Annotated in this window: 20 protein-coding genes and 4 pseudogenes (1 of these 24 only partly in view); 17 read left to right on the plus strand and 7 right to left on the minus strand. The window is 71.7% G+C overall.

Going from position 1 to position 57,671, the window contains the following annotated elements; all coding sequences use genetic code 11:
* Nucleotides 1-237 precede the first annotated feature (237 nt).
* On the plus strand, nucleotides 238-459 hold the full coding sequence (locus AB0C66_RS19665) for a hypothetical protein (RefSeq protein WP_362439753.1): 222 nt from the start codon (nucleotides 238-240) through the stop codon (nucleotides 457-459).
* Between the two features lie 73 nt (nucleotides 460-532).
* Here AB0C66_RS19665 and AB0C66_RS19670 read toward each other — a convergent pair whose 3' ends face one another.
* Complete coding sequence (locus tag AB0C66_RS19670) at nucleotides 533-1,222, minus strand: isochorismatase family cysteine hydrolase (protein WP_362439755.1); 690 nt, start codon at nucleotides 1,220-1,222, stop codon at nucleotides 533-535.
* A gap of 55 nt (nucleotides 1,223-1,277) precedes the next feature.
* Here AB0C66_RS19670 and AB0C66_RS19675 point away from each other — a divergent pair, with 55 nt between their 5' ends.
* Entirely contained in the window at nucleotides 1,278-1,790 is a 513-nt protein-coding gene (locus AB0C66_RS19675) for a PadR family transcriptional regulator (RefSeq protein ID WP_362439758.1), read from the plus strand.
* Between the two features lie 89 nt (nucleotides 1,791-1,879).
* On the opposite strand, the pseudogene AB0C66_RS19680 reads toward AB0C66_RS19675, so the two are convergent.
* From AB0C66_RS19680 to AB0C66_RS19690, 3 genes and pseudogenes are all read right to left on the minus strand, one after another.
* Nucleotides 1,880-2,061, minus strand: a pseudogene (locus AB0C66_RS19680) (transposase); the annotation flags it as partial.
* A gap of 131 nt (nucleotides 2,062-2,192) precedes the next feature.
* Nucleotides 2,193-2,321: pseudogene (locus AB0C66_RS19685) on the minus strand (IS5/IS1182 family transposase); the annotation flags it as partial.
* A gap of 166 nt (nucleotides 2,322-2,487) precedes the next feature.
* The gene (locus AB0C66_RS19690) at nucleotides 2,488-3,072 is read right to left on the minus strand and encodes a DinB family protein (protein WP_362439761.1); all 585 of its coding nucleotides are present in this window, start codon (nucleotides 3,070-3,072) and stop codon (nucleotides 2,488-2,490) included.
* Between the two features lie 5 nt (nucleotides 3,073-3,077).
* Between AB0C66_RS19690 and AB0C66_RS19695 the strand changes: the two genes are divergently transcribed.
* From AB0C66_RS19695 to AB0C66_RS19710, 4 genes and pseudogenes are all read left to right on the plus strand, one after another.
* Nucleotides 3,078-3,206: a hypothetical protein gene (locus tag AB0C66_RS19695; RefSeq protein WP_362439763.1), complete on the plus strand. Its 129-nt coding sequence runs from the start codon at nucleotides 3,078-3,080 to the stop codon at nucleotides 3,204-3,206.
* Between the two features lie 115 nt (nucleotides 3,207-3,321).
* Entirely contained in the window at nucleotides 3,322-3,969 is a 648-nt protein-coding gene (locus AB0C66_RS19700; RefSeq protein WP_362439765.1) for a DUF4232 domain-containing protein, read from the plus strand.
* 99 nt (nucleotides 3,970-4,068) lie between these two features.
* Nucleotides 4,069-4,583: pseudogene (locus tag AB0C66_RS19705) on the plus strand (phosphotransferase); the annotation flags it as partial.
* A 913-nt stretch (nucleotides 4,584-5,496) separates the two neighbouring features.
* Nucleotides 5,497-6,450 carry a helix-turn-helix domain-containing protein gene (locus AB0C66_RS19710; RefSeq protein ID WP_362439767.1) on the plus strand — a complete coding sequence of 318 codons (954 nt, stop codon included), beginning with the start codon at nucleotides 5,497-5,499 and terminating at the stop codon, nucleotides 6,448-6,450.
* 610 nt (nucleotides 6,451-7,060) lie between these two features.
* Here the strand turns inward: AB0C66_RS19710 and ccrA are convergent.
* The 3 genes and pseudogenes from ccrA to AB0C66_RS19725 form a co-directional block, all read right to left on the minus strand.
* A pseudogene (gene ccrA, locus AB0C66_RS19715) lies at nucleotides 7,061-8,002 on the minus strand (crotonyl-CoA carboxylase/reductase); the annotation flags it as partial.
* Nucleotides 8,003-8,004: 2 nt separating this feature from the next.
* Nucleotides 8,005-9,540, minus strand: a complete 1,536-nt coding sequence (locus AB0C66_RS19720) for a bifunctional 3-(3-hydroxy-phenyl)propionate/3-hydroxycinnamic acid hydroxylase (RefSeq protein WP_362439770.1) — start codon at nucleotides 9,538-9,540, stop codon at nucleotides 8,005-8,007.
* A 20-nt stretch (nucleotides 9,541-9,560) separates the two neighbouring features.
* Complete coding sequence (locus AB0C66_RS19725; protein WP_362439773.1) at nucleotides 9,561-9,995, minus strand: type II 3-dehydroquinate dehydratase; 435 nt, start codon at nucleotides 9,993-9,995, stop codon at nucleotides 9,561-9,563.
* Nucleotides 9,996-10,142: 147 nt separating this feature from the next.
* Between AB0C66_RS19725 and AB0C66_RS19730 the strand changes: the two genes are divergently transcribed.
* The 11 genes from AB0C66_RS19730 to AB0C66_RS19780 all read left to right on the plus strand — a co-directional run.
* Entirely contained in the window at nucleotides 10,143-11,306 is a 1,164-nt protein-coding gene (locus AB0C66_RS19730; RefSeq protein ID WP_362439776.1) for a DegT/DnrJ/EryC1/StrS family aminotransferase, read from the plus strand.
* Nucleotides 11,303-12,367, plus strand: coding sequence for a Gfo/Idh/MocA family oxidoreductase (locus AB0C66_RS19735; protein ID WP_362439779.1), 1,065 nt, complete (start codon nucleotides 11,303-11,305; stop codon nucleotides 12,365-12,367). Before AB0C66_RS19730 ends, AB0C66_RS19735 begins: the two co-directional genes overlap by 4 nt.
* Before the next feature lie 5 nt (nucleotides 12,368-12,372).
* Nucleotides 12,373-13,017, plus strand: coding sequence for an HAD-IA family hydrolase (locus AB0C66_RS19740; protein WP_362439782.1), 645 nt, complete (start codon nucleotides 12,373-12,375; stop codon nucleotides 13,015-13,017).
* Complete coding sequence (locus tag AB0C66_RS19745; RefSeq protein WP_362439785.1) at nucleotides 13,001-14,041, plus strand: 3-dehydroquinate synthase family protein; 1,041 nt, start codon at nucleotides 13,001-13,003, stop codon at nucleotides 14,039-14,041. The genes AB0C66_RS19740 and AB0C66_RS19745 overlap by 17 nt, the downstream gene beginning before the upstream one ends.
* A gap of 241 nt (nucleotides 14,042-14,282) precedes the next feature.
* Nucleotides 14,283-29,624 (plus strand): type I polyketide synthase, encoded by a 15,342-nt coding sequence (locus AB0C66_RS19750; RefSeq protein WP_362439788.1) that lies wholly within the window; start codon nucleotides 14,283-14,285, stop codon nucleotides 29,622-29,624.
* Nucleotides 29,621-36,061: an SDR family NAD(P)-dependent oxidoreductase gene (locus tag AB0C66_RS19755; protein ID WP_362439791.1), complete on the plus strand. Its 6,441-nt coding sequence runs from the start codon at nucleotides 29,621-29,623 to the stop codon at nucleotides 36,059-36,061. Before AB0C66_RS19750 ends, AB0C66_RS19755 begins: the two co-directional genes overlap by 4 nt.
* On the plus strand, nucleotides 36,058-41,412 hold the full coding sequence (locus tag AB0C66_RS19760; RefSeq protein WP_362439794.1) for a type I polyketide synthase: 5,355 nt from the start codon (nucleotides 36,058-36,060) through the stop codon (nucleotides 41,410-41,412). Before AB0C66_RS19755 ends, AB0C66_RS19760 begins: the two co-directional genes overlap by 4 nt.
* A complete protein-coding gene (locus AB0C66_RS19765) occupies nucleotides 41,409-47,882 on the plus strand; it encodes a type I polyketide synthase (RefSeq protein WP_362439797.1) in 6,474 nt (2,157 codons plus the stop codon). Before AB0C66_RS19760 ends, AB0C66_RS19765 begins: the two co-directional genes overlap by 4 nt.
* Nucleotides 47,879-56,122: a type I polyketide synthase gene (locus AB0C66_RS19770; RefSeq protein ID WP_362439800.1), complete on the plus strand. Its 8,244-nt coding sequence runs from the start codon at nucleotides 47,879-47,881 to the stop codon at nucleotides 56,120-56,122. The genes AB0C66_RS19765 and AB0C66_RS19770 overlap by 4 nt, the downstream gene beginning before the upstream one ends.
* A gap of 37 nt (nucleotides 56,123-56,159) precedes the next feature.
* Nucleotides 56,160-56,906, plus strand: a complete 747-nt coding sequence (locus AB0C66_RS19775; RefSeq protein WP_362439803.1) for an arylamine N-acetyltransferase — start codon at nucleotides 56,160-56,162, stop codon at nucleotides 56,904-56,906.
* On the plus strand, nucleotides 56,906-57,671 hold the 5' portion of the coding sequence (locus AB0C66_RS19780; protein ID WP_362439806.1) for an LLM class flavin-dependent oxidoreductase. Its footprint extends 461 nt past the window's final position; the window shows 766 of its 1,227 coding nt (coding positions 1-766); the start codon lies at nucleotides 56,906-56,908; its stop codon lies beyond the right edge, outside the window. The genes AB0C66_RS19775 and AB0C66_RS19780 overlap by 1 nt, the downstream gene beginning before the upstream one ends.

A 57,671-nucleotide genomic window follows, 5' to 3' on the forward strand; every position in this document is an offset into this window, starting at 1 on the left:
CCACGCGCGACGCCTCGGCCTCGGGCCACCCCCCCGGGTGCGCCTCCCCCGGGGGGGGGGGCCCGCGCGGGCCGGGCCCCGCCGCGGGCGGGCACTACCCGTCAGGTGCGTGCGGCCGGCCGGCGCCACGACCGTCGCGGCAGACCGTCGGACCCACTCGCCCTCATCGTGTTCCCCGGCCGCATGGACCACCATCCCCTGTGTCCAACGGGTGTTCATCTTCGTCCCGCCGGCCCCATGGTGAACACCGCTTCCGCGTCCTTCGTCATGGTCCTGTTCGTCGACCTCCAGGACGCCGATGACACCCCCGCACCTGTGGTCGCCCGCATGCTCGGCCACCACGACGAGACCATCACCCGGCTCGCCACCGAGGCCGGAGGAACCTGGCGCCGCTGGGCACTCATCGGCCAACTGGTGACAGTCGGCGCGACCAAGAGGGGGCGAACACGCAGGTCGTAGAGCGCGCCTGGTGACAACTACCTCGACCAGTCACAAGGGCCGCGTTGGTCACCAGACTGCCGCCGGTGCGGCATCAGACCACGTTCGCCCGTTCCTCGCCCTGTGACGCCGGGATTGCCGCGGCCAGTTGATCGATGATCTCGCCGGCGGTCAGTACGCGTGCGAAGCCCTTGCGCAGGACGGCGAGTTCCGGTTCTTGCCGGGACTCTTCATCGGTGGCCGTGACGTCGGATCCGAAGACGACCTTGTAGCCGCGTTCGTATGCCTGCCGGGCCGTGGTGCCGCAGCAGTAGTTGGTGAGCGTTCCCGTGACGATGACCGTGTCGCAGTCGAGGTTGCGCAGCATCGTGTCGAGCGGGGTGTCGTAGAACGCTCCGTAGGAGGGCTTGCGGATCACGGCCTCGTCGGGGCGGCGGCCCATGGGCGCCCACACCTCGGCGGGGTTCGGCCGGCGCCAGTCGGTGTCGGCGTGCGGGAGGAACCGCAGGGCGCGCGGCCGGTCGAGTCCGAGATGGGTGTCGTCGAAGATGGTCCAGATCACCGGGACGGAGACCGCTCGGCATTCTTCGACCAGTTGGCGGAGCCGGGGCGCCATCCGGGTGGCCGCGGGCACCCAGTAGGGGCTCCAGCCGGGCCGGACGAATTCGTCTTGCATGTCGATGACCAGCAGCGCCGCCCGTTCGGGCCGAATGGCGAACGATGCCCGGCCGCACTCGTAAGCGTGGTGCGCCCGCGCGGTCACCCATTCCTCGGTGTACGTCATCCCCGCCTCCTGTATCGATTCGAGGTACCTCGGTTCGATGTGCGAGAGTAGCAGCATGCTCGAACTCGCGATCCTGGGATTCCTGGCCGAGGGGCCGCTGCACGGCTATCAACTGCGCCACCGGATAGCCCACTTGTCCGGCCATGCCCGGCCGGTCAGTGACGGCAGCCTCTACCCGGCAATCAACCGGCTGGTCAATGCCGGGCTGCTCGACCGGCGGACCGAACCGGGCGCCTCGGCCGCTCAGCGGCACACCCTGAGTCTGACCGACACCGGCCGCCGCGAGCTGCTGCGCCGACTGCGGGATGCCAACGGCCTGGACATCAGCGACAGCACCCGCTTCTTCACGGTCCTGGCCTTCCTCTCCTGCCTGCCCGACGCCGCCGACCAGCACGCGGTACTGCGCCGTCGGCTGGAATTCCTGGAGCAGCCCGCGAGCTTCTTCCACGACGGTGACCGACCACTGAGTGCCGACGACACCAACGATCCCTACCGCCGCGGCATGCTCACCATCGCCCGTGCCACCAGCCGCGCGGAAAAGTCCTGGCTTCGGGAAGTGCTGGCCTGACACCGCACCGACAGCCGCGGAAGGGAGCGTTGGTGTGGAGCCCAAACGCCGGGCCTCTTAACCGGGTGTCAGCCGTCTTGGTGGTTGTCTCACGTGGCAAGTTTCGCGAGCTTCTTGTAGCAGGTCAGGGCGGTGGCCAGGCCGAGGAGGGCGAGGAAGTGCGAGCCGTTTCGTTCGTATCGGACGGTGAGGTGGCGGTACCCGAAGACAGTCAGGCGATCGACCGTTCGATCTTCCAGCGGTGCCGACCGAGGCGTTCGCCGGACTCGATGCTGGGGACGGGCGTTGCGCGCGACGAGCCCGCCCTCGCGCAGCCGGGCCAGGTGTTCGGCGGAGAAGGCGCCTGGTCCGCGCGGAGTTCGAAGGGTCGGCGCCGCCGTGGTCCCCGGGGACGGCGGGTATGCCGCGGATGATCGGTTTGAGGGCGAGGCTGTCGTGCATGTTCGCGCCGGACACGGCGACGGCGCGCGGGGTGCCCCGGGCGTCGGACAGCACGTGTAGCCTGCTGCCCTTCTTGCCGCGATCGACCGGTTCGGCCCGGTCAGCGCACCGCCCGGTGCAGCCGACGCCACAGGCCGACCGACGGCGGCAACGGGGCGGCCAGCTCCTGGAGTTCATCAGGAACCAGCCGCTTCGATGGATCAGCACCCACGACCGGCATCATGCCGCACGAACATCAAGTCATGTGAGACAACCTCTAAGCCTTGATCGGCGCGGCCGAGCTGGCGGCCTGCTCGATCTTCGCGCAGTAGGCTGCACGGGCTTCCTCGTCGATCTGCATCTCGTTTTCGGCGCGCACCCCGGTCCGGCCGTCGAGGCCCTCGCGCAGGATATCGGCGTGCCCCGCATGCCGGATGGACTCGCCGAGGACATGGACCATGATGGCGAACAGGTTCGTGTTGGGAGAAGGCTCCGGCCACCACGGCACGTGGCCGGGGGCGTCGAGGGGAAGCTCGTTGATCGTCGCGTCCGAGTGTTCCCACGTGCGCCGGTAGAACCCGATGACCTGATCGCGGGTCTCGTCCTCGGTCGCCCACAGATCGTTGCCCGTGTAGTCCTGCCACCGGGGCAGCGGTTCCGGGGAAGGGCGATCGAAGACCTCGCCGAAGTACCTGGCCTCGACGGTGGCCACGTGTTTGACCAGGCCGAGGAGGTTGGTCCCGGTCGCTGTCAAAGGTCGGCGGGCGTCGTATTCGGACAAGCCGTCGAGTTTCCAGAGCAGCGCCTTGCGGTCCCGCCGCAGTCTCCTGTGCAGGTTGTCTTTCGCGAATTCATCGATCATGCGGCATGAGCCTGCCATGGGCTGCTCGTGGTCTCAAGATCCCGTACGTGGTCCGCAACGACTGGCAGAGCCGAGGTCCGGCCATGGCCGCCGCCCTGCCCTGCTACAAGAAGCTCGCGAAACCTGCCACGTGAGCCACCCTCTTAGCCGGGTGTTAGTGGCGCGGCAGTGTGGCGATAGTGGCCTCGGCCAGAGTGGGTGACGTACCGAGGAGACAACGACACAGACCATCCCCGGGGGGAATCCGAAATGAGCTCCAGCACCACGATCCGCACCGCCCGCCGCCGCAGCCTGCGCGTCGCCACCGCGGCACTCATCGCAGCCGCCGGCCTTTCCCTGACCGCCTGCAACAACTCGGACGACACCGCCTCGAAGCCCGCGGCCGGGGCCAGCAGCGCGGGTTCCTCTGCCGGAGCGCAGGGCAGCGATGGCCAGCCGGACAACGCCAAGTCGGGTTCCGGGAACGGTGCGTCGAAGGGTGGAGGGAAGGGCAAGTTCTGCCGCACGGACGATCTGATGATGGAGGCCGTGGACAGTTCGCCCGACCAGCAGACGGGTGAGGTCACCGTTCAGATGACCAACAAGGGTGCGAAGACCTGCTCGGCGACGGGCTTCGCGGGCGTCGACTTGAAGGACGGTGATGGCACGTCCGCCCCCGTCCACCGCGGCGGTGAGCAGCCCCGCATCACCGACCTGAAGTCCGGTGACACCGCCACCTTCAGCATCTCGTACAAGGTCGACTCCAGTGGCGACAGCCAGGCGTCCCCGACCGACATCATCGTGACGCCGCCGAACGAGACCCACAGCGTGTCCCTGAAGTGGCCTGCGGAGGCGCTGAAGCTGGCCGGCCCGTATGACGAGAAGATCCAGGTGCACCCCGTAGGCATAGCCAACTGAGTTCCGCGAAGACGGCCCTGTGCTCGTGCAACTCCGGCCGGAGTTGCACGAGCACAGGGCCGTCCAGGTCGGTGGTTCCCGCTGAGAGTGGGAGAGCCGATCCACGCGGTGCGACCCGCCGAGCGGCCCCGGGAGTATGTGGCGTGGACGACCGCCGACACCGTCGTGACTCCGAAGGGCGCCGACGCGGCGGCATGGACCGCGGCGATCGAGGCGATCCGTAAACCCGCCCCGCCTTATGAAGGGCGATTCCTGCACCGGGACTTCCACCTCGGCAACGTGCTGTTCGACGTGCGGCCCCATGGCCGGCAGGTGCCCGGGTCACCGGCGTTGTCGACTGGGCAGCGACCTCCTGGGGCCCGGCGGATCTCGATGTGGCGCACTGCTCGACCAATCTCGCGCTGCTGCACGGCCCGGCATGGGGTCTGCGGGGCGCCGAAGCGTATGAGGAGGCCGGCGGGGTGCTCGCCTCGGCCGCGAGCGAGCGGCTGTACTGGCAGGTGCGGGACGCACTGGCGTGCTCAGAAGAAGTGCGGTCGGTGTCTCAGCCGTGGCGGAAAGCGGGAAGGACAGACCTCACGACGCGAGCCGTGGCGGAGCGACTGAATGCCTAGGTCACCGCCCTGATGGACACGCTGAGCTGAGCCGAACGGCCGAAGGCGCGGGCGTGACAGCGAATCGTCCTTGCCCGGCCTGTGCCCTACCTCTGACATCTTCGGCTGTAGACCTGAGACCGGAGTTGTTGCCCCCGCCCGTGAGTCGGCAGCGGCTGAGCGAGCTGTGTGCTGAGGTTCAGCGGATCGCTGATCTGTTGGAAGTCGGCCCGGAGGCGGCGGGCGAGGTGATCGCGGCGTCAACGCGATGACCGGTCACGACTACGTGGCGCTCGATTTCGCTGAGTACGACGGAGGAAGCAGGAGTCTGGAGGAGTTCGCGGGGGAGGCGACCAGGCCGGCTCGCCCAGTGGTTGCGGACATCACCCGGGACGAACTCGTTGAGATCGGTCGCAGACTCCTGATGGCTGCCCCGAAGAGCGACTGCTCTCTGCGGCTCCCGGAGGCGAACGTGTCGCATCTCTGGGTGAGTGACCTGGTCTCCCAGCCCTCGGACAACCTTGAGCGCGAGTCTGCGGAGCAGATTGTCGATGAGGCTCTCGAGTACCGACCGATCGCGCTCGGAGCTCTGCGGGGAGGTCAGCTGGCCATGGCCTGTTGTGAGCGTTCTTCAACCAGATGCCCACCGCCGCTCCCTGGAACGTTGCGTCAGGTCGGCGACGGCCGCCGTCCGGCCAGGCCGTGCCGAGCAGAAGGCGGTGCTGTCGGTGTGGATTGAGAACTGAAGGAGAGAGGGTCTCGTGGTGGGTGGCCCGCGGCCCCGACAAGTATGGTGTCGATGCAATTGACCGTGGATGGGGGCGACTTTCGGTCATCCCGCGAGCGGGGAGGCGATCCGCCGCGAACCGTGGAGGCGGCCGTGTCAGCCTTCTGACTTACGACAGTCGGAACGGGGCGTGGCGAGGAGGGGCTCGTGCAGGGAGTGACGGTGTTCCGCACTGGCGACGTGGACCCGGCGGACAGGTTCGACTACTGGTGGGACCTGATGTCGAAAACCCTGTGCCTGATGGATCTGAACAGCGAACGTGCGGCGCAATTCCAGGCGGAGACACGGGTGTTGGAACTCGGGCCCGTCACCGTGTTGCCATCGATCGTGGCGCCCATGAGCTGGCGGAGAACGCCCCGCCTTATCCGACAGTCCGACCCGGAGTACTACCACTTCAGCTTCCCGATCACCGGTTCGGTCAGCGTCACGCAGGCTGGCCGGGAAGCCGTCCACGGACCCGGCGAGATGCACATGGTGGATACCTCGCAGCCGTTCCACTGCGTCACGAGCCGCTTGCACGCGGTGGGTCTGGAGGTGCCGAGGAAAGTGGTGCCCCTGCGCAAGGAGAAGGCGGACCTGCTGCTCACCCGACGCTTGCCGGGAGACGACGGCTACGGAAGCTTACTGGCCCAGCTGCTGGGTCAGTTGGCGAAGGACACGGGACCGTACGGGCCGGCGGACGGTCCCCGGTTGGGTTCGATCATCGTTGACCTGCTATCAGCTCTGTTGGCCCATGTCCTGGACCGGGGAACCTCCCTGCCGCTGGAGAGCCGCCGGCGGACTCTGAGCTTGCGGATCCGGGCCTTCATCGAGGAAAACCTGGACGATCCCGAGCTCTCACCGCGTTCCATCGCTGAAGCGCACCACATCTCCCTCAGCTATCTGCACCGCCTCTTCCAGCACGAGGAGGAGACACTCGCCGCCTGGATTCGCCGTCGGCGCCTGGAGCGCGTACGCCGTGATCTCGCCGACCCGGCCTTGAACGACACCCCCATCTATGCCCTCGCGGCGCGCTGCGGCTTCTCTTGTGGCTCCGACTTCAGCCGGACCTTCCGCAGAACGTACGGCGTGACCCCACGGGAATTCCGCCGACGGTACTGAGAAACTCAGTGTAGTGGGATTGTGGTGCCGGAGGGGGTGCTAGTTGATGTTCGGAACGGGGGTTGAGCTGGTCAGGGGCGGGTCGCAGGAGATACCCACGTTACGGGCTAGGTTTGGCCGATGTTCTCGATGGCGACCACCAGGATCCCCGAGGTGGGGTCCGAAGGCTGGACGTCGACGATCACGTACGGTTGCCGCATCGACGCCGCCCACATGACGATGCCGGTGGGCGCAGCCAGTTTTGCCGGGAATGGCGTCCTGGTGACGCACGGCGCCGCGCCCAGCCATGTGCACGGGTGGAGAGCCCCCGCGACAAGGCTGCATGCTGGCGGAGGTGCTTCCCCACCGTCGGGGAACCGGCAGGTGTCGCGTTCGCAGGTTCGGAGCGTGAGACCCACTCTGATGTACCGGCCCCGAAGCAATGACGGGCGCTGCTTCAAGGGCTGTTGGGAAAACGGCTGGTGCCGGGTGCGCAACTCGGTGTCCATCCGCTGAGCGCCCCGGTGGTGCTGCAACTCTGCGTTCGTTTCGCGCGTACCCGGGAAACGACGGCGCTGGTGCGATGCCTGCCGACGGCCGTCGTCCATGCCGCTCGTGGCGAGGTGTTGTGTCACCCCTGCTGGTCACTGGGGACCCGGAAGCGGTTGATGGCGTCGATGTGCCGGGAACGCATCTCCTCGTCGCGCACGCCCAGGCCCTCCTCGGGGGCCAGGCAGAGGACGCCGACCTTACCCTGGTGGAGGCCGCGGTGGACGTCGTAGGTGGCCTGGCCTGTGTCTTCGAGAGGGTAGACCTTGGAGAGAGTGGGGTGGATCCTGCCCTTGGCGATGAGCCGGTTGCCTCGCGGTAGTTGGCGAAGTGGGAGCCGATGATCCGCGTCAGCGACATCCAAAGGTAGCGGTTGTCGTAGGTGTGCTCGTAGCCGGAGGTGGCGGCGCAGGTGACGATGGTCCCGCCCTTGCGGGCAACGTAAACAGAGGCGCCGAAGGTCTCCCGGCCGGGATGCTCGAACACGATGTCGACATCCTCGCCGCCGGTCAGTTCACGGATGCGCTTGCCCAAACGCCTCCACTCACCGGGGTTCTGGGTATGGGCGTCCTTCCAGAAGCGGTAGTCCTCGGCCGATCGGTCGATGATCAGCTCGGCGCCCATGCTGCGGCAGACGGCGGCCTTGCGTTCGCTGGAGACGACGCAGAAGGGGGTGGCGCCACCGACAGGCGCCAACTGGGTGGCGTAGGAACCCAAGCCGCCGCTGGCGCCCCAGATCAGCACGCTGTCGCCCTGCTTCATCCCGGCGCAGTTGCGGGAGACCAACTGCCGGTAGGCGGTGGAGTTGACCAGGCCGGTCGCGGCGGCCTCCTCCCAGCTGAGGTGTCCGGGCTTGGGCATCAGCTGGTTGGACTTCACCAGCGCCACCGAAGTTGGTCTCGAAACCCCAGATGCGCTGCTCAGGATCGAGCAGGGTGTCGTTGTGACCGTCGGAGGACTCCAGATCCACCGACAGGCAGTGGGCGACGACCTCGTCACCGGGCTGCCAGGAGTTCACCCCGGGGATCAGGTCGTGACGAGGCGAAGAAGATTTCGCAGTTGGTCGATGATCCCGGGTATCTGGGAGACAGTGCGAGCGGCGCCGAAAACGATGTGGTCGGGGCGGATGAGGAGGGCGCGAGCTTTGATCGACCGCAGATAGGTGTAATAGGTTCCATCGGTGTCGACTGGGCTGGTGGAATCCGTGCCGGGAGGCGCGAGCACGACGATGCGGGCATTGATTGCGGTGAGGAACTTGCGGTCAGCGTCGCTGAGTGCCGAGATCGGGTCGGCGGTGCTGAGGAGAACGAAGCCATATCCCATGACCTCGTCGAACAAGTCAGTGACAGCGCCGACAGTGACACGGCCCTGAGGCACCGGCTCACCAACCGGTGGTGGAGAAGCGCCGCTGAGCACGCGATGGAGTACACCGGTGCGGAGGGGAATCGGAGGCGGTGCGCCGGACCGGGACCCGGGGGAAAGGGTGGCATCGCGGTGAGCGGAGGCAGTCTCCTCGGTGACACAGACGATGCGTCCGAGGGTGACGGCGGTCTGAACGGTCTCGCGGACATGTGGAAGTCGTTCCTCCGCGTAGGCGTCCAGCAGCGAGTCGGAGGCGAGGCCGCGGAGAACCAGGTCGAGCTTCCACGTCAGGTTCACGACGTCCCGGATACCGGAGCACATACCCTGCCCGGTGAACGGCGGCATGGAATGGGCGGCGTCGCCGGCGAGCAGCACGCGGCCACGGTGCCATTGGTCTGCCCATGACGCTCGGAATCGGTATACGGCCTGGCGTTCCAGGGCGGCGTTGTCCGGTCGGACGTCGAAGGCCCTCAACAGTCGCCAGGCGGTCTCGGCACGGTCGAGGTCGTCGATGCTCTCCCCGGGCAACCGCATGAACTCCCACCGCCGCCGGCCGGGCCCGCTGGCGACGACGGTGGTGGGGCGAGCGGGGTCGCAGATCTGCATGTTGGTGGGGGAGAACCTGCGCTGTTCGGCGAGGACGACATCGCAGAGCAACCAGTCGTAGGAGAAGCCGAGGTCGGTGACGCCGACTCCCATCCGCCGCCGTACGGTGCTGTTGGCGCCGTCGCACCCGACGACCCAGGAGCCGATGACGGTGGCGGTTCCGTCGGCCTCGGTATAGGTGACCTCGCCGTTTTCGGTGACGTCGGTGACGGTGCATCCCGTCCGGACCTCGATGCCGGGCAGCGAGGCGGCACGGTCGCGTAGCACGGCCTCCAGCGTCGGCTGGTGCATGGTGGTGATGTCGGGCCAGCTGTATCGGCCGGTGCCCGCGAAGTCGATGCCGATCAGGGTACGACCGTCGGCGTTGCGCCAGTCGTAGCCGTCGGCGGCTTCGCCGATCCGGCTGAAGGCCGCGCCAACTCCGGCGCGGGCGAAGCAGCGCGCGGTCTCCCCGTCGAAGCTGGTGGCGCGAGGCAACGGGTAGGGCTGGCGCTGCCGCTCCAGCACGACCACCCGCCAGCCGGCGTCGGCCAGTAGGAGCGCCAGGGTCTGGCCGATCGGTCCGTAGCCGACGATCACCACGTCGGCGTCCACGTTCCGGTCCGGCATCGGAGTCAGTCGGCGACCAGGCCGAGCAGCGCGTGCGCGGCCAGCCGGTAGCCCAGAGTGCCCAGCCCGAAGATCACGCCGGATGCCACCGGCCCGATCACCGACACGTGCCGGAACTGTTCGCGCGCCCACACATTCGAGATGTGCACCTCGATCCATGGTCGTGGATATGCGGCCAGTGCGTCCCGCAGGCTCCAGCCGGCCATCATCAATGCCCCCGGATTGACAACGGCACCAACCGTGTCCGGATTCTCGTTGATGGTCCGCACCAGATCGCCCTCGGAGTCGTACTGGTGCGAACGCACCTTCCAACCGCGCCCGGTAACGACCTCGGCCACCGCGTCCTCGATGTCGGTCAGCGTGTCCGTGCCGTACACCTCGGGCTCCCGGCGGCCGAGAATGCCCAGGTTGGGGCCGTTGAGCAGAAGTAATTCGCGCACGTGGTGAACGTATCACCCGGCTGTCCAGAAATTGTCTGGCCCGCATCGCATAGGGGGTCGTACGGGTGTGGCTAAGGGGGCATGACGAGATGTCTTCGTCCTGGTTATCGTGCGAGCCGAGAATCGCTAAAGGAGGGCTGGCGAACAATGCTGGACAATGGGCTCGACCTGAATTTTCCGGCGTGGCCGCAGTACGACGACACCGAACGCGCTGGGCTTGTGCGTGCCCTGGAGCAGGGGCAGTGGTGGCGTATCGGCGGCAGTGAGGTGGACGAGTTTGAGCGCGAGTTCGCCGACTTCCACGGCGCCCCGCACGCGCTGGCCGTGACGACCGGCACGCATGCCCTGGAACTGGCACTGCAGGTGCTCGGCGTCGGCCCCGGCACGGAGGTCATCGTGCCGGCGTTCACCTTCATCTCGTCGTCGCAGGCCGCGCAGCGACTGGGCGCGGTGGCCGTTCCGGTCGACGTCGACCTGGGCAACTACTGCCTGGATCCGGGGGCGGTGGAGGCGGCGATCACACCGCGCACCGCGGCGATCATGCCAGTGCACATGGCCGGCCAGATGTGCGACATGGACGCCCTCGGCAGGTTGTCGGCGGACTCCGGCGTGCCGCTGCTGCACGACGCGGCGCATGCGCACGGTGCGCGGTGGCGCAACCAGGGTGTGTCAGAGCTGGGAGCGATAGCGGCGTTCAGCTTCCAGAACGGCAAGCTGATGACCGCAGGTGAGGGCGGCGCGGTTACCTTCCCGGACGCCGAGCAGTACGAGATGGCGTTTCTCCGGCACAGCTGTGGCCGTCCCCGCACGGACCGCACCTACCAGCATCAGACCTCGGGCTCGAATTTCCGGATGAACGAGTTCTCCGCGAGCGTGCTGCGCGCCCAGTTGGCCCGCCTCGGTGGCCAGATCGACACCCGTGTGCGGCGCTGGCCGGTGTTGGCCGAGCAGCTCGCGCGGATTCCGGGCGTGCTGCCGCAGGCCACCGACGACCGATGCACCCGAAACCCGCACTACATGGCCATGTTCCGGGTTCCTGGCATCCCCGAGCAGCGGCGCAACGCACTGGTCGACGCGCTCGTCGCTCGCGGCCTGCCGGCCTTCGCGGCGTTCCGGGCGATCCATCGCACCAAGGCGTTCTGGGAGACCGGAGCGCCCGACGAGTCGGTCGAGGCGATTGCCCGTCGGTGCCCGAACAGCGAGGCGTTGTCGGCCGACTGCGTCTGGCTGCATCACCGGACCCTGCTCGGCGAGGAGAAGCACATGCACGCCATCGCCGATGTCGTCTCCGATGTCTTGGCGGCATTGTGAGGCTCCGGCTCGCGATGGTCGGCTTTGGCTGGGCGGCCCGCTCGATCTGGTTGCCGCGACTGCGACAGCAGCCGGACCTGGCAGTGACAGCGGTCGTGGACCCGGATGCGGCGGCACGCGCGGCGGCCGAGGGCGAAGGCGTCGCAACGGTGCTGGACCGCCACGACGACTTGTCCGCCACCGACGTCGACCTGGCGATCGTCGCGGTGCCCAACCACGCTCACTGCACGGTGGCAGCCACGTTGCTGCGCCGCGGCATCGCCGTCTTCCTGGAGAAGCCGGTGTGTCTGACCGGGACGGAGGCCGAGGAGTTGGCGTCGGCAGAAAAGGAAGGCGGCGCCGTGCTGATCGCCGGCAGCGCCGCCCGGCATCGCTTGGACGTGCTGGCGCTGAGCCGGGTGGCGGCGGACATCGGCCCGATTCGGCACGTCCGCCTGGACTGGGTGCGCGCCAGCGGAGTGCCCGGCACCGGGTGGTTCACCCGGCGGGATCTGTCCGGCGGCGGTGCGCTGGTCGATCTCGGCTGGCATCTGCTCGACGTGCTGCTGGCCGTGCTGGGCCCCGTGGCGTTCGACGACGTGGTGGGCACGATCGGCCGGGACTTCGTGGACCGGCGGTCGGCGCAGGCGGCCTGGAAGAACGGGGCCGCCACGGACGCGACCGCGGACGTCGAGGACACTGTGCGCGGCTTCCTGGTCACCGCCGACGGCATGTCGGTCGCGCTGCACGCGAGCTGGGCGTCCCACGCAACCCATGACGTGACCGTGATCGAGCTGCACGGGCACGCCGGCACGGCTACGTTGACCTGCACCTTCGGCTTCAGCCCGCATCGGATCGGCGATCCGGTGCTGACGTTGACCCGGGACGGCGCGACCAGCGCTGTGCCGTTCGCGGCGGAGCCCATCGGCGCCGAGTACGACCGTCAGGTGGCCGCGCTGACCCCGCTCCTCGCGGATCCGGCGAGCAGGGGCCGGGCCATGGACGACGCGCGCTGGACGGTGCGTGTGATCGAACGTGTCTACGCATCGGCACAGGGCAGGTCGTCATGCGCGGTGGCCTGACTCCGTTGCCCACCAAGGCGATCGTGTTCGACCTGGACGGCGTGCTGGTGGACAGCTTCGGCGTGATGCGGCAGGCGTTCACGGTGGCCTACCGCGAGGTGGTCGGTCCCGGCGAGCCGCCGTTCGCCGAGTACAGCAAGCACCTCGGACGCTACTTCCCGGACATCATGCGGATCATGGGGTTGCCGTTGGCGATGCAGGAGCCGTTCGTGCGGGAGAGCTACCGGCTGGCCGACCAGGTCCGGATGTTCGACGGCGTGCCGGACCTGCTGCGCTCATTGCGGGCCGGCAGGTTCGGCCTGGCGGTGGCAACCGGCAAGAGCGGGCCGCGGGCCAGGTCCCTGCTGGACGGGCTCGGCGTGCTGGCACTGTTCGAGCACGTGCTCGGTTCGGACGAGGTGGCGAACGCCAAGCCCGCGCCGGACATCGTGTTGCGGGCGATGGAGCTGCTCGGTGTCGGCCCGGACGAGACGATGATGATCGGCGACGCGGTGACCGATCTGACCAGCGCCCGGGCGGCGGGTGTCACGGCCGTCGCGGCGCTGTGGGGCGAGAGCGATCCGGCCGACCTGTTGGCCGCCGAACCGGACGCGATCCTGCACACGCCCGGTGAGTTGCTGGCGCTGTGCCGGGGTGATTCTCTTGCGTGACGGGACGACCGAGCGTGTCGCCGTCGACCTCGGTGACCGTTCGTACGACGTGCACATCGGTCCTGGCGTGCGCGGGTTGCTGCCGGAAATCATCGCCGGCACCGGCGCGCGCCGGGTGGCGGTGGTGTCGGCGCGGCCGCCGGACTGGGTGCCTGACTGCGGCCGGCCGACGTTGCGACTCGAAGCCCTGGACGGGGAGCATCGCAAGACGCTCGCCGAGGTGGAGCGGCTGTGCCAGCGGTTCGCCGAGTTCGGTCTGACCAGGTCGGATGTGATTGTCTCGTGCGGCGGTGGCACCACGACCGATGTGGTCGGTCTGGCCGCGGCGGTCTACCATCGCGGCACGACCGTCATCCACCTGCCAACCTCGCTGCTGGCCCAGGTGGACGCGAGCGTCGGCGGGAAGACGGCGGTCAACCTGCCCGCCGGCAAGAACCTGGTCGGCGCGTTCTGGCAGCCGGCGGCGGTGCTGTGCGACAGCGAATTCCTCGACACGCTGCCGCCACGAGAATTGGTCAACGGCTGTGGGGAGATCGCCCGCTGCCACTTCATCGGCGCCGGCGACCTGCTCGGGCTGCCGCTGCCGGATCGGATCCTGGCCAGCGTGCGGTTGAAGGCGTCCTTGGTGGCGGCCGACGAACGGGACGCAGGTCTGCGCCACTTGTTGAACTACGGCCACACCCTGGGGCACGCGATCGAACGGGCGACGGACTTCGCGGTGCGCCACGGCGAGGCCGTCGCGATCGGCACGGTGTTCGCGGGCCGGTTGGCCGGCGAACTGGGCCGGATCCCGCCCGATCGGGTGGCCGAGCACGAGGCCGTGGTCAGCCACTACGGCCTGCCGACCGGCCTGCCGGCCGGCGTGGGCGATGCCGGGCTGGTGGACCTGATGCGGCACGACAAGAAGGTGACCGAGGGTCTGGCATTCGTGCTGGACGGCCCGAACGGGGCGGAGTTGGTGCGAGGCGTGCCCGAACGGGCGGTCGTCGGCACGCTGGCCGCGATGCCACGCGCCGAAAAGTAGTCGAAACGCGTCGCCGAGGTCCCCAAAGGGCACTGTCAGGCGGATTTCAAGGTGCTGGGCCGGATGTCTTCTCGATTCTGTCCGCACGCCTGAGCTGTGGATTTTGCGAATAGGGGGTGTGAGGGGGGAAATGAGGGGTGGCTGTATTCGTGTTCTCCATAGTTAGCATTTGGGAGACAGTCGAATTCCGGCCGGCTTCGTCCTTGAATGTCAAGCACATCGAAAGAGAAGTGTGGGTGGCATGCTGCGCGCCGAGTTGATTCGTCCTCTCCATGATCTCCTGCGGGAACAGAGCGCTCGATTCGGCGACAAGATCGCCTTCCGGGACGCCCACCGGGCGGTCGGCTACGCCGAGCTGGAGGCGCGCACCCGTCGGCTGGCCGGGCATCTCGCGCAGGCGAGGCTGCGGCCCGGCGACCGGATGGCGATTCTGCTGGGCAACCGCGTGGAGATGGTGGAGAGCTACTTCGCCGTGGTCCGCGCGTGCGGCGTCGGTGTGCCGATCAACCCCCGGGTGCCCGTCGCAGAACTGGAGCACATCCTCACCGACAGCGGCGCCACAGTGATCGTCACCGACCACGCCCATCTCGCCCATCTCCCGTCGCTGCGATACCCGCTGACCGTCCTTGTCGTGGGCGATGAGCCGACCCCGCCCGGCTGCCTTTCGTACGAGCGGTTCGCCACCACGGAACCGGCCGCCCCTGCCCCCGACGACCAAGACCTGGACGACATAGCGTGGATGCTCTACACCTCGGGCACCACCGGCAGGCCCAAGGGCGTGCTGACCACGCAGCGCAACTGCCTCTGGTCGGTAGCCGCCTCCTACGTGCCCGCGCTGGGCCTGACCGATGCCGACCGCGTGCTGTGGCCACTGCCGCTGTTCCACAGCCTCGCGCACATTGCCTGTGTGCTGGCGGTGACCGCCGTCGGCGCGACCGCCCGCATCACCGACGGCCTGTCCGTGGCGGACGTGCTGGAAGTGTGCCGGGCAGAGGAATCCACCGTCATCGCCGGTGTGCCGACGCTGTACCACTACCTCGCGCGCGCCGCCAAGACCCCGGGATTCACCGCACCCGCGGTCCGGGTCGGTCTGGTCGGAGGCGCGGTGACCACGGCCGCGCTGCGCCGGTCGTTCGAGGACGCCTTCGGCGCACCGCTGATCGACGCCTACGGCAGCACCGAGACCGCCGGCTCGATCGCCATCAACTGGCCGACCGGGGCCCGGGTGGAGGGCTCGTGCGGGCTGCCGGTGCCAGGGCTGGCGGTGCGCCTGGTGGACCACGTGTCAGGGCAGGACGTGGCCGACGGCGCGGAGGGCGAGGTCTGGGTACGCGGTCCGAACGTGATGGTGGGTTACCACAACCAGCCCGCCGCCACCGCGGAGGCGCTGGCCGGCGGCTGGTATCACACCGGCGATCTGGCCCGCCGCGACCAGGCCGGCTACCTCACCATCACCGGCCGGATCAAGGAGTTGATCATCCGGGCCGGTGAGAACATCCACCCGGGCGAGGTGGAGGAGGTGATACGGCGGGCACCGGGCGTGGCGGACGTCGCCGTCGCCGGCAAGCCGCACGACGTGTTCGGCGAGGTGCCGGTGGCGTTCGTGGTGCCCGGCCCGAACGGCTTCGACCCGGCGCGGGTGCTGTCGCTGTGCCGGGAGCAGCTGGCGTACTTCAAGGTGCCGGAGGAGCTCTACGAGATACAGCAGCTCCCCCGCACCGCGTCCGGCAAGGTCACCCGGCGCAAGCTGCTGGACGGCCCGGCCCGGATGCGCGCGGTGGGCACCGTTTACCACGAGGCCGTGTTCCAGCTGGACTGGATCCCGCTGCCGTCCGGCGGCACCTCCGCGCTCGGTCGCTGGTCGGTGCTGGGTGACGCACCGGACGGTCTGGTCGCCGGCCTGCGTGGCGCCGGCGCCGAGGTGTCGACGGACGCTGTGCCGGACGCCGAGCCGGATGTCGTGGTCCTGGTCTCCGATGACCAGGCACCGGCCGCCGGTCAGGTGGCGTGGCTGCGTGCGGCGCTGGCCGACGAGCGCCTGGGCGCGGCCACCGTGCTGGTGCTGACCAGCGGCGCGGTCGCCACGGGCGCGGGCGAGGTCGTCGGGAACCTGGACCAGGCGGCGTTGTGGGGCGCGCTCCGGTCGGCGCAGGCCGTCGGCGGCCACCGGATCGTGATGGTGGACCTGGACGGCTACGAGGACGCGGCGGCAGTGGCGAAGCTGCCTGTCGTCGTCGGCTCCGGGGAAGGCCAGGCGGCTGTCCGCCCGGACGTTGTGCTGGTGCCGAGGCTGCAGCGGCTGCTGGTGGACAACGAGGTCGGTGCGGACGGTGCGGCCAAACTGACCGGCGCCGCGATCATCACCGGCGCGCACACCGAACGCGGCACGGCCGTCGCGCACCACTTGGTGACCGCACGGGGTGCCCGTCGGCTGCTGCTGATCGTGCCACCGAGGACAGCCGACCTCACCGCGGAATTGCGCACCCAGCTGGTCGAAGCCGGTGCCGCGGTGGAGGTGGTCGAGTGCGACCTGGCCAACCGGCCGCAGCTCCGACGGGCCGTGGCCAAGGCCGGCACCTCGGTGAACGTCGTGCTGCACGCGTGGGATCCGCGGGACGGCGCCTCGGTCGAGCAGGCCGTTGCGGAGGTGCGGGCCCTCGGAGACCTGGTGGCCCGGCCGGGGCTCGGAGCCTTCGTGTTGTTCTCCGACGCCAAAGGCGTGCTGGGGTCTGCGCAGTCCTGGGAGACGGCCGCGGTCGCCGCCTACTTCGACGCCTACGCGCAGCGGCTCAGCCTTCGAGGCGTGGCGACATCGTCCCTGGCCTGGGGGGAGCGGGAGCACGGGCGTGGCGACGCGACGGCGGCGCTCGACGTGCGCCACAGCCTCGGCGTGCTCGACACCGCCTTGGGGCTGAACCGGCCACACCTGCTCGCGGTCGAGCTGGACACCGACTCCTTGGCCGGGGACCAGGTGCCGGACCTGTTGCGGGATCTGGTGGACACGTCCGGGGCGGCCGCGGACACGCCCGAGCCGGCGGAGTTGCGGGACCGGCTGACCGACCTCGGCGCGGCCGACCAGGCCCGCATACTGCTGGATCTGGTGCGGGAGCAGACGGCCGCTCTGCTCGGGCTGGACGGGCCGAGGGCGGTGGCCGTGACGAAGGCCTTCACCCAGCTGGGGTTGACCTCGCTCAGCGCGGTGGCGCTGCGCAACCGGTTGGGCGACGCCACCGGTCTGCGGCTCCCGGTGACCGTCGCCTTCGACCACCCGACTCCGGCCGCGCTGGCGGAATGGCTGCACCGGAAGGTGTTCGGCGAGCCGGGGATCACGGCTGAGGCACCGCTCCAGCCGGCCGACGCGGACGAGCCGATCGCGATCGTGGGTATGGCGTGCCGGCTGCCCGGCGGCGTCGAGTCACCGGAGCAACTGTGGGAGCTGGTGCTGGCCGGCGGTGACGCGGTCGGCGAGTTCCCGACGGACCGCGGTTGGGACCTGGCCACACTGTTCCACCCGGACCCGGATCACCCCGGCACGAGCTACAGCCGGCACGGCGGATTCCTGGGCGGCGCCGGCGAGTTCGACGCCGCGTTCTTCGGGATCTCGCCGCGTGAGGCGTTGGCGATGGATCCGCAGCAGCGGTTGATGCTGGAGGTGTCCTGGGAGGCGGTGGAGCGGGCCGGACTTGACCCGACCTCGTTGCGGGGCCGACCGGTCGGCGTGTACATCGGCGCGATGCACCAGAACTACGGCATCGGCGCGGCCACCGACGGCGTGGAGGGCTACCTGCCGACCGGGTTGTCGGAGAGCGTCGTGTCCGGTCGCGTGTCGTACGTGCTCGGCCTGGAGGGGCCAGCGCTGACGGTCGACACCGCATGCTCGTCTTCCCTGGTGGCGCTGCACTTGGCGGCACAGGCGTTGCGTAACGGCGAATGTTCGATGGCGCTGGCCGGCGGAGTCGCGGTGATGGCGACGCCCGACCCGTTCGTCGGTTTCTCCCGGCAGCGTGGCATGTCCCGGGACGGCCGGTGCAAGTCGTTCTCGGCGTCGGCGGACGGGACGGGGTGGTCAGAGGGTGTCGGCGTGCTGGTGGTGGAGCGGTTGTCCGACGCCGAGCGGCTTGGCCACCAGGTGCTGGCGGTGGTGCGGGGGTCGGCGGTCAACCAGGACGGTGCGTCCAACGGCCTGAGCGCCCCGAGCAATCCGTCGCAGCAGCGGGTGATCCGCCAGGCGCTGGCGAACGCCCGGCTGTCCCCTTCGGATGTCGATGTGGTGGAGGCGCACGGTACCGGCACGGTGCTGGGCGATCCCATTGAGGCGCAGGCGATTCTGGCGACGTATGGCCAGGGCCGGGAGCGGCCACTGTGGTTGGGGTCATTGAAGTCGAACATCGGTCATACGCAGGCGGCGGCCGGTGTCGTCGGCGTGATCAAGATGGTGATGGCCCTACGCCATGGGATTCTGCCGCGGACCTTGCATGTGGATGAGCCGACGCGGCAGGTGGATTGGTCGGCGGGCGCGGTCGAGTTGCTGAGCGCACAACGGGAGTGGCCGGAGTGGGATCGGCCGCGGCGGGCGGGTGTGTCGGCGTTCGGCGTGAGCGGCACCAACGCGCACGTGATCCTGGAGCAGGTGGAGTCGATGCCGGCGATCGAGGTCCCGGCAGAGGGCACGGTGCCGCTGCTGCTTTCCGCCAAGGGGCGGGCGGGGCTCGCCGCCCAGGCTCGGCGGCTGCGGGAATTCCTTGCCACGGAGCCGAATCGATCCCTGGCCGACGTCGGCTGGTCGCTGGCGACCAACCGCGCGGCGCTGCCCGACCGTGCCGTGGTCGTCGCCGCCGATCACGGTGAGGCGTTGGCCGGGCTGGACGCCCTGGCAACGGGCGAACCGGCGGCCGGCGTGGTGACCGGGGCCGTGGTCGAGCGCACCGGCCGCACGGTGTTCGTGTTCCCGGGCCAGGGCGCGCAGTGGACCGGCATGGGCACCGAATTGCTGGCCGAATCACCGGTGTTCGAGGCGAAGCTCCGCGAGTGCGCGGCGGTGCTTGATGAGCTGACCGGCTGGCGGCTGCTGGACGTCCTGACCGGGGCGGCCGACGCGCCGTCGCTGGAACGCGTGGACGTGGTGCAGCCGGCCTCGTTCGCGGTGATGGTGGCGCTCGCGGCGCTCTGGGAGTCCGTGGGCATCGTGCCGGACGCAGTGCTGGGGCATTCGCAGGGCGAGATCGCCGCCGCCTGCGTGGCCGGGGCGTTGTCGCTGCGGGACGCCGCGACCGTGGTCGTGGGGCGCAGCCGCGCGATCGCCGCCGGGCTGTCCGGGCTCGGCGGTATGGTGTCGGTCGCGCTGCCCCCCGATGAGGCCACGACGCTGATCGAACAGTGGTGCGGCGCGGTGCAGTTGGCCGCGGTGAACGGGTCGGCCGCAGTGGTGGTGGCCGGTGATGTCGCCGCGCTGGACGAGTTGCTGGCGGTCTGCGAGCGGGAGGACGTGCGGGCGCGCCGGATCCCGGTCGACTACGCCTCGCACACCACACACGTCGATCGGATCGAGCGGGATGTACTGGCCGCGCTGGACAGGATCTCCCCGTGCGCCGCGACCGTGCCCTTCTACTCGACGGTGACCGGCGAGTGGCTGGACACCGGCGTGCTGGACGCGCGGTACTGGTACCGAAACCTCCGGCACCCCGTCAGTTTCGCCCCGGCCGTCCGGGCGCTGGCCGACCAAGGACATGACGTCTTCGTCGAGGTCAGCTCGCACCCGGTGTTGGCCATGAGCGTGCTGGACTTGATCGACGGAGACGAGCATCCGGTGACAGCGGTCGGCACGCTGCGCCGTGACGACGGTGGCCTGCGCCGGTTCCTCAAGTCGCTGGCCGAACTCCATGTGCGGGGCGTGCGCACCGACCTCCGCGCCGCGTTCGGCGGCAGCCCGCGGCCGGTCGAGTTGCCGACGTACGCGTTCCAGCACGAGCACTTCTGGCTGACCCCGGCCGGCGCCGACTCCGTTGTGGCGCTGCCGGACGCGGTCGTGCTCACCTCGACCCTGCCACCGTCGGCCGGTCCGGGGCGGTTGCTCGACCTGGTCGTTCGGGCCGGGGACGAGGCCGGTGTCCAGCTGGTCGAGCGGTTGTCGGTGGAGAACGCCCTGGATCCGGCGGGCGCGGAGGTCCGGGCGGTCGTCGGCGCCGCCGACGAGCGGGGCCGGCGGCCGGTCACCGTGTACGGTCGGCGATCCGCCGAGGGCGGATGGACTCGGCACGCCACCGGCACGCTTGCGACCGGCACGGGCTCGGCGCCGGGCCCGGCCGGTGAGGTGCTGGGCGAGGTGGACGTCGACTCCGCGCTGTTCGCCGCCGCACTGGAACGTGTCGGCCCGGTCGTGGAGTTCCGGGGCGTGCGGGTCGTCGCCACGGGAGCGACCAGGGTGCGGGTGCGCAGTGCAGGCGATGCGCTGTGGCTGACGGATGCCGGTGACGAGGTCGTCGCCTACGTCGAGGCGGTGCGGCTGGGCGAGCCGGAGGGCAGCGTAGACCTGCGCGACGCGCTGTTCGAGGTGGTATGGCAGCCCATCGCCGACGCCGCTGAGCCGCCGGCGGTGTTCGAGACCGTCGACCTGACCACCGGTTCCGGCGATGTCCGGGACGCCGTGAACCGGGCGTTGGCGGCCGTGCAGGCGAGGCTGGCCGAGCCGGTGGAAGGCCCGCTTGTCATCGTGACGTCGCCGGTCACCGACTCGGCGAGCGCCGCGGTCTGGGGGTTGGTCCGGTCCGCGCAGTCGGAACACCCGGATCGGTTCGTGCTGCTCGCCGTCGATACGCCGGCCGGGCCGGAACTGCTGGCCCGCGCCGTGGCCACCGGTGAACCGCAGCTCGCCGTCACGGCCGGGCAGCTCACCGTGCCGAGGCTGGCCCGCACACCGGCGGCGGCCCCGGAAATCCGACCGCTGGCCGGCACGGTACTGGTCACCGGCGGCACCGGAACGCTGGGACGCCTGGTGGCCCGGCACCTGGTCGACACATACGGCGTCCGAAACCTGCTGCTGGTCAGCCGCAGCGGCCCGGACGCGCCAGGGTCCGCCGAGTTCGCGGCCGAACTGGACGCGTCGGTGCGCACGGTGGCGTGCGACGTGGCGGACCGAGAGGCAACCGCGCGGCTGCTGGCCACGGTCGAGCCGCCGCTGAGCGCGGTCGTGCACGCGGCCGGCGTCTTGGACGACGGCGTGATCACGGCGCTGACACCGGACCGGATCGACGCCGTCATGCGGGCGAAGGCCGACGCGGCGACCGTCCTGCACGACCTGACCGCCGCTATGGACCTGGACGCGTTCGTGCTGTTCACATCGGCTGCGTCGGTGTTCGGCAACCCCGGCCAGGGCAACTACGCAGCCGCGAACGCCGCCGTGGACGCACTGGCGGCCCAATGGCGGGCCACGTCCATCGCCTGGGGGTTCTGGGCGCACCGGTCCGGGATGACCGCGCGGCTCACGGACGTCGACCTCGACCGGACCCGCCGCACCGGCATGGTCGCCCTCTCCGACGAGCTGGGGCTGGCGCTGTTCGACGCCGCCCTGGCCGGCCGCGCGCCGACGGTTGTGGCCACGAAGCTCGATCTGGTCCAGCCTCGCGACGAGGTTCCGGCGCTGTTGCGGGGGCTCGTCGCGGCCCGCCGCCGCTCTGTGCGACCCACCATGGACGCGGTGCTGGACGAGGAGGCGTTGCTGAGCCTGATCGGCCGTCATGCCGCGCAGGTGCTGGGCCACCCCGACAGCGACGCCATCGTGGCGCAGCGGCCGTTCAAGGAAGTCGGCTTCGACTCGTTGACCGCCGTGGAGCTGCGCAACCGGCTCGGTGCCGCGACCGGCCTGCGGCTGCCGACGACGCTGATCTACGACCACCCGGACCCGCTTCGGCTGGCCCGGCACCTCCGCGCACAGCTGACCGGCACGGCGAGCGAGCAGCCCATCGCGGTCACCGCTCCCGCCGACGAGCCGATCGCGATCGTCGGCATGGCCTGCCGCTTCCCCGGCGGCGTGGCCGGCCCCGACGACCTGTGGCGGTTCGTCCGGGACGGGCTGGACGCCGTCGGCTCGTTCCCGGACGACCGGGGCTGGGAGCGGGCCACCCTGATCGACCCCGATCCGGACCACGAGGGCACCAGCTACACCGACAAGGGCGCGTTCCTGGCCGACGCCGCCGGGTTCGACGCGGACTTCTTCGGGATCTCGCCCCGCGAGGCGTTGGCCATGGATCCGCAGCAGCGGTTGATGTTGGAGATCTCTTGGGAGGCGTTCGAGCACGCCGGTATCGATCCGACCGCGGTGCGGGGCACCCCGGTCGGCGTGTTCGCCGGCGTGAACGTCCAGGACTATGCGCTGCGCCTGCACCTCGCGCCGGAACTGGTGGAGGGACACCGGATCACTGGTGCGTCGACCGCGGTGCTGTCCGGCCGGGTCGCTTACGAGTTCGGGCTGGAGGGCCCGGCGCTGACGGTGGACACGGCCTGTTCCTCGTCCCTGGTGGCTTTGCATCTGGCAGCGCAGGCGTTGCGCAACGGCGAATGTTCGATGGCGTTGGCCGGTGGTGTGACGGTGCTGTCGAGCTCCGATCCCTTTGTGGAGTTCTCTCGCCAGCGCGGGTTGTCCCCGGACGGCCGCTGCAAGCCGTTCTCCTCGGCGGCGGACGGGACCGGGTGGTCCGAGGGGGCCGGCGTGCTGCTGGTGGAGCGGCTGTCCGATGCGGAACGGTCGGGACACCGGGTGTTGGCGGTGGTGCGCGGTTCGGCGATGAACCAGGACGGTGCCTCCAACGGCCTGACCGCGCCGAGCGGCCCGGCGCAGCAACGGGTTATTCGCCAGGCGCTGGCGAACGCCCGGCTGTCCGCCGCGGATGTTGATGCCGTGGAGGCGCATGGCACCGGCACGGTGTTGGGCGACCCGATCGAGGCCCAGGCCCTGATCGCCACCTACGGCCAGGACCGGCAACGCCCGTTGTGGTTGGGATCGGTGAAATCCAACATCGGGCATGCGCAGGCGGCCGCCGGTGTCGCCGGTGTCATCAAGACGGTGATGGCCTTGCGGCACGGAGTTCTGCCGCAGACCTTGCACCTCGACGAGCCGACCCCTGAAGTGGATTGGTCGGCCGGGTCGGTGGAACTGCTGACCGCGCAACGGGAGTGGCCGGAGGTGGGGCGTCCGCGGCGGGCGGCGGTGTCGGCGTTCGGGGTGAGCGGGACCAATGCGCACGTGATCCTCGAACAAGGCGCCGATGTCGACACCGTGACACCGGCCATGGTGGAGACGGCGATCGTTCCGTGGGTGCTGTCGGCCCGGTCGGAAGCGGGGCTCCGTGGCCAGGCCGAGCGCCTGGCGGCGTATGCCGCCGAACGCCCGCACCTCGATCCTGTTGCCGTGGCTCGATCCTTGGTGGACACCCGCGCCGCGCTCCGGCACCGGGCCGTCGCCGTCGGCGCCGACCGGAACCAGTTGCTGCGGTCGCTGGACCGTGTCGTCCGTGGCGTTCCCGTGCCGGGAAAGCTCACGGTGCTCTTCACCGGTCAGGGCAGTCAGCGGGTGGGTATGGGACGTGGGCTGGATGAGCGGTATCCGGTGTTCCGTAAGGCATTCGACGATGTGTGCGCGGAGCTGGACCGGCACCTGGACGGCCCGTCGGTCCGGGATGTCGTCTTCGGTGAGCAGGACTTGCTTGACCGGACGGTGTTCGCGCAGGCGGGCTTGTTGGCGCTGGAGACGGCGTTGTTCCGGCTGGTCGAGTCCTGGGGTGTGCGGCCGGACTTCGTTGCGGGGCATTCGGTCGGGGAGGTGACGGCGGCCCATGTGGCTGGTGTGCTGACGTTGCCGGACGCAGCGGTGTTGGTGGCTGCTCGGGGCCGCCTCATGGATGCCCTGCCCAAGGGTGGGGCGATGGTGGCGGTGGCGGCCGCTGAGCATGAGGTGGTGCCGCTGTTGGTGCCGGGGGTGGAGATCGCGGCGGTGAACGGGCCGTCGGCGGTGGTGATCTCCGGGGACGAGGCCCAGGTGGCGAGCGTCACGGCGGCGCTGGCGGCGGAGGGCCGCCGGACCAAGCGCCTGATGGTCTCCCATGCCTTCCACTCCGCGCGCATGGAGGCGATGCTGGCGGAGTTCCGGTCGGTGGCGGCCGGTCTCACCTTCCACGAGCCGGACATCCCGGTGGTGTCCAACGTGACCGGCAAGCTCGCCGAGCCGGGTCAGTTCACCGCGGACTACTGGACCGAGCATGTCAGGGCCGCGGTGCGCTTCCACGACGGCGTCACGGCGCTGCGAGAGGCCGGCGTGGCCACCTTCCTCGAATTGGGACCCGGTGGCGTGCTGACCGCCATGGCGCAGGAGGCCGACGGCGACCAGGCGGCCTTCGTCCCGGCCCTGCACCGCACCGAAGACGAGGCGTTCGACCTCGTCACCGCGCTGGCTCAGCTGTACGTCCGCGGCGTGGACATCAACTGGCCGGCGTTCTTCGGCGGCGGCCCCCCGCACCACGTCGACCTGCCGACCTACGCGTTCCAGCATCGCAGGTACTGGATCGACCTGCCGGGCGACGTGGTGCCCACGCGTGCCGAAGCGGTGATCCCGGCACCGGTGACGGCTGAGCGGATCAAGCAGCGGCGGACGGGCCTGGAGCTGGTGCTGGCCTGCGCCGCCGAGGTGCTGGGGCACAACGACAGCCGGGACATCGACCTGGACCGGTCGTTCCAGGACCTGGGGTTCGACTCGCTGAACGCGGTGCGGCTGCGCAACCGGCTGCAGGAGGAGACGGGCCGTTCGCTGCCGGCCACGCTGGTGTTCGACCACTCGACGCCGGTCGCGCTCGCCGCGTTCCTGGCCGGCGATGACGACATCGTCGCGTTGGGGTCGGCCGGCGCGGTCGATGAGCCGATCGCCATCGTGGGCATGGCCTGCCGGCTGCCGGGCGGTGTCGAGTCGCCCGAGCAGCTGTGGCAGTCGGTCCTGGACGGCCGGGACGGCATCGGTGACTTCCCGACGGACCGCGGCTGGGACCTGGAGAACCTGTTTCACCCCGATCCGGACCACCCCGGCACGAGTTACACCCAAGCCGGCGGCTTCCTGGCCGACGCCGCCGGGTTCGACGCGGACTTCTTCGGGATCTCGCCCCGCGAGGCGTTGGCCATGGACCCGCAGCAACGGTTGATGCTGGAGATCGCGTGGGAGGCGTTCGAGCACGCCGGTGTGGATCCGATGTCCATGCGGGGCAGCGATGTCGGCGTGTTCGCCGGTGTGGTCAACCACGAGTACGGTGTGCACGCCGGCCACGTCCCCGCCGAGGCGGAGGGCTACCTGATGACCGGCGGCGCCGGCAGCGTCCTGTCCGGCCGGATCTCGTACGTACTGGGCCTGGAAGGGCCGGCCGTCACCGTCGACACGGCGTGCTCCTCGTCGCTCGTGGCGTTGCATCTGGCGGCACAGGCGCTGCGCAACGGCGAGTGCTCGATGGCGCTGGCCGGTGGCGTGACGGTGATGTCGAGTTCGGATGCTTTCGTGGAGTTCTCCCGTCAGCGCGGATTGGCAGCCGACGGCCGCTGCAAGTCGTTCTCCTCGACGGCGGACGGCACCGGGTGGTCCGAGGGCGCCGGAGTACTGCTGGTGGAGCGGCTCTCGGACGCCGAACGGCTCGGACACCGGATCCTGGCGGTCGTCCGCGGTTCGGCCGTGAGCCAGGACGGCACCTCCAACGGGCTGACCGCGCCGAGCGGCCCGGCCCAGCAGCGGGTGATCCGCCGGGCCCTGGCCACGGCCGGATTGGAACCGACCGAGGTCGATGCCGTCGAGGCGCACGGCACCGGCACGGTGTTGGGCGATCCGATCGAGGCACAGGCCCTGATCGCCGCCTACGGCCAGGATCGCGACCAGCCGCTGCTGTTGGGTTCCCTGAAGTCGAACATCGGTCACGCGCAGGCGGCGGCCGGTGTGGCCGGCGTGATCAAGATGGTGCTGGCGCTACGACACGGAGTTCTGCCGCAGACCTTGCACCTCGACGAGCCGACCCCTGAAGTGGATTGGTCGGCCGGGTCGGTGGAACTGCTGACCGCGCAACGGGAGTGGCCGGAGGTGGGGCGTCCGCGGCGGGCGGCGGTGTCGGCGTTCGGGGTGAGCGGGACCAATGCGCACGTGATCCTGGAACAGGCGGCGCCGACACCGGCGGTGCCCGAACCGGCGTCGACCGGGCTGGTTACGGTCGTGGTGTCGGCCAGGACTTCGGCGGCGATGGCGGCCCAGGCGCAACGGCTGCTGGCCCTGGACGCCGAGCCGACGGCCTTGGCGAGGGCGCTGGTGGCGTCGCGGGCGATGCTGCCGGAGCGGGCGGTCGTGCTGGCCGGGGATCGGACGGAACTGCACGATCGACTGGCGGCGCTGGCCCGCGGTGAGACTTCGGCGGACATCGTGCGCGGCTCCGTCACGCGAGGACGGACCGCGGTGCTGTTCACCGGTCAGGGCAGCCAGCGCCTGGGCATGGGCCGCGGCCTGTATGAGCGGTATCCGGTGTTCCGTAATGCATTCGATGATGCCTGTGTCGAGTTGGATCGGCATCTGCAGGGGCAGTCGGTCCGCGATGTCGTCTTCGAAGACAAGGATGTGCTGGATCGGACGGTGTTCGCGCAGGCGGGGCTGTTCGCGCTGGAGACGGCGTTGTTCCGGCTGGTCGAGTCCTGGGGTGTGCGGCCGGACTTCGTTGCCGGGCATTCCCTCGGTGAGCTGACGGCGGCCCATGTGGCTGGTGTGCTGACGTTGCCGGACGCGGCGGTGTTGGTGGCGGCGCGCGGTCGATTGATGGACGCGCTGCCGGCCGGCGGCGCGATGGTGGCGGTGGCGGCCGCTGAGCATGAGGTGGTGCCGCTGCTGGTGCCGGAGGTGGAGATCGCGGCGGTGAACGGGCCGTCGGCGGTGGTGATCTCCGGCGACGAAGCCACGGTCGAGGAGGTGGCCGCGCGGTTGGCGGCTGCCGGCCACAAGACCAAACGGCTCAGGGTGTCGCATGCGTTCCACTCGGCCCTGATGGAGCCGATACCGGCGGAGTTCCGGTCGGTGGCCGCCGGTCTCACCTTCCACGAGCCGGAGATCCCGGTGGTGTCCAACGTGACCGGCAAGCTCGCCGAGCCGGGTCAGTTCACCGCGGACTACTGGGCCGAGCACGTGCGGGCCGCAGTGCGGTTCGCGGACGGCATCCGGACACTGCTGGACGAAGGCGTCGACACGTTCCTCGAACTGGGGCCGGACGCGGTGCTGTCGGCCGCCGGACCGGATTGCCTGACCGGGGAGCCGGACGACGATGTCGTGTTCGTGCCGGCACAGCGTCGCACCACCGACGACGTGCGCACCCTGCTGGCGGCCATCGGCACGCTGCTTGTGCGAGGACGCCACGTCGACTTCCCGGCCCTGCTCGGCGGCTCGACCAGCCCGGCGGATGTGCTCGAACTGCCGACCTACGCCTTCCAACGCGACCGGTACTGGCTCGAGGCCGCCGAACCGCCGGCGCATCGGACCGACGATGTCGACGGGCGGTTCTGGGCGGCGGTGGAGGCGGAAGACCTCGCCGCGGTGAGGGAGACACTCGGTGTCGACGCCGCCCCGGACCTGGGGCCGACCATCGGTGTGCTGGCCGACTGGCGGCGCCGGCGCGCCGAACAGTCCACAGTGGACGATCTGTGCTACCGGATCAGCTGGAAACCGCACCGCGGCAACGGGCCGGCCGCGCCGGACGGCACCTGGCTCGTGGTCACGACGGCGCAGGTGGAGGATCCGACGCCGCTGCTGTCCCGGCAGGGGCTGCGCGCCGTCACCGTGACGGTCGAACCCGGGGCCGGGCCGCTGACCGAGCAGCTCGGCGCCGCCCTGGCCGATGACGCCGTGACGGGTGTGCTCAGCCTGCTGGCCCTGGACGACCGCCGGCGACCGGGATCGCCCCTGCTGACCGTCGGCGCGGCGGCGACGCTGGAACTGATTCAGGCCCTGTCGGCACTCGGGGCCCGGCAACAACTCTGCTGCGTCACCAGCGGCGCGGTGAGCATCGGCCCGAACGATCCCGCGCCCGCCATCGAGCAGGCGCTGGTCTGGGGCCTTGGCTACGCCACCGCCCTGGAGCACCCCGATCGCTGGGGCGGTCTGATCGACATGCCGGCCCGGCTGGACGACCGGTCGGCACGGGCGCTGGTCGCCGCGCTCACCGGTCTGGCCGACGAGGACCAGGTGGCCGTTCGGACGAACGGCCTGCACGTGCGACGGGTCATGCCGGCTTCGGTCGGCACCGCCGCGGCCCCGCACATCCACGGCACCGTGCTGGTCACCGGAGGTACTGAAGGCCTGGGGCGGCATGTGGCCCGGTGGCTGGCCGACTCGGGCGCCGAACACCTCGTGCTGACGCTGGATGCCGAGCCGACCACGCCGGAAGTCGTCGCCCTGAAGGGCGAACTCGTCGAACGCGGTGCGAAGGTGACGCTGGCGACCGTGGACCTGACCGACCGGGAGGCGGTCCGTAGCCTGCTCGGCGAGGGGCTGACCGGGGTGGTGCACACCGCCGATCTGGTCCGCACCGGCCCGGTCACCGACATCACGACGGCCGAACTCGACGCCGTCCTGGCCGCCAAGGCCGAAGGGCTGGCCGTCCTCGACGACGTGCTCGGCGACCGGCCGCTGGAGCTGTTCGTGGCGTTCTCCTCCGTGGCCGGCATCTGGGGCGGTGGCGGTCAGGGCACACCCGGCGCGAGCAACGCCGTCGTCGACGCGATCATGCAGCGCCGGCGGGCGCGAGGGCTGTCGGCGACGTCGGTGGCCTGGGGCCTGGTCGACGGGTTCGGCGTGGCCGCCGACAGCGCCGCCCAGCAGCAGCTGCGCCGTCGCGGCGTGCTGTCGATCAGTCCGGAAGGGGCGGTCGCCATGCTGGCCCATGTGACCCGCGGCGACCCGGTGCTGGCGATGGCGCGGATCGACTGGCCGACGTTCGCCCCCGCGTTCACCTCACTGCGGCCGAGCCCACTGATCGGCGACATCCCCGGCGTGCGGGCGGCGATCGAGGCCGCGCGGCCGGAACTGGACGAGGGTGCCGTCCGGCACCTCGCCGACCTGCCCGAGGCGGAACGGGACCGGGCGCTGGCCAAACTGGTGCGCGAGACCACCGCGACGGCGCTCGGGCACCAGGGCGCGGACGCGATCAGCCCGCGCCGGGCCTTCCAGGAGATGGGGTTCGACTCGCTGGCCGCGGTGAGCCTGCGCAACGCGCTCGGTGCGGCGCTGGGCATCAGCCTGTCGGCGACCCTCGTCTTCGACTACCCGACGCCGGCCGCGCTGGTCGAGCACCTGCGCACCGAACTGACCGGGCCGCCGGAGGCCGAGGTCGACGAGACCGAGTTGCGGCGGGCGCTGGCCACCGTGCCGGCGAGCCGGCTGCGGGAGGCCGGCGTGCTGGACATCCTGCTGGAGCTGGCCCGCACCGACAGCGCACCGGCGGTCGTGGTGCCCGTGGCGGACGAGATCGAGCAGATCGACGGGATGGGCGTCGCGGACTTGCTGCAACGAGCACTGGAGGGCACGCAGCCATGAGCACCACCGAGAACGCACGGCTCATTGACGCCTTGCGGGCCTCGCTGAAGGACAACGCGCGGCTCAAGCACCGGTACGACAGCGTGCAGGCCGCCGCGGCCGAGCCCATAGCCATCGTGGGCATGGCCTGTCGGCTGCCGGGCGGTGTCGAGTCGCCGGAGGACCTGTGGCGGCTGGTGTCGAGCGGCGGCGATGGCATCACCGGCTTCCCGGACAACCGCGGCTGGGACCTGGACAACCTGTTCCACCCCGACCCTGACCATCCCGGCACCAGCTACGCCAGCGAGGGCGGCTTCCTGCACGAGGCCGGCGAGTTCGATCCGGGGTTCTTCGGGATCTCGCCGCGTGAGGCGTTGGCCATGGATCCGCAGCAGCGGCTGATGCTCGAGATCTCGTGGGAGGTCTTCGAGCGGGCCGGTGTCGACCCGACGGCGTTGCGCGGCGAGGACATCGGGGTGTTCTCCGGCATCGCGTTCCACGACTACGGCGCAGATCTCTCGGCGGTGCCCGAGGGGCTGGAAGGGTTCGTGCTCACCGGCGGGGCCGGCAGCGTGCTGTCCGGCCGCGTCTCCTACGTCTTCGGCTTCGAGGGCCCGGCGGTCACACTGGACACCGCCTGCTCGTCGTCGCTGGTGACGTTGCACTCGGCCGTGCAGGCGCTGCGCAACGGCGAGTGCTCGATGGCGCTGGCCGGCGGCGTCACGGTGATGGCCGCTTCCGACGCGTTCGTGGGCTTCTCACGGCAGCGCGGGCTTGCCCCGGACGGCCGGTGCAAGGCGTTCGCCGCAGCGGCGGACGGCACCGGGTTCGCCGAGGGCGCCTGCGTGCTGCTGGTGGAACGGCTGTCCGACGCCCAACGGTTGGGGCACAACGTCCTCGCGGTGGTGCGCGGCTCGGCGGTGAACCAGGACGGCGCCTCCAACGGTCTGACCGCGCCCAACGGCCCGTCGCAGCAACGAGTCATCCGGCGCGCACTGGCCAACGCCGGCCTGAAACCGTCCGAAGTGGACGCTGTCGAAGCCCACGGCACCGGCACCGCACTCGGTGACCCGATCGAGGCGCAGGCGATTCTGACCACCTACGGTCAGGACCGGGAACGGCCGCTGTGGCTGGGATCCCTCAAGTCGAACATCGGCCACACCCAGGCGGCGGCCGGCGCGGCCGGCGTGATCAAGATGGTGCTGGCGATGCGCCATGGGGTTCTGCCTCAGACCTTGCACGTGGACGAGCCGACCCCGCAGGTGGACTGGACGGCCGGCGAGGTGGAGCTGCTGACCGAGCGGCAGCCGTGGCCGGCGACCGGCCGGCCGCGCCGGGCCGGCGTCTCCGGGTTCGGCATCAGCGGCACCAACGCTCACGTGATCCTCGAACAGGCGCCTGAACCGGTCGCACCGGTGTCGACCGGCACTCAGCCGATGTTCACCAGCGCGTCGGCCCCGCTGCTGGTATCGGGCCGTGGGGAGACCGCGTTGCTGGCGCAGGCCCACTGTCTGCACACCCACCTGGACTTCGCGTCGGGGGCCGGGCTCGGTGACGTCGCCTGGTCGCTGGCGACCACCCGCGCCGCGCACGACCAGCGGGCGGTGGTGCTGGCCGACGATCGGGACGAGGCACTGGCCGGGCTGACCGCGTTGGCCGAGGGCGAGCCCTCGCCGTCGGTCGTGTCGGGCGGTGCCGTCGACGGTGACCAGCAGGTGGTGTTCGTGTTCCCGGGGCAGGGCTCCCAGTGGCCCGGCATGGCCGCCCGGCTCCTCGACGAGTCGCCGGTCTTCGCCGCCCGGATGGCTGAGTGCGACCGGGCCGTCGGTGAACTGGTCGACTGGTCGCTGCTGGACGTGGTGACCGACGCCGCGGACGCGCCGTCACTGGACCGGATCGAGATCCTGCAACCGGTGCTGTTCGCCATCAACGTCTCGTTGGCCGCGATGTGGCAGGCGGCTGGCGTCGAGCCGGCGGCGGTCGTCGGGCACAGCCAGGGCGAGGTCGCCGCCGCGTGCGTGGCCGGGGCGTTGAGCCTTGAGGACGCGGCACGGGTCGTCGTGCTGCGGAGTGCGCTGTTCGCGGCGGAACTCGTCGGCAACGGCGCCGTCGTTTCGGTGGCCCTGGGGTCGGACGAGGTGGAACGGCGCATCGCCGCCTGGGACGGGCGACTGACGCTGGGCGGCCGCAACAGCCCGGCGGCCTCGACCGTCGTCGGCGACATGGCCGCCCTGACGGAGTTCGTCGCGGAGTGCAAGGCCGCCGGGATCCGGGCGCAGGTCGTCGGCTCGACGGTGGCCTCGCACTGCGCGCAGGTCGACCCGCTGCGTGACCGCATCGTGGACATGCTGGCCGACATCGCCCCGAAGCCGGCGCGCATCCCGTTCTACTCGACGGTCGACGCCGCTTCGATCGACACCGAGTCGTTGACCGGCGAGTACTGGTTCCGTAACGCCCGCTTCCCGGTGGAGTTCGACCGCACGGTCCGGGCCTTGCTGGCCGACGGGCACCAGTACTTCGTCGAGTGCAGCGCGCACCCGGTGCTCACCATGGCGATGCAGGCCACGTTCGAGGACTCCGGCGCGGGTGCGGTCGCCGTCGGTTCGCTGCGCCGCGCCGAAGGAGGCGCCCGGCGGCTGCTGACCTCGTTCGCCGAGGGCTTCGTGCGGGGATTGCCGGTGGACTGGCGGGCGGTGCTCGGCGGTGGGCAGCGCGTCGAGTTGCCCACGTATGCCTTCCACCATCAGCACTTCTGGCTGGAGTCGACCGGAGGCGCGGTGGATGCCGGCGGTCTCGGGCTCAGCGGCGCCGAGCATCCGCTACTGGGTGCGGTGGCGGAGTTGCCGGAGTTCGGCGGTGTGGTGGTGACATCGCGGTTGTCGTTGCGGGCACATCCGTGGTTGGCGGATCACGCGGCGGCGGGGACGGTGTTGTTGCCTGGTGCGGCGTTCGTGGAGCTGGTGGTGCGTGCCGGTGACGAGGTGGGCTGTGGCGTCATCGAGGAACTGGTGCTCGAAGCGCCGCTCACCCTGGGCGCCCGGGACGCGGTGCGGGTGCAGATCGCTGTCGGCGCCCCGGCGGCCGCCGGTTGTCGGCCGGTCACCGTGCACGCGCGGGCCGAGGACAGCGCGCCCGGCGCCGAATGGATCCGGCACGCCAGCGGCACGCTGACCGCGAAGGCTCCCGAACCGGCGGCCGGACTCCAGGTATGGCCGCCTGAGGGGGCGATTCCGGTCGACGGCGACCGCGTGGCCGGCGCCTACGAGGAACTGGCGGCCCTCGGTTACGGCTACGGGCCGGCCTTCCGGGGCCTGAAGGCGGTGTGGACGGCCGGCGCCGACGTGTTCGCGGAGGTGGAGCTGCCCGAGGCGGTCCGCGGTGACGCGGCGGCGTACGGGCTGCACCCCGCGCTGCTGGACGCGGCCATGCACGCGATCGCGTTCCGGGCCGACGCCGACGCCCGTCTGGCGCTGCCGTTCGCGTACCGGGACGTCGCCTTGCACGCCGCCGGGGCCGCCACGCTCCGGGTGCGCATCACCCCGGCCGACGCCGACGCGGTGGCGCTGCATCTCGCCGACGCCACCGGCGCGCCGGTGGCCACCATCGGCGCCGTGGTGTCGCGGGCCGTCGAGCCGACGGCGCCCGCCGTGAAGCCGGTGTCGGAGCGGATCTTCCAGGCCCTGTGGGAGCCCGTCGCCGCCGAGGCGCCCGAGGGCGCGGTCGACCCTGTGCCCGTGCACACCGCCGACGACATCCGGGAACTGGCCGGGACCGCCGACTTCGGGCTGCCGGAGCTGCTGCTGCTCCAACTCCCGGACGACCGGCCCGGAGATGACGTGACGGCGCTGACCACCCGTGTGCTGGGCCTGCTCCAGGCGTGGCTGGCGGAGCCGCTGCTCGACGACAGCCGCCTGCTGGTGCTCGGCCGCGGCGGTGTCGCGGTGCACCACGAGCGTGAGCTGACCAGCGTGGCCACGGCCGCCGCGTACGGCCTGCTGCGCTCCGCGCAGGCAGAGAACCCCGGCCGGGTGGTGATCGTGGACACGGACGGGGCGGGGGCGTCAGCCGCCGCGCTGGCGGCCACAGTCGACGCCGACGAGCCACAGCTGGCCTTGCGGGACGGGCAGGTGTTCGCGCGACGGCTGGTGCGGGCCGCCGGGCGGGACCGGCTCGACGTCCCGGCCGGGCTGACCACGTGGCGGCTGCAGCCCAGCGGCGATGGCACGCTGGAGCGCCTGGCGGCGGTCGAGAGCCCGGCCGCGGCGGCCCCGCTGCGCACCGGACAGGTGCGGGTCGAGGTGCGGGCAGCCGGCTTGAACTTCCTGGATGTGTTGGTGGCGCTGGGGGTCCGGGACGAGGCGGGCCTGGGCAACGAGGGTGCCGGCGTCGTGGTCGAGGTGGGGCCGGACGTCACCGGGCCGGCCGTCGGCGACCGGGTGATGGGGCTGTTCCCGGACGCCGTCGGGCCGCTGGCCGTTGCCGATCACCGCACGGTGGCCCGGATACCGGAGGAGTGGACCTTCGAGCAGGCGGCCTCGGTACCGATGGCGTTCCTGACCGCCTACTACGCGCTGCGCGACCTCGGCGGCTTGGCCGCGGGGGAGTCACTGCTGGTGCACGCCGCGGCCGGCGGCGTCGGCATGGCGGCGGTGCAGCTGGCCCGGCACTGGGGCGCGGAGGTCTACGCGACGGCAAGCCCGGGCAAGTGGGCAACGGTGGCCGCGTGCGGGGTCGACCCGGCTCGGATCGCCAGCTCCCGCAGCCTGGAATTCGAGGCCCACATCCGTGACGCCAGCGGTGGCCGGGGCGTGGACGTGGTGCTGAACTCGCTGGCCGGCGACTTCGTGGACGCATCGCTGCGGCTGCTCGGGACCGGCGGCCGGTTGCTGGAGATGGGCAAGTCGGACCTGCGGGACCCGGCCACCCTCCCCGGCGTGGGCTACTCGGCGTTCTCGCTGTTCGACGCGGGCAACGACCGTATCGGGGAGATGCTCGCCGAGCTGGTCGCCCTGTTCGAGCAGCGGGTTCTCACGCCGCTGCCGCTGACCGTATGGGACGCTCGGCTCGCCCCGGCGGCGTTCCGCCACATGAGCCAGGCTCGGCACATCGGCAAGAACGTGTTCACGCTGCCACGGAATCTCGATCCCGCCGGCACGGTGCTGGTCACCGGCGGCACCGGCTCGCTGGGGCGGCAGGTGGCCCGACGGCTGGTCACGGAGCACGGGGTGGGCAACCTGGTGCTGGCCAGCCGGCGCGGCCCGGCGGCCGAAGGGGTCGAGGAACTGAGCGCCGAACTGGTGGCGCTCGGGGCCACCGTGCGGGTGCTGGCCTGCGACGCCGCCGACCGCACGGCGCTGGCCGACCTGCTTTCGTCCCTGCCGGCTGATGCGCCGTTGACCGGTGTCGTGCACACCGCCGGCCTGCTGGACGACGGCGTGATCACCGCGCTCACCCCGGAGCGGCTGGCCGCCGTACTGCGGCCGAAGATCGACGCCGCGCGCAACCTGCACGACCTCACCCGGGACACCGACCTGGCCAGGTTCGTGCTGTTCTCCTCGGCGGCCGGCACCTTCGACGCGCCGGGCCAGGGCAACTACGCCGCCGCCAACGCGGCGCTGGACGCCTTGGCCCAGCAGCGGCACGCCGACGGCCGGCCGGCCACGTCGCTGGCCTGGGGCCTGTGGTCGCAGGTCACGGAGATGAGCGCCCACCTGGACGACGTGGACCAGAAACGAATGGCTCGTGGCGGCATGATCGGCCTGACCGCGGCCGAGGGCCTGGAGCTGCTCGACGCCGCGTTGGGCGAACCGGATGCCGTGCTGGTGCCGGCGGCCATGGACTTCGGGGCGCTGCGCGCGCAGGCGGCCTCGGGTGCCCTGCCGGCCTTGCTCCGTACCCTGGTCCGGCCGGGGCGGCGAGTCGCCCAGAGCGTCGCCGCGGACGGGGACGAGCTGGCCGCTCGCCTGGCCCGGTCCGGCCCGGCCGAGCGGGAGCACGTCGTACTCGGCCTGGTCCGGCAGGAGGCGGCGGCGATCCTCGGCCACACCTCGCCCGACCTGGTCGAGCCGGACCGGCCGTTCCGCGACATCGGGTTCGACTCGCTGACCGGCGTGGAGCTGCGCAATCGGCTGACCGGACGGACCGGCGTGCGGCTGCCGGCCACCGTGGTGTTCGACCACCCCACGCCGGCCGCGATCACCCGCTGCCTGCTCGGCGAGCTGGGCGCCGGGGTGGACGAGACCGAGGCGCTGCTGGCCGAGCTGGACCGCGTGGCGGCGGCGCTGGACACCGCCGGGGCGGCGGCGCACGCCCGGGTGCTGGCCCGGATGCAGGCGATCGTGCGGCGCTGGGAATCGACCGGTGCGCAATCGACCGGCGAGGAGCCGGACATCGACGTGGAGACAGCCAGCGACGACGAGATCTTCGACCTCATCGACCAGGAGTTCGGCACCGCATGAGCCGCACCGATCGAGAAGAGGGACCGCCCATGGCCGACGACAAGCTCCGTGACTACCTGAAGCGGGTGGTGGCCGACGCCCGGCGGCTGCGGAAGCGGGTGCGGGACCTGGAGGCCGAACGCACCGAGCCGATCGCCATCGTGGGCATGGCATGCCGGCTGCCGGGCGGCGTCACGTCGCCCCAGGACCTGTGGGACCTGGCGACCGCCGGCCGGGATGGCATCAGCGGATTCCCCACGGACCGCGGCTGGGACCTCGACGCGCTGTTCCACGCCGACCCGGACCAGCCCGGCACCAGCTACGTGCGTGAGGGCGGCTTCCTGCACGACGCCGGCCGGTTCGACGCGGGGCTCTTCGGGATATCGCCGCGTGAGGCGTTGGCCATGGACCCACAGCAGCGGTTGATGCTGGAAGTGTCCTGGGAGGCGTTGGAACGGGCCGGTCTCGACCCGCGGTCGTTGAGCGGTGCGGATGTCGGAGTGTTCAGCGGGTACTGCGGGCACGACTACGGCACTGACCTGCCCGAGGTGCCGGATTCCTTGCAGGGTTTCATGATGACCTCCGACGCGGGCAGCGTGATGTCCGGCCGGGTCGCCTATGTGCTGGGCCTGGAGGGGCCGGCCGTCACGATCGACACGGCGTGCTCGTCCTCGCTGGTGGCGCTGCACCTGGCCGTGCGGGCCCTGCGGGACGGCGACTGCGCCATGGCGTTGGCCGGCGGAGTGACCGTGATGGCCACACCGCGGGCGTTCGTGGGCTTCGCCCGGCAGCGAGGGCTGGCCGCCGACGCTCGCTGCAAGGCGTTCGCGGCCGGCGCGGACGGCACGATCTTCGCCGAGGGCGTCGGCGTGCTGGTGGTGGAGCGGCTGTCCGATGCCCAACGGTCGGGGCACAACGTCCTTGCGGTGGTGCGTGGTTCGGCCGTGAACCAGGACGGCGCGTCGAACGGGTTGACCGCACCGAGCGGACCGTCGCAGCAGCGGGTGATCCGCCAGGCGCTTGCCAACGCACGTCTGTCCCCTTCGGACGTCGACGTGGTCGAGGCGCACGGCACCGGGACGGCGCTGGGGGATCCCATCGAGGCACAGGCGATTCTGGCCACGTACGGACAGGACCGGGCCCGACCGCTGCTGCTCGGCTCGCTGAAGTCCAACATCGGCCACACACAGGGCGCCGCCGGCGTGGCCGGGGTCATGAAGATGGTGTTGGCCATGCGACACGGCGTCGTGCCGCGAACCCTGCACGTGGACGAGCCGACGCCGCAGGTGGACTGGACGGCCGGTGCGGTGGAACTGGCGGTCGAGCAGCGGCCGTGGCCGGAGACCGGTCAGCCGCGCCGGGCGGCGGTGTCCGGCTTCGGGGTGAGCGGTACCAACGCGCACGTGGTCCTGGAGCAGGCCCCGACGATCGACGCCAGGGAATCGACGGCCGCGCTGGACGTGACTCCGCTGGTGCTCTCCGGGCACGGGAGTGAGGCGCTGCGGGCGCAGGCCGGCCGGTTGTCGGCGTTCCTGCGCGACTCGGCGGTGCCGACAGGCGAGGTGGCGCGGACACTGGCGTTCGGGCGGGCGGCGTTGCCGCAGCGCGCAGTGGTGCTGGCCCCGGGACGCGACGACGCGGTGTCCGCTTTGGACGCTCTGGCGCAGGGTGTCGACCATCCGGCCGTTGTGACCGGTGCGATCGCCCGCGGCAGGCTGGCCATGGTGTTCCCCGGACAGGGAGCGCAGCGGGCCGGTATGGGCCGCGCGCTGTACGAGCGGTATCCGGTGTTCCGGCAGGCGTTCGACGAGATCTGCGTGGAGCTGGACAGGCGGCTCGGCACGGATGTCCGGGACGTCGTGTTCGGCGACGCGGGGGAGCTGATCGAGCGGACGGTGTTCGCCCAGACGTCGCTGTTCGCGCTGGGGGTCGGCCTGCTGCGGCTGTGGGAGTCGTTCGGCGTGCGAGCGGACGTGGTCGCCGGCCACTCGGTCGGGGAGATCGCCGCGGCGCACGCGGCCGGTGTGCTGTCCCTCGCCGACGCGATCGCGTTGGTGGCGGCGCGCGGCCGGTTGATGGAGGCGTTGCCGCCGGGCGGCGTGATGGTGTCGGTGCTCGCGCCGGAACAACGGGTGCGGTCGGTGCTGGTGCCGGGTGTGGAGGTGGCGGCGGTGAACGGGCCGTCGTCGGTGGTGATCTCCGGTGACGAGCGCGCGGTGTCGCGGGTCGCCGACGAGCTGGCGGCCGCAGGTCACAAGACCAAGCGGCTCACCGGGTCGCACGCGTTCCATTCGGCGCTGATGGAGCCGATGCTGGCGGAGTTCCGGGCCGCGGTGTCCGGGCTGACCTTCGCGCCGCCGCAGCTGCCGTTCGTGTCGACGGTGACCGGCACGGTCCTGGAGGAGTTCGACGCCGAGTACTGGGTGCGGCAGGTGCGGGACACCGTCCGGTTCGCCGACGGTGTCAGCGCATTGGCCGGCTGCGAGGTGCGGACGGTGCTGGAACTGGGGCCGGACGGCGCGCTGTCGGCGCTGGGCCGGGACTGCTCGCCGGACGGGCGGATCGACTTCGTACCGAGCCTCCACCGCGACGACGATGTGCTCAAAGCGGTCGCCGTCGGCCACGTGCGCGGCGTCGCCATCGACTGGCCGGCGCTGCTCGGGGCCGGCCCGACCCACCCCGACCTGCCGACGTATGCCTTCCGGCACGAGAACTTCTGGCTGTCCGGCGACCGCGGTGGACAATCGACCACCGGGCACCCGCTGCTCGGCACCTTCGTCGACCTGCCCGACACCGGCGGCGCGGTGTTCACCTCCCGGCTCTCGCTGCGGTCGCAGCCGTGGTTGGCCGACCACGTCGTCAGCGGCGAAGTTCTGCTGCCCGGCGCCGCCATGGTCGACCTCACGCTGCGGGCCGGCGACGAACTCGGCTGCGGCGCAGTCGAGGAGCTGGTGATCGAAGCGCCGGTCGTGCTGCCCGGTGACGGAGCGCTGGCGCTGCGCGTGAGCGTGGGGGACGCCGATGACGACGGCCGTCGACCGGTCAGCGTGCACACCCGGCCGGACGTGGTCGGCGCGCCATGGACCCGGCATGTGCACGGCACCGTGCGGCAGCAGTCGGTGGCCCCGGACTTCTCGCTCGCGCAGTGGCCGCCGGAGGGCGCGGTCGCCGCTGACCCTGCCGACCTGGCCGGCCTGTACGACGACCTGAGCAGCGTCGGATACCGCTATGGGCCGGTGTTCCAAGGCGTCCGTGCGGTCTGGACCCTCGATGACGCCGTGTACGCGGAGCTGTCGCTGCCGGCCGACGACCAGGCGGCGAAGTTCGGGCTCCACCCCGCCCTGCTCGACAGCGCCCTGCACGCCGCGGCCTTCCTCGACCGCGCCGGCCTGTCGTCCCGGCAGATGACGCTGCCGTTCGCGTGGCGCGACGTCGCTTTGTACGCGCCGGGGGCGACGATGCTCCGCGTCCGGGTCACGGCCGGCGGTCCCGACGTGCTGCGGCTGGAGCTCGCCGACGGCGACGGCATGCCGGTGGCGTCGATCGGCTCGCTGCTGTCGCGGCCGGTCGCCGGTCAGGTCGGCGCTGCCCGTGTGCGGGACAGCCTGTTCCGGGAGACCTGGCCCGTGCTGGAGGTTGCACCGGCTGCGCCCACCACGGCGGTCCCGGTGGCGACCGTCGCCGACGTGCGGCGGTTGGACGGAGACGAGGTCGCCGTGCTGGCGGTGCCCGAATCCGACGACGTCCGGGAGCTGACCGCCCAGGTCCTGGCCGCGCTCACCGCATGGCTGGGGCTACCGCTGACCGACTCGGCCCGCCTGATCGTGACGACGCGTGGCGCGGTGGCCGTCGACCCGGCCGACGTCCCCGATCCGGCCCAGGCCGCGGTGTGGGGCCTGGTCGGCTCCGCGCAGGCCGAGAACCCGGGCCGCATCGTGCTGGTCGACGCCGACGGCCCGATCGAGGCGTCGTCCGTGCTGGGTACGGATGAGACGCAGTTGGCGATCAGGGTCGGCCGCGCGCACCGACGCCGCCTGACCCGTGCCGAGGCCGCGGAACCGTTCGTGCCGGAGTCGCCCGGGACGGTGTTGATCACCGGCGGCAGCGGGTCGCTCGGCGGCATCGTCGCGCGCCATCTCGTCACCGAACACGGCCTGCGGCACGTCGTGTTGGTCAGCCGCCGGGGTGAGGCCGCCGACCTCGTCGCCGAGCTGACCGACCTCGGGGCCACGGCCCGCGCGGTGGCGTGTGACGTGGCGGATCGCGAGGCGACCGCGCGACTGCTGGCCACGATCGAGCCGCCGCTGACCGCCGTCGTGCACACCGCCGGTGTCCTGGACGACGGCATGGTCACGGCGATGACACCCGAGCGAATGGACACCGTGCTGCGGCCGAAGGCCGACGCCGCCGTCATCCTGCGCGAACTCATGCCGGCGGCCGCGAAGCTGGTGTTGTTCTCCTCGGCTGCCGGTCTGTTCGGCAGCCCCGGCCAGGCCAACTACGCGGCGGCCAACTCCTTCCTGGACGCGTTCGCCCGCCGGCAGTACGCCGCCGGCCGGCCGACCGTGGCCCTGGCCTGGGGAATGTGGGCGCAGCGCGAGGGCATGACGGCCGCGCTCGGCGACACCGACCGGACCCGGCTGGCCCGTGGTGGCGCGGCGGCCCTGACCGCGGCGGAGGGCATGGCGCTGTTCGACATGGCCTTGGGCGCCGCGGAACCGGTGCTGGTGCCGATGAAGGTGGACTTCGGGGTGCTGGGGGCACAGGCGGCCGCCGGCGCACTGCCCGGCCTGCTGCGCGACCTGGTGCCCCGGCCGCGAGGACGGACGGAACCGGCGCGCGGCGACGACTTCGCCGCACGACTGGCCGCCGCCACCGACGCCGACCGGCCGAAGCTGCTGCTGGACGTGGTGCGCCGGGAGGCCGCGCTGGTGCTGGGCCACGCCTCGCCGACCGCGATCGCGCCGGACCAGGTGTTCACCGACATCGGCTTCGACTCGCTGTCCGCGGTCGAGCTGCGGGACCGGTTGGCGGCGCGCACCGGACTGCGGCTGCCGGCCTCCTTCGCCTTCGACCACCCGACGCCGGCGGCGCTGGTCGAGCACATGAGCGGTCGGCTCGGCGGGGGCCGGAAAGACGACCGTGTGCTGGCCGAGCTGACCCGGCTGGAGTCGGCGGTGGCCGACGCCGGACCGGGCGGCGCGGCCACCAGCCTCGTGCCGCGGCTGCGGGCGCTGCTGGCCCGGGCCGAGGCCGCCGCCGCGCCGGCACCGGCCGGCGACGTGGCCGCCCGCCTGGAGTCGGCGTCCGTGGCCGACGTCCTGGCCTTCATCGACGACGAGTTCGGCCCGGAAGACCCCGAGGGAGAGTGACCAGAGCAGTGGACAGTCAGGACACGACCGGTGGCGACGAGCGGCTGGTCAAGTACCTCAAGCGGGTGACCGCCGACCTGCACCAGGCTCGGCGGCGGCTGGCTCGGGTGACGGCGGAGCGGTCCGAGCCGATCGCCATCGTGGGCATGGCCTGTCGGCTGCCCGGCGGCGTCGCCTCACCGGAGGACCTGTGGGACCTGGTCGCCGGCGGCCGGGACGCCATCACGGCGTTCCCGGACAACCGCGGCTGGGACCTGGACACCCTGTTCCATCCCGACCCGGACCACCCCGGCACCAGCTACGTGCGGGCCGGTGGCTTCCTGTACGACGCCGACCGGTTCGACCCCGGCTTCTTCGGGATCTCGCCGCGCGAGGCGCTGGCGATGGACCCGCAGCAGCGATTGATGCTGGAGGTCTCCTGGGAGGCGCTCGAACGGGCCGGGATCGATCCGACAACGTTGCGCGGCAAGGACGTCGGCGTCTATTGCGGCGCTCTCAACCAGGACTACGCGGCGCGGCTGGACACTGTGCCCGAGGGCGTGGAAGGCCACCTGGTGACCGGTGGCGCCGGCAGTGTGCTGTCCGGGCGCGTGTCGTACGTGCTGGGGCTGGAAGGCCCGGCGGTCACGGTGGACACCGCCTGCTCGTCGTCGCTGGTGACGCTGCACTTGGCGGCGCAGGCCCTGCGCGACGGCGAGTGCTCGATGGCGCTGGCGGGCGGCGTGACCGTGATGTCCACGTCCTGGGCGTTCGTCGGGGTGTCCCGGCAGCGCGGCATGGCCGAGGACGGGCGGTGCAAGTCGTTCTCCAGCGACGCCGACGGCACCGGTCTGGCCGAGGGTGCCGGCGTGCTGCTGCTGGAACGGCTGTCCGAGGCCGAGCGGCTGGGACATCCGGTGCTGGCGGTGGTGCGCGGCTCGGCGGTGAACCAGGACGGCGCCTCCAACGGGCTGACCGCGCCGAGCGGACCGTCGCAGCAGCGCGTGATCTCGAAGGCGTTGGAGACGGCCGGGCTCGCACAGTCCGATGTGGACGCCGTGGAGGCGCACGGCACCGGCACCGCGTTGGGCGATCCGATCGAGGCGCAGGGCCTGCTGGCCACCTACGGCCAGGGCCGGCCGGCGGACCGCCCGCTGTGGCTGGGGTCGCTGAAGTCCAACATCGGCCACACACAGGCCGCCGCCGGCGTCGCCGGTGTGATCAAGATGGTGCAGGCGATCCGGCACGCGCAGCTGCCGCCGACGCTGAACGTCGCCGAACCGACCAGGCAGGTCGACTGGTCGACCGGCGCGGTGGAGCTGCTGACCGCCGGGCGGGACTGGCCCGAGGTGGCCAGGCCACGTCGCGGGGCGGTGTCGAGTTTCGGGGTCAGCGGCACCAACGCGCACGTGATCATCGAGCAGGCGCCGCCGGTTGCCGACCCCATCGGGACCGCCCTCGACGAGACGTCCGTGGGCGGCGGCATCGCGCCCCTGGTGGTGACCGGCCAGGGCACGGCCGGCCGCGCCGCCCGGTCCCGGCAGCTGGCCGCCTTGCTGGCCGACCGGCCGGAGCCGGCGGTCGGCGATGTCGCGCACGCGCTGGTCCGGAACCGCGCGGTGCTCCAGGACCGGGCCGTGGTGCTCGCCGCGGACGCCGTGGACGCCGTGGACGGGCTCACCGCGCTGGCCGACGACCGGTCCGCCGCCGACGTCGTCCGCGGCGAGGGACCGCTCGTCACCGGCGAAGTGGCGTTCGTCTTCCCCGGGCAGGGCTCGCAGTGGCTGGGCATGGCCGCCGAGCTCTTCGAGTCCTCGCCGGTGTTCGCCGCCGCCATGGCGGAATGCGACGAGGCGCTGCGCGACTACGTGGACTGGTCGGTGATCGACGTGATCCGCCGACATCCAGCCGCTCCCGACCCGACCCGCATCGAGGTCGTGCAGCCGTCGCTGTTCTCCGTGCACGTGTCGCTGGCCGCACTGTGGCAGCACGTTGGCGTGCGGCCGGCCGCGGTGGTCGGGCACAGCCAGGGTGAGATCGCCGCCGCCGTCGTGTCCGGTGCGCTGTCGCTGTCCGACGGCGCCCGCGTCATCGTGGCCCGCAGTGCGCTGCTGGCCGAGGAACTGCTGGGCAAGGGCGCGATGGCGTGGATCGGCACGTCCGCCGCCGACATCGAGGCCCGGCTGGTGGAGTGGGCCGACCGGGTGTCCATCGCCGGCCGCAACTCGCCCCGGGCGGTCACCGTGGTCGGCGAGACCGAGGCGCTGCACGATCTCATCGCCGGCTGCAAGGCCGACGGCATCCGCACCCAGATCGTCGGCTCGTCGGTGGCGTCGCACTGCGCGCAGATCGAACCGCTGCGTGACCAGCTGCTGGCGATGTTCGCCGACGTCACTCCGATGGCCGCGCGGGTGCCGTTCTACTCGTCGGTCAGCGGCACGGTGATCGACACCACCGGCATGGACGCGGAGTACTGGTACCGCAACGCCCGCGAGCCGGTCGACCTGGAAGCAGCCGTGCGCAACCTGATCGCCGACGGCTACACGTTCTTCGTGGAGCTCAGCGCGCACCCGGTGCTCACGGTGCCGGTGCAGGAGACCGCGGAGGCGGTCGGCGCGGACATCGTCACCGTCGGCTCGCTGCGCCGCGACGACGGCGGCCCCCGACGGTTCCTCACCTCCATGGCCGAAGGCTTCGTGCGCGGCCTGCCAGTGGACTGGTCCACGCTGTTCGACGCCGACCGCCGGGCCCATGTCGAGCTGCCGACATACCCGTTCCAGCGGCAGCGCTACTGGCTGACCACCAGCGACGCGACCGGTGATGCCGGCGGCCTCGGACTCAGCGGCGCCGAGCACCCGTTGCTGGGGGCCGTGGTCGAGCTGCCGGAGTCCGGCGGTGTGTTGATGACGTCGCGGCTGTCGCTGCGGTCGCAGCCGTGGCTGGCGGACCACGCCGCGGCGGGGACGGTGTTGCTGCCGGGCGCGGCGTTCGTGGAATTGGTGGTGCGAGCCGGCGACGAGGTGGATTGCGGCGCTGTCGAGGAACTGATCGTGGAGGCCCCGCTGACACTGCCGCCGACCGGCGCCGTGCAGCTGCGGATCAGCATCGGTGAGGTCGACGACGGGGTCCGCCCTGTGAACGTGCATGCCCGTGCCGAGGACGCCGGCCCCGGCGCGCCGTGGACCCGGCATGTGCACGGCACCCTGACGGCTTCCCCGCCGGCCGGCGACTTCTCGTTCACACACTGGCCGCCGACCGGGGCGACCCAGATCGACGATGACCGCCTGGCCGGCTTCTACGACCGGCTGGCATCCGCCGGATTCGGCTACGGCCCGGCGTTCCGCGGTCTCCGCGCCGCCTGGCTGGCCGGTGACGACATCTATGCCGAGGTCGAGTTGCCCGAGGAACAGCGGGCCGACGCCGCGCGGTTCGGGCTGCACCCGGCGTTGCTGGACGCAGCCCTGCACGCCGGCGTGTTCGCCGCCGGCGACGAGCCGAAGCTGGCGCTGCCGTTCGCGTACCGGGGCGTGGCCCTGCACGCGAACGGTGCGTCGGCGCTGCGGGTGCGCATCAGCCCCACCGGCGCCGATGCGATCCGCGTGCAGGCGGCGGACGGCTCCGGGGCCCCGGTGGCGTCGGTGTCCTCCTTGGTGTCGCGGGTGGTGGAACCGGCCCAGTTCGGTGGCAGCTCAACCGGTGACCAGGTGTTCCTGATCGACTGGGAGGAGTACGCGCCGGTCGCCACTGCGGCGGCACAGCCCACCCCGGTGACCACCACCGCGGACCTGACCGCGTTGACCGGCGGCGACGTGCTGCTCTACGACGTGCCCACGGTGCTTGGCACGGCGGCGGAGGCGGCTCGGGACCTCACCAGCGAGGTGCTGGCGGTGTTGCAGGAGTGGCTGGCCAACCCGGCGTTGACGGAGAGCCGCCTGGTGGTCCGCACGAGCCGAGGTGTGAAGATCCGGGACGGCGAGACGCCGGATCCGGCGGTGGCGGCGGTGTGGGGACTGGTCGGCGCCGCGCAGTCGGAGCACCCCGGCCGGATCGTGCTGGTGGACGCCGACGGCTCACCGGCGTCGGACTCCGTGCTGCCGGCCCTCCTGGACATGGACGAACCGCAGTTCGCCGTGCGGGACGGGGTGTGCTTCCTGCGTCGCCTGATCCGCGCCGACAGCGCCGGCACACTGGTCCCGCCGGCAGGTGAGCCGACCTGGAGGCTGGACACCCGCGCCATGGGCACGCTGGAAGGGCTCGCGCTGGTGCCCGCGCCAGAGGCGGCCCGCCCGCTGGACGAGGGCCAGGTGCGGGTGGCGGTACGCGCCGCCGGCATGAACTTCCGTGATGTGCTGATGGCGCTGGGGATGTTCCCCGGCAAGATCGACATCTGCCACGAAGGCTCCGGTGTGGTCACCGAGGTCGGCCCCGGCGTGGACGACCTCGTCCCCGGCGACCGGGTGATGGGAGTGTTCCCGGGGGCAGGTGGCCCGGTCGCGGTGGCCGAGCGGTTCGCGCTGGCCCGGATGCCCGCAGGCTGGACCTTCGAGCAGGCCGCCGCGGTGCCGGCGGTCTACCTGACGGCGTACTACGCGTTCAAGGACCTGATCGACCTGCGCCCCGGCCAGTCGGTGCTGGTGCACGCCGCCGCCGGCGGCGTCGGAATGGCGGCGGTCCAGCTGGCCCACCACTTCGGCGCGGAGGTCTACGGCACCGCCAGCCCGGCCAAGTGGCCGGCGGCACTCGCCGCCGGCGTGCCGACGGGGCGCCTGGCCAACTCCCGCACGCTGGACTTCGAGCAGCAGTTCCTGGACATGACCGACGGCCGGGGCTTCGACGTGGTGCTGGACGCACTCACCGGCGAGTTCGTGGACGCCTCGCTGCGGCTGCTGCCCCGCGGCGGCCAGTTCCTGGAGATGGGCAAGAACGACGCCCGCGACCCGGAGGCCGTCGCCGCACGGCATCCGGGCGTGACGTACCGGGTCTTCGACATCGCGGAGGCCCGCGGCGCCCGCCTGCAACGGCTGCTGGAGGAACTGCTGGAGTTGTTCGACCGGGGCGTGCTCACGCCGCTGCCGGTGACCACGTGGGACATCCGGCAGGCGCCGGCCGCCTTCCGGCACATGGCGCAGGCCCTGCACGTCGGCAAGAACGTGTTTGCGGTGCCGAGGGACCTCGACCCCGACGGCACGGTCCTGGTCACCGGCGGCACCGGCACCCTGGGCGCGATGCTGGCCCGGCACCTGGTCCGCGCGCATGGCGTGCGCAACCTGGTATTGGCCAGCCGGCGCGGACCGGCGGCCGCGGGAGCCACCGAGCTGCGGACGGAGCTGACCGGGCTCGGCGCGCGGGTGCGGATCGTGGCATGCGACAGCGCCGACCGGTCGGCGCTGGCCGACCTGCTGGCATCGATCCCGGAGAAGGCCCCGCTGACGGCGGTGCTGCACGCGGCCGTCGTACTCGATGACGGCGTGGTCACGTCGCTGACACCGGAACGGCTGGCCGACGTGCTGCGGCCGAAGATCGACGCGGCGGTCCACCTGCACGAGCTGACCAAGGACCTGGACCTGGCCGCCTTCGTGTTGTTCTCCTCCGGGGCCGGCGTTTTCGGCAACGCCGGCCAGGGCAACTACGCGGCGGCCAACGCCTTCCTGGACGCGTTCGCCGAGTGGCGGCGCGCGCAGGGGCTGCCGGCGGTGTCGCTGGCCTGGGGTCTGTGGGCGCGGAGTGTGTCCTCCGGCGCGGCGGCGCACCTCGGCGAGGTCGACCACAAGCGGATGGCCCGCGGTGGCGTCACCGGCCTGTCGGCCGAGGAAGGCATGGCCCTGTTCGATGCCACCCTGCACGCGCCGCGATCCGTGGTGCTGCCGATGAAACTCAACTTCACGGTGCTGCGGGCCGAGGCGGCGGACGGCTCTGTGCCACCGCTGCTGCGTCGGCTCATCCGACAGGGGCGGCGCACCGCGCAGCCCGGAGGCGGGGCGGACGCGCTTGTCGAGCGGCTGGCCCGGGCCGGGGCCGGCGACCAGGAGCAGATCCTGCTCGACCTGGTGCGCCAGGAGGCGGCGGCGGTGCTCGGCCACTCCTCGGCCGCGACGGTGCGGCCGGACCTGGCGTTCAAGGAGGTCGGCTTCGACTCGCTGACGTCGGTGGAGCTTCGCAACCGGCTGGCCAACCGGAGCGGCGTCCGGCTGCCGGCGACGCTGACCTTCGACAACCCGACGCCGACGGCACTGGCCCGCTACCTGCGGTCGGTGCTGTGTCCGGACCGGGAGCCCGCGCCGGACGAGGGGCCCGGAGTGACGGAGGCGGACCTGCGCCGGGTGCTGGCGACGGCTCCGCTGGACCGGCTGCGGGACCTGGGTGTGCTCGACGCCGTCCGGCCGTTGCTGAGCGGCGTGGTCGAGGAACCGGTGGACGGCGCCGCCGAGGCGCTCGTCGGCATGGACGTGGACGACCTGGTGGCCAAGGCGATGAGCAAGGCGGGGAAATGACACGGACGACGGACGCCGAGGTCGTGGAGGCGCTGCGGGCCTCCCTGATCGAGAACGACCGGCTGGAACGGGAGAACCTGCGCATCCGCGCCGCGAGCACGGCCCCGATCGCGATCGTGGGCATGGCTTGCCGGCTGCCCGGTGGCGTCGGCTCGCCGGAACAGCTGTGGGAGATGGTCGCCGGCGGTGCGGAGGGGATCTCCGAGTTCCCCACCGACCGCGGCTGGGACCTGGACAACCTGTTCCATCCGGACCCGGAACACCCGGGCACCAGTTACGCGCGGGCCGGCGGTTTCCTGCACGAGGCCGGCGAGTTCGACGCGGCGTTCTTCGGGATCTCGCCGCGTGAGGCGTTGGCTATGGATCCGCAGCAGCGCCTGATGCTGGAGATCTCCTGGGAGGCGTTCGAGCACGCCGGCGTGGACCCGTTGTCCTTGCGGGGCTGTGATGTCGGCGTGTTCAGCGGAGTCACCCACCACAGCTACGCCAGTGGGCTCCAGCCGGTGCCCGAGGAACTGGAATCGGTGATGGGCACCGGCGTCTCGGCGAGTGTGCTGTCCGGGCGGGTGTCGTATGTGCTGGGGTTCGAGGGTCCGTCGGTGGCGGTGGATACGGCCTGTTCATCGTCGTTGGTGGCGTTGCATCTGGCGGTGCAGGCGCTTCGTAACGGCGAGTGTTCGATGGCGTTGGCCGGTGGCGTGACCGTGATGCCGAATCCAGGGGTGTTCGTCGGCTTCTCCCGGATGCGAGGCATGTCCGAGGACGGTCGGTGCAAGTCCTTCGCGGCGGCGGCCGACGGCGCCGGGTGGTCCGAAGGCGCCGGCGTGCTGCTCGTGGAGCGGCTGTCCGACGCCGAGCGGCTGGGCCACCGGGTGCTGGCCGTCGTTCGTGGCACGGCGGTGAACCAGGACGGTGCGTCCAACGGCTTGACCGCGCCGAGCGGCCCGTCGCAGCAGCGGGTGATCCGCCAGGCGCTGGCCAACGCCCGGCTGTCCACTTCGGACGTCGACGCGGTCGAGGGGCATGGCACCGGCACGGTGTTGGGCGATCCGATCGAGGCCCAGGCCCTGATCGCCACCTACGGCCAGGGCCGGGAGCGGCCGCTGTGGTTGGGGTCGTTGAAGTCGAACATCGGTCACGCCCAGGCGGCGGCCGGTGTCGCCGGCGTGATCAAGATGGTGCTGGCGTTGCGGCACGGCGTGCTGCCGCGGACCCTGCACGTTGATGCACCGACGCCGGAGGTGGACTGGTCGGCGGGTTCGGTGGAGTTGCTGACCGCGCAACGGGAATGGCCGGCGGTGGACCGGCCGCGTCGGGCCGGCATCTCCGGCTTCGGTGTGAGCGGCACCAACGCGCACGTGATCATCGAGGAAGCAGCGGCGGCCGGGGCGGCCCGGGTGCCGGCGCAACCGGTGCTGGCCGGTGAGCACGTCCCGCTGGTGCTGTCGGGGCGCGGCGGCGCCGGCCTCGCCGGTCAGGCCGAGCGGCTCCACACCTTCCTGGCCGACCGGCCGGACCTGGACCTGATCGAGGTGGCCCGCGCGCTGGCCACGACCCGCGCCGCGCTGCCGGACCGGGCCGTCGTGCTGGCCGAGGACCACGCCGACGCGCTGGTTCGGCTGCGGGCGCTGGCAGCCGGCGAACCGACTCCGAACGTGGTCACCGGCCGCGCTGACGCCACCGAGCGGGTCGTGTTCGTGTTCCCGGGCCAGGGTTCACAGTGGATCGGCATGGGCACGGCGCTGCTGGCCGACTCGCCGGTGTTCGCTGCCCGGATGCGGGACTGCGCCGAGGCGCTGGACCCGTTGACCGGCTGGTCCCTGCTCGACGTCATCACCGGCGCACCCGGCGCGCCTGCCCTGGACCGGGTGGATGTCGTGCAGCCGGCGTCGTTCGCGATGATGGTGTCGCTGGCCGAGGTCTGGCGGGCCGCCGGTGTGACGCCTGCCGCCGTCGTCGGTCACTCGCAGGGAGAGATCGCCGCCGCCTGCGTCGCGGGCGGCCTGTCCCTGGCCGACGCCGCCAGGGTGGTGGCGTTGCGCAGCCAGGCGATCGCCGCCGGACTGTCCGGCCGGGGCGGCATGGTGTCGCTCGCCACGACCGCCGACGAGGCCCGCGCCCTGATCGAACGCTGGGCGGGCCGGATCGAGCTGGCCGCCGTGAACGGCCATGCCTCGACCGTGGTCGCCGGTGAGCCGGCGGTGTTGACCGAGCTGATCGAGGAAGCCGAGCGCGGTGGGCTGCGCGCCCGTCGCATCGACGTGGACTACGCCTCGCACACCGCGCAGGTGGAGGCGATCGAGGCGGAGCTGGCCCGGTCGCTGGCCGGGCTGCGGCCGACGAGGTCGGAGATCCCGTTCTATTCCACGCTGTACGCCGACCGGCTGGATACCGCCGAGCTCGACGGCGGCTACTGGTACAGCAATCTGCGCGGCACCGTCCAGTTCGAGGCCGTCACACGCAGGCTGATCGACGACGGCATGCGCGCGTTCATCGAAGTCAGCCCCCATCCGGTGGTGGTCCCCGCCATCGAGGAGACCGCCCAGCAGGCCCGCGTCGCCCTGACGGTGACCGGCACGCTGCGCCGGGCCGAGGGCGGCGCCCAGCGGGTGCTGACCGCGATGGCGTCGTTGCACGTCGCCGCGGTCACCGTGGACTGGGGCACGGCGCTGGGCGGTGGTTCGACGGAGCCGATCGGGCTGCCCACCTACAACTTCCGTCACCGGTACTTCTGGCTCGCCGGCAATCACCAGGTCGCCGGCGCCTCCGGGAACACGGTTCAACCGCCGGCCGAACCGGTGGACACCGACGGCCTCGCGGCGCGCCTGGCCGGAGTCGGCACCGCCCAGCAGCGGGCCATGCTGCTCGACCTCGTCCGGGCGGAGACGGCGGTGGTGCTGGGCCACGAGACCCCCGACGCCGTGGAGCCGGACCTGGCGTTCAATCAGATCGGCTTCGACTCCACGACCGCGGTCGAGCTGCGCAACCGATTGGCCGCCCGCAGCGGCACGGATCTGCCGGTGACGCTGCTGTTCGACTACCCGACCCCGGAGAGCCTGGCCGACTACCTGCTGGAGCGGCTGGTCGACGACCTGCAGGCGACCACCGCCGTCACCGCCGGCGCGGTCCGGAACGACGAGCCGATCGCGATCGTGGGCATGGCCTGCAGGTTGCCCGGCGGCGTCGAGTCGCCGGAGCAGCTGTGGGACCTGGTGCTCGACAGCCGGGAGGGGATCAGTGGGTTCCCCACCGATCGAGGCTGGGACCTGGACAACCTGTTCCACCCGGACCCCGACCACCCCGGCACCAGCTACAGCCGGCACGGCGGATTCGTGCATGGCGCGGGGCAGTTCGACGCCGACTTCTTCGGGATCTCGCCGCGCGAGGCGTTGGCCATGGATCCGCAGCAGCGCCTGATGCTGGAGATCTCGTGGGAGGCGATGGAACGCGGCGGCCTCGACCCGGCCGACCTGCGCGGCAAGGACATCGGCGTGTTCACCGGCGTCACATATCACAACTATGCCGCTGACGTGCGGCAGGTGCCCGAGGAGCTGGAAGGGATTCTGGCGTTCGGCACCTCCGCCAGCGTGCTGTCCGGGCGGGTGTCGTATGTGCTGGGGTTCGAGGGCCCGTCGGTGGCGGTGGACACGGCGTGTTCGTCGTCGCTGGTGGCGTTGCATCTGGCGGTGCAGTCGCTGCGTAACGGCGAGTGTTCGATGGCGTTGGCCGGCGGTGTCACGGTCATGACCACGCCCGGCATCTTCGTCGGCTTCTCCCGGCAACGCGGCATGTCCGCGGACGGCCGCTGCAGGTCGTTCGCCGCTTCCGCGGACGGCACCGGCTGGTCGGAAGGCGCCGGCGTGCTGATGGTGGAGCGTCTGTCGGACGCCGAGCGGCTTGGCCATCGCGTGCTGGCCGTCATTCGCGGCACCGCGGTCAACCAGGATGGCGCGTCGAACGGCCTGACCGCACCGAACGGTCCGTCGCAGCAGCGGGTGATCCGGCGCGCGCTGGCCCAGGCCCGACTGTCCGCTTCTGACGTTGATGCGGTCGAGGCGCACGGCACCGGGACCGTGTTGGGTGATCCCATCGAGGCACAGGCGATTCTGGCCACCTATGGTCAGGGCCGGCAGGAGCCGTTGTGGCTCGGGTCGCTCAAATCCAACATCGGTCACGCCCAAGCGGCCGCCGGTGTCGCCGGCGTGATCAAGATGGTGATGGCGCTGCGGCACGGCGTTCTGCCGCGAACCCTGCACGTGGATGAACCGACGCCGCAGGTGGACTGGTCGGCGGGCGCGGTGGAACTGCTGACCTCCCAACGGGACTGGCCGGAGCTGGACCGGCCGCGCCGCGCCGGCGTGTCGGCGTTCGGGGTCAGCGGCACCAACGCCCATGTGATCCTCGAACAGGCCGACACTCTGCCACCGGCGGAGGTGATGCCGCTGGACGCCGAACTGCCGGTCCCGCTGCTGGTGTCGGCGCGAGGGAAGGCCGCCCTGACCGCGCAGGCGCAACGTCTGGCGGCCTGGCTGGATGCCGAGCCGGACCTCGCGTCGCCGGCGGTGGCCCGCGCGCTGGCCGCCAACCGGACCGCGCTGCCGGACCGGGCGGTTGTGCTGGCCGCCGACCGGGCCGCCGCCCTGGCCGGGCTGCGCACCCTGGGCGACGGCGTCGTGGTCGGCAACGCCTCCGGGGCCGGCCGCCTGGCCATGGTCTTCCCGGGCCAGGGCAGCCAGCAGGTGGGTATGGGCCGCGAGCTGTTCAGCCGCTTCCCGGTGTTCCAGGACGCCTTCGAGGAGGTCTGCGCCGAACTGGACCGGCACCTCGACGGTCACGTCTCGCACGCGGTGCGGGACATCGTGCTCGGCGAGTCCCCGGCGGCGACCAAGAACCTCCGGAAGACCGTGTACGCCCAGGCCGGACTGTTCGCCCTGGGCGTCGCCCTGTTCCGCTTGTGGGAGTCGTGGGGTGTGCGGCCCGACATCGTGGCCGGGCACTCCCTCGGCGAGGTCGTCGCCGCGCATGTGGCGGGGGTGCTGACGCTGCCGGACGCGGCGGCGCTGGTGGCCGCCCGCGGCCGGTTGATGCAGGCGCTGCCGGACGGCGGCGCGATGGTGTCCGCGGCGGCGAGCGAGGACCGGGTCCGGCCGCTGCTCGGGCCGGGCGTCGACATCGCGGCCGTGAACGGTCCGGCGTCGGTGGTGCTTTCCGGTGACGAGGACGCGGTGCTGGCCGTCGGCGCGGCGCTGGCGGCGGACGGCGTCCGCACCAAGCGGCTGGAGGCCGGCCACGCCTTCCACTCGGCGCGGATGGAGGACATGCTCGCCGGCTTCCGGGCCGTGCTGGCCACACTGACGTACCGCGAGCCGCGGCTGCCCGTGGTGTCCGACGTGACCGGCCGGATCGCGACCGTCGGCCAGATGACCTCGCCCGACTACTGGGTGGAGCATGTCCGTGCCACGGTCAGGTTTGCCGACTGCGTGGACGCCCTGGTCGCACATGGCGTGCGGACGGTGCTGGAGCTCGGGCCGGACGGCACGGTGTCCGCGATGGGCCGGGCCTGCCTCGACGACGGCGGCCGGGTCGCGTTCATGCCGAGCCTGCGCCGGGACGAGGGGGAGGGGCGGTCGATCCTCACCGCGCTGGCCACCGCGCACACGCGCGGCGTGCCGGTGGACTGGTCGACGTGGCTGGACGGCCCGACCGCGCCGCCGGTCGAGTTGCCCACCTACGCGTTCCAGCACGAGCACTACTGGCTCGTCGATACCAGCCAGTCGGCGGACGTCGTGGCGGCCGGGCTGGCCGGCGCCGACCACCCGCTGCTGGGGGCGATGGCGGAGCTGCCCGGCTCCGGCGGCGTACTGTTCACGTCGAGGCTGTCGCTGCGGAGGCAGCCGTGGCTGGCCGACCACGTCGCCGCCGGTACGGCCCTGCTGCCGGGCGCCGCGTTCGTGGAACTGGCGATCCGGGCCGGCGACGAGGTCGGCTGCGGCGTCGTCGAGGAGCTGGTGTTCGAGGCTCCGCTGCTGCTGACCGACCGGGACGTGCACCTCCAGGTGCAGGTGGGGGAGCCGGACGTGGACGGCCGGCGCACGGTGGCGGTGCACGGCCGTGCCGTCGACGCCGGGCCCGGTGCTGCCTGGACCAGGCACGTCAGCGGTACCGTCGCGCCGCCGGTCGCGCCGGCCGCCTTCTCCCTGGCCCAGTGGCCACCGGCCGGCGCGGAGCCGGTCGACGCCGACCGGATCGCCCGCCTGTACGGGGACCTCGCCGGTGCCGGCTACCGCTACGGGCCGTCGTTCCAGGGCCTGCGGGCGGCATGGACGCTGGGCGACACGGTGTATGCCGAGGTGGCGCTGCCGGACGGTCCACGGGCCGACGCGGCGCGATTCGGCCTGCACCCGGCGCTGCTCGACGCCGCCCTGCACGTGACGGCGTTCCGGGACCGCGATGGTGATGTGCCGCTGCTGCTGCCGTTCGCCTACCGGGGCATGGAACTCCACGCCGGTGGCGCATCGACCCTGCGGGTGTGCATCGCCCCGGACGCCGAGAACGCGATCACCGTGCAGTTGGCCGACACCACCGGTGCCCCTGTCGCCTCTGTGCGGTCACTGGTCTCCCGGCCCGTCGACCCCGGGCAACTCGCCGCCGGCTCGGTGGCCGATCGTGTGTTCCTGGACGGCTGGGCGGAGATCCCGGCGTCGGCCGACCGCCCTGCCGTCACGCCAACCCCGGTGTCCACTGTGGAAGAAGTGCGAAGCCGGGCCGAGCGGAGTCCGGGCCAGACCGGGACGTTGCTGCTCGACGTGCCCGCCGGTGACGTACGGGAGGTCGCCGGACACGTGCTCGCGATCCTGCGGGCGGTGCTGGCGGAACCGGCCCTGGAGGGCACCCGCCTGGTGGTGCGGACCAACGGCGCCGTCGCCACGGAGCAGCCCGATCCGGCGCAGGCGGCGGTGTGGGGTCTGGTCGGCTCCGCACAGGCCGAGAACCCCGGCCGGATCCTGCTCGTCGACAGCGAAGAACCGGTGGACGCGGTACTGCCGGCGGTGATCGACGGGGACGAGCCGCAGGTGGCCGTCCGCGGTGACCGGGTGCTGGCCCGCCGGGTGCGGCGCGCCGATGCCACTGCGGCGAAGGCCGCTCCGATCGACCCCGCCGGCACGGTGCTGATCACCGGCGGCACCGGCGCGCTCGGCTCGGTGGTCGCCCGGCACCTGGTCGCCGTGCACGGGGTGCGCAGCCTCGTACTGGCCGGTCGTCGTGGCCCCGACGCCGACCGGGCCGCGGACCTGGAGGCGGAGCTGACCGCGCTCGGTGTGAAGGTCCGCATCGCCGCCTGCGACGTGGCCGACCGGGACCAGTTGGCCACGCTGCTGGCGTCGGTCCCGGCCGACGCACCGCTCACCGCCGTCGTGCACATGGCCGCAGTGCTCGACGACGGCGTCACCACGGCAATGACGCCCGAGCGCCTGGACACCGTGTTCCGGCCGAAGATCGACGCCGCGGTGAACCTGCACGAGCTGACCCGGGACCTGAACCTCACGGCGTTCGTGCTGTTCTCCTCCGGCGCAGGCGTGTTCGGCAATCCGGGCCAGGGCAACTACGCCGCCGCCAACTCCTACCTCGATGCGCTGGCGTTGCGCCGGCGGGCCGAGGGACTTCCGGCGGTGTCGATGGCCTGGGGTCTGTGGACGCAGACCGACGGTATGACGGCCGATCTCAGCGACGTTGACCGCAATCGGCTCAGCCGGGGCGGCGCGGTGGGGCTCAGCCCGGAGGAGGGCCTGGCCCTGTTCGACGTGGCCCTGCGGCTGGACGAACCTGTGGTGCTGCCGATGCGCCTGGACTTCGCCGCCCTGACCGACCGGGCGGCTGCCGGTCAGGTCGCGCCCGTGCTGCGGGGTTTGGTGCGCCGCCCCCGCCGGGCCGCCGGCGCCGAGGTGGACACCGAGGCGTTCGCGGCGCGCCTGGCCGCCGCGACGGATCCGGAACAGGACGAGATCCTGCTCGAGTTGGTGCGCGCCGAGGCGGCTCAGGTGCTGGGCCACGCCTCACCGACGGCCCTTGACCCGGAGCTGGTGTTCACCGACATCGGCTTCGACTCGCTGACCGCGGTGGAGCTTCGGGACCGGTTGGCCGCGCGCACCGGACTGCGGCTGCCGGCGACGTTCGTCTTCGATCATCCGACGCTGCGGCTGCTCGGCGAGCAGTTGCGGCACGAGCTGGCGTCCCGGTGACCGGGCGTCCTGGCAGAGGGGACCGACCGTGTTGACGGTGGACAAGTACCTGGAATACCTCGGCTACGCGGAGCGGCCGGCACCGACCCTGGAGACGCTGCGGGAGGTTCACCGCCGGCACCTGAGCCGGGTGCAGTACGACACCCGGCACGCGCTGCGGCTCAATCCGGACAACATGGCCGACATGGACCTGGACGACACGTTCGAGAACGTCGTCCTCGGCGAGCAGGGCGGCATGTGTCTCCAGCTCAACACGCTGTTCGACCGGCTGCTGACCGGTCTCGGCTTCCGGGCGACGGTGGTGGCCGGCGGGACCTGGATCCCCGGCAACATGTTCTACCCGGACCCGGAGCACATGCTGATGCTGGTCGACGTCGACGGCGCGCGGTGGCTGGCCGACGTCGGCCACGCGGGCGTGAGCTTCGTGGAGCCGCTGCGGTTCGCCCCCGGCGTGCAGCGGCAGGACGGCTGCGAGTTCCAGCTGCTACAGCAGGACGGCTACCACGTCGTGCAGACCCGCACCAAGGGCAAGGACTGGCGGATGACGTTCCGCTTCACCACGCGGCCGCGCACCGCAAAGGACTGGGACGGCGTCGGCGAGGGACAGGGCCCCGGAGTGCTCGCCTCGGTGCGCCGTCGGCGCCGGGCAGTGCCCGGCGGCCAGGTCACGCTCACCAAGAACCTGTTCACTCTCGTCGAGGACGGCGTCGAGCAGACCAGGCTGCTGCGCGACCCGGCCGACGAGCGACACATCATCGACACCTACTGGGAGGGCCGCGCGTAATGAGGTTCGGTCTGCTGTACGGCTTGCAACTGCCCCGGCCCTGGGGCCCGGACGCGGAAAGCCGGCTCTACCACGATGTTCTGGACCAGATCGAGCTGGCCGATCGGCTCGGCTTCGACAACGTCTGGTGTCCTGAGCACCACTTCCTGGAGGAGTACTCGCACCTGAGCGCGTCCGAGGTGTTCCTGGGGGCGGTCAGCCAGCGCACCCGGACCATCCGGATCGGGCACGCGGTGATGCTGATGCCGCCGGCGTTCAACCCGACCGCCCGGGTGGCCGAGCGGATCGCCACGCTGGACGTGCTGTCCGGCGGGCGGGTCGAGTTCGGCACCGGGGAGTCCACCACGCCGACCGAGCTGCTGGGCTTCGGCATCGAGCGGGCCACGAAGCGGGACCAGTGGGCGGAGGCGGTGGACGCGGCCGCCCGGATGTTCGTGGAGGAGCCATTCGCCGGCTACGACGGCGAGTACGTGTCGATGCCGATCCGCAATGTGCTGCCCAAGCCGGTGCAGCGGCCGCACCCGCCGATGTGGATGGCCTGCGGCAACCGGGACGCCATCCGGCTGGCCGCCAGCCGGGGGCTCGGCGCGCTGAACTTCTCCTTCTTCGGGCCGGCCGAGACCCGCAAGTGGGTGGACGCCTACTACGCAGGCATCGAGTCCGAGGACTGCGTGCCGGCCGGGTTCGCGGTCAACCCGCAGATCGCCGCGACCATCCCGATGATGTGCCACCGGGACGAGGCCACCGCGGTGGAACGCGCCGTGG

This window comes from Streptomyces sp. NPDC048636 (assembly GCF_040650655.1).
In the GTDB taxonomy this organism is placed as follows: Bacteria; Actinomycetota; Actinomycetes; order Streptomycetales; family Streptomycetaceae; genus Streptomyces.

Excerpts from the sequence above, each read along its gene's own strand:
- AB0C66_RS19730 (WP_362439776.1), top strand. The coding sequence starts at position 10,143 with ATGCTGGACAATGGGCTCGACCTGAATTTTCCGGCGTGGCCGCAGTAC.
- AB0C66_RS19760 (WP_362439794.1), top strand. The coding sequence starts at position 36,058 with ATGAGCCGCACCGATCGAGAAGAGGGACCGCCCATGGCCGACGACAAG.
- AB0C66_RS19695 (WP_362439763.1), top strand. The coding sequence starts at position 3,078 with ATGAGCCTGCCATGGGCTGCTCGTGGTCTCAAGATCCCGTACGTGGTC.
- AB0C66_RS19675 (WP_362439758.1), top strand. The coding sequence starts at position 1,278 with ATGCTCGAACTCGCGATCCTGGGATTCCTGGCCGAGGGGCCGCTGCAC.
- AB0C66_RS19700 (WP_362439765.1), top strand. The coding sequence starts at position 3,322 with ATGAGCTCCAGCACCACGATCCGCACCGCCCGCCGCCGCAGCCTGCGC.
- AB0C66_RS19665 (WP_362439753.1), top strand. The coding sequence starts at position 238 with ATGGTGAACACCGCTTCCGCGTCCTTCGTCATGGTCCTGTTCGTCGAC.
- AB0C66_RS19670 (WP_362439755.1), bottom strand. The coding sequence starts at position 1,222 with ATGACGTACACCGAGGAATGGGTGACCGCGCGGGCGCACCACGCTTAC.
- AB0C66_RS19750 (WP_362439788.1), top strand. The coding sequence starts at position 14,283 with ATGCTGCGCGCCGAGTTGATTCGTCCTCTCCATGATCTCCTGCGGGAA.
- AB0C66_RS19690 (WP_362439761.1), bottom strand. The coding sequence starts at position 3,072 with ATGATCGATGAATTCGCGAAAGACAACCTGCACAGGAGACTGCGGCGG.
- AB0C66_RS19755 (WP_362439791.1), top strand. The coding sequence starts at position 29,621 with ATGAGCACCACCGAGAACGCACGGCTCATTGACGCCTTGCGGGCCTCG.
- AB0C66_RS19770 (WP_362439800.1), top strand. The coding sequence starts at position 47,879 with ATGACACGGACGACGGACGCCGAGGTCGTGGAGGCGCTGCGGGCCTCC.